This window comes from Dongia sp. P2_B8 (assembly GCF_056404715.1).
Window position 1 is genome coordinate 286,992 of sequence record NZ_JBFUDM010000006.1, and the last position, 53,995, is coordinate 340,986.

The window sequence follows — 53,995 nt, forward strand, 5'->3', positions numbered from 1 at the left end:
TCGGCTGCCGGCAACACCCGCATGACCGAAAAATCGCCGATGTCACGGGTGCGCGGCACAATGATGTTTTCGATATTGCCTGGGTGGGTCATGTTGCGCGCCTTTTGTTTTTGCCAGCTTGGCCGTTCGTTCCAGCTTGCCCTTCCTGCGCCGCTTCCGCCAGCAGCCAATCCCGCAGCACCCCGATATCGCGCCGGCGCGCCAGATGTTCGGGGCAGACGAAATAATAGCCGAGATCGCTTTTGATGCGGGTCGGAAAGGGCGCCACCAGCTTCTTCGCGGCGATGAGATCGGCGACCGCCGTCGTGTTGCCCAGCATGATCCCCTGCCCGCTCAGCGCCGCCTCGATCACCACCAGTCCGTCGTTGAAATGGAGGCCGCCCCTGCCATCGACATCTTTTGCGCCGGCTTCATTCAGCCAATCCTGCCAGTTCGGCCAATTGCCCAGGCGCGACGACCAGTCGTTGTGCAGCAGCGTATGGTACCTGAGGTCGCCGGGCTGCTTCAGGGGATGGGGCCCGCGCAGCAGCTTCGGGCTGCATACCGGGAACAATTCCTCGGCCAGCAGGAAATGCGCATCGAGCCCCGGAAATTTACCGATGCCAAAGCGGATGGCGGCATCGATCTGGTCGCGGGTGAAATCGGCATAGAAGCGATTGGCATCGAGCAGCAGATCGACACTGCCGGGCAATGCCCGATAGCGCGGCAGCCGCGCAATGAGCCAGCTTGCTGCCAAGGTGGGATCGACGCTGAGGCGAATCTGCGGGCTGGCCTTGTGATCGCGAAACTGCCGCACCGCTTCGCTGAGCAGTCGGAACCCGGCGGTGAGCGTGTCGCTGCCCGCCCGCGCCGCCTCGGTCAGTTCCAGACTGTTGCCGCGCCGCCGGATCAGCTGCAGGCCGAGATCGGCTTCCATGGCTTTTACCTGCTGGCTGACGGCAGCCGGCGTCACGCGGAGTTCCGCCGCCGCCGCGCGCACGCTGCCCAGCCGCGCCACCGCCTCGAAGGCACGCAGGGCCGGCAACATCGGCATCCGCTCTGCCATCATCGCTCCGTGTGTTAAGTAAAACTTAATCCACTTCGTACGCGATCTAAGCTGACTTCGCGCGAGTTCCCGCCAATATAGCCAGTATCAGCTGGTCCTGGAAAGCCTTTCGAGAGCACCAGCAGTTAAGCAAAACAGAGGTGTCATCATGCAAAGCGATTGGGATTCATTGTTCTTCAGGCACACACCGCATGCCGATCAGTTGCCGGACCACGATGCGCGGCTGCTGCGCGACGTCGGCCTGGTGCGCACCGAAACCGGCGCCCTGGCTTTCGCGGACGACCCGACCCGTCTGGTCGAAGCGCCGCGCAACAGGAATCGCCGGGGCTGGCTGCAAGCGTTCGCGGCCCTGCTCTCGCCCTATGAGACCGTTCGCCGGCAGCCACAGGGGTGCGACCAGATCTGACGGTATCGCGGCCATATTGACAATATGTTGTCAATATGGCCGTGTGGTGCCATGAAGAATCGGGATGCCGTCACGGAACTTGTGCTGGAGACTTTCCGCCTCAACGGGCGCCTGCTGCAGGCGGGCGATGCGCTGGTGGCCGACATCGGCCTTTCCAGCGCGCGCTGGCAGGTGCTGGGCGCCATCACTTTGTCACCGGTGGCGCTGCCGGTGGCGCATATCGCCCGTAACATGGGCCTGAGCCGCCAAGCCGTGCAGCGCCTGGTGCGCGAGATGGCAACGGACGGGCTGCTGCAGTTCGCACCCAATCCACATCATCGCCGCGCCCAACTGGTTCATCTTACCGCACACGGCAAGGCCACCTATGCCGCCGCCATGAAGCGGCAGGTGCCCTGGGCCGACCGCCTGGCCGCCGGCCTCACGGCCAAGGAGCTGGCCGCGGCTGGCGCCGTGCTGCGGAGGCTCCGGCAACGGCTCGACGAATCCGTCGAGGATAGGTGATCTTTCATGTTGAAGCGCCTCCACCCCCTGGCCGGTTCGCTGGCCCTCCTCACCATCCTGACCTTCTGGCTAGCGACGTCGCTCTCGGAACTCTCTGGTGCCACAGACATGATCGTGGCCGTCAAGCTGGCGATCCCCTGGGGGCTGCTGCTGCTAGTGCCGGCCCTGATCATTACCGGGGCCAGCGGTTTTCGCCTGGCGGGGGGAAGCGACGATGCGCGCATTCGCGCCAAGAAGCGGCGCATGCCGTTCATCACCGCCAATGGCCTGCTCATCCTGGTGCCGTGCGCATTCTATCTCGCGGCGTTGGCTGAGCGCGACGATTTCGGCCCGCAATTCTATCTGGTGCAGGCGGTCGAGCTGCTGGCAGGCACCGTCAACCTCGTGCTGATGTCGCTCAATCTGCGCGACGGACTGCGTCTATCCGGTCGCCTGGCCGACCGTTCTTCCGGCCGGCTTTCCGGTCGATGACAATATCCGCCGGCAAGGCATCCGCGATCAGCCGGTATTTGACGCCGGCATTGGAGGCGGTGCGATAGAAGGTGAGCAGCTGATCCCAGGGATCAGCCACCTTCTGGAAGCCGGTGATGAACACGACCAGGGTGCTCACCTCGACCTCGCCCTTGATCACCAGCCAGCCACCGACGGAGAGCACGATGAGCGGTGCCAGCGCATCGAGGAAATTGCCGAAGAAGGTCAGGAAATATTTCACGCGGTAGATGGCAAGCCGTGTGCGGAAGGTGCCCTGGACCAGCCGCTTGAAGCGGCGTTGATGTTTTGGCCGTCCCTTGCGGTCGGTTCCCGAGCCGACGATGGTGTCGCCCATCTTGCGCAGCAGCCGCGCATGGATGTTGCCCCAGCGGTTGATGCGCCGTTGCCCCAGCGGCACCACCAGCAATTGCGGCAGATAGAGGGCGACGGCGAAGAGCGCGATCCTGGGTTCGACCCAGATCAGATAGCCCATGGCGGAGAGGGCCGTGCCGGCCTGCAGCAAGGGGAACGAAATACTATCGCCGACAAAACCGGCCAGATCCTCGGCCTCTGACGCCACCATCGAGACCACGGCGCCCTTCTGCACGGTGCCGGATTTTTCCTCGGACGGCTTGGGTGTGGCGATCTTGTTGTCCTGCGTGCCGTCGAAAATAAGATGCCGCAGCAGGCGCGCCACATCTTCCACCAACCAGCCGCGATAGACGTTGAGCACGTATTTAAGACCGCCCTGCAGAAAGAGGACGGCCAGATAGATGCCGCTCAGCAGCACCAGATAGCCCACCGTTCCGTCATGAATCGCGTCGTCGACGATGCGCCGCTGCAGTTCCAGCGGCACCGTGGTGAGCAGCGAGACGATGACCGTCAGCACGCAGAGAAAGATCTGCTTGCGGCGACTGACCTGCCAGATGAAAGCAAAAAGCGATTTGGGCATAAGCGCGCCTGCAGACAGTTACGTGGGAATTGCCGCGGAGAATACGTCATTTAACCATGGCACGGAGCCCCTCTGCCATGGCAGCATCCGCGGACAATCAATAAAGCCTACAGAATCCCATGCTGATTGCCCAATTGTCCGATCCGCACATAAGGCCGCGCAACCGCCTCTACCATGATCTGGTGGACTCGAACGCCATGTTCCAGGCGGCTGTCCGGCAATTGAACGCGCTCTCGCCGCGCCCCGATCTGGTGATCCTCAGTGGCGATCTGGTCGATGAAGGGTCGCCGGCCGAATATGAGATGGCGCGCGAACTGCTGGCCGAGATCACGGCCCCGCTGCTGCTCATTCCCGGCAATCACGACGAAAGGGCAGCTTTTCGCGCGAGCTTTGCCGATCATGCCTATCTGCCGGCATCGGGTCCGCTCCACTTTGCCACCGGCGCCTATGGGCCAGTGCGCATCATCGGCCTCGATATCACGATACCGGGCCTCCATCACGGGCTGATGGATGATGCCGCCGCCTCATGGCTGGAGGCGACCTTGTCCGCCGAGCCGGAGCGGCCAACGCTTATCATGATGCACCAGCCGCCCTTTGCCAGCGGCATCCCCTATATGGACGATTATCTCTGCCAAGGCGGCCAGCGTCTGGCCGGCATCGTCGCGCGATATCCCGCGGTCGAGCGTATTGTCTGCGGCCATGTCCACCGGGTCATGCAGATGCGCTTTGGCGGCACGACCCTGTGCACGGCGCCCAGCACCACAACCACCATTGCGCTGCGCCTGGCGCCGGATGCCGAGCCGGCCTCATTCCTGGAACCGCCGGCCTTCCTGCTGCACCAGTGGCGGCCCGGCACGGGATTGATCACGCATCTGGTCCCGATCGGTACGTTCGCCGGGCCCTTTGCGTTCGCCTAGGTCAGGTTCTGGCGCCGAGGCCCTGGCGCCAGTGAGCGAGATAGCCCATCACCATCGCCAGGGCGAGCGGCAGGGCACCGGCGAACATGAACACCAGATCGCCCGGCATGCGCAGCCATTCCAGCGTGCGGGCGAGCGGCGTTGCGGTATAGGCAAGGCTCCGCGCATGCCAATAGCCGTTCGCCATCACATCCAGCACCTGCAGGATGCCGCCCGGGAACAGACTTAGGGTCACCATCAGCCCAAGACCGATGTTAAGCCCCCAGAAGGCAACACGGACGAGCGGTGCGAGCCTGGTCCAGACCTGGTCTGCCACCACCTCGCGGAGCACGAACACCATCAACCCGGCACCCAGCATGCCAAAGACGCCCATCATCGCGGCATGGCCGTGATTGGGAGTGAGGATCGTGCCCACCTCAAAGTAGCTCACGATCGGCGTGTTGATGAGAAAGCCGAAGACACCCGCGCCGAGGAAGTTCCAGAAACCGACGGCCATCAGGAAGTAGAAGGTCCAGCGATGGCGCATGACCACGCTGTCGCTGCCCCGCGTCAGCTTGACGAAGTCCCAGGCATCCAGCGTGATCAGGGTGAGCGGCACCACTTCCAGCGCGGAGAAGGCCGCCGAGACCGCCATGTTGAGCTCGGTCTGCCCGGTCCAGTACCAATGATGGCCGGTACCGATGAGACCACCGCCGAAATAGAGGATGGCATCGAGATAGATCGTGCGCAACGCCGTGATCCGGCGCACCAAGCCCATCTGGAAAAAGATCACGGCGACGATCACGGTGACGAAGAATTCGAAGAACCCCTCGACCCACAGATGGATGATCCAGAACCGCCAGGCATCGACGATGGTGTAGTTGGTGTGTGCGCCAAAGAACAAGGCCGGCAGGTAAAAGAGTGGAATGGCGAAGGCCGCAATGAGAAAGAAATTGGCAAAGCTGCGCCGTGCCGGATCGCGCCGCGCCGGCTCGATGGCGCGCCACACCAGGAAGAACCAGAACAGCAGGCCGATGGCGAGGAGGATCTGCCAGAAGCGTCCGAGTTCCAGGAATTCCCAACCCTGATTGCCGAACCAGAACCAGCTCGTGGGCAGCCATTGCAGGATGCCCACCCATTCGCCCAGCATGCTGCCGACGATGACCACGGCAACCGCCCCGAACAGCAGATGAATACCCAGTGCCTGGTGACGCGGACTGCCACCGCCCAGCAATTCAGCAACGAACAGCGCGCCGGCGACATAGGAGGTGGCGATCCAGAAGACCGCCGCCTGCAGATGCCACACGCGCAGCAGGTTGCTGGGCAGATAGGCCGCAAGATCGAAACCGAAGAAGGATGTGGGATCGGCACGGTAGTGCGCCGTCCCGGCCCCGAAGAAGGTCTGGCCCAGCAGCAGGATCGCTGCCACCGCCATGTATTTGAGGGTCGCCTTCTGAGCAGCACTCATCACCCAGGCATCGGTCACCACCGGCGCCCCGTGCCAGCCCAGATAGTCGAACTTGCCGAAGGCCAGCAGCACCAGCGCGATCCCGCCCAGCAGGAAGATGAAACTGATGCCCGACCACAGGATGGCACCACCCGTCGGATGATTGCCGGCAAGCGGGTCATAGGGGAAATTGTTGGTGTAGGAATGCGTCGTGCCCGGCCGCTCGGTCACCGAACTCCACGCCGCCCAGGTGAAAAAGGCGGTCAGCTGGCGCAGCTCCGTGGGATCGGAAATGAAATTGGGCGAAAGGCCGCCATTCAGTTCCGGATTGACGAAATAGGCCTTCCAGCGCTCGACTTCCGCGGCGAATGTCTCGACGCCGCCCGGCAGCACCGTCAGCGTATCCGTGGCCGCATCATAGCGATTGGACTGCAGCAGCTCCGCCACTTCGCCATCGACCGCCGCGCGTTCTTCTGCCGCCAGGCTGTCATACGATTTGGCAAAACGCGTTTGTGCGGTACGCGCTGCGAGATCCAGTGCCCAATCATGCAGCACCGTGGCCCCGAAGTCGGGCCCGAGATACCCGCCATGACCCCAGATGGTGCCATTGTCCATCAGGCCGTATTTCAGGAAGACCGCCTGCCCTTCGCGCACGTCATCACCGGTAAAGACAAGGCTGCCCGCGTCGTCGATGACACGGCCGGCAATGGGCGGCGCGTTTTCATAGGCCTTGAAGGTCAGCAGAATGAGAACACCGAAGCCGAGCACGAAGGTCAGTGCCACGGCACGCGCCCACCAGGCGGATAATTGTTCGAGTTGCTGCATGACATACCTCGCTCATGACGCGGGCCTGCGCGATGGGTCCGGCAGCCGTCATCGCGGGCATGATCTGCAGGGCGACATGGCCACCGACGCGCTCAAATTGTAAGGTGATAAAAAAGCTCCATTTACGATAGTCCTTTGTGCCCGGGGTCGCAATGCCCATATGTCGCAGCGGGACACCTCCCAGTTGTCATTCCCGCACATCTTGTTAAAAGGGACGCCAGCGACGGCGCGCTTCCTCACGGCTGCAGCCACATCCCGCAAAAATCACGTCACAAATCATATCCCCCACCGTCATATCCAGGAGATGCCCATCATGATCCAAGCCCAGAACTTCATTGCCGGCGCCTGGAGCAAAGCCAGCAACCAGTCAAAAGACATCAATCCCTCGAACACGGGGGATGTGGTTGGCGAATTTCCGCAAGGCTCCGCCGCGGATGCCGAAACGGCGATCGCTGCCGCCAAGGCCGCCTTCCCGGGCTGGAGCCGCTCGACCGTGCAGCAGCGTCATGACATTTTGAAGAAGATCGGCGACGAGATCATCGCCCGCAAGGAAGAGATCGGCCGCCTGCTCTCCCGCGAGGAAGGCAAGACGCTCGCCGAAGGCATCGGCGAAACCATGCGTGCCGGCCAGATCTTCCTGTTCTTCTCCGGCGAATGCCTGCGCCAGGCCGGTGAAAAACTGGGCTCGGTGCGCCCCGGTGTCGATGTCGAGATCACGCGCGAGCCCTTGGGCGTCATCGGCCTCATCACGCCGTGGAACTTCCCCATCGCCATTCCCGCCTGGAAGATTGCGCCGGCCTTGGCTTATGGCAATTGCGTGGTGTTCAAGCCGGCCGATCTGGTGCCGGCCAGCGCCCATGCGCTTTCGGAAATCATTGCCCGCTCCGGCGTGCCGGCCGGCGTCTTCAACCTGGTCATGGGCCGCGGCTCAGTGGTCGGCGAAGCGATGCTGAAGCATAAGGACGTGACCGCGATCTCCTTCACGGGTTCGGTCGGTACCGGCCGCAAGATCGCCGCCACCTGTGTCGGGACGGACCCGATGAAGAAGGTGCAGCTGGAAATGGGCGGCAAGAACCCGATGGTCGTGCTCGACGATGCCGATCTCAAGGTCGCCGTCGAATGCGCCGTCAACGGCGCCTTCTTCTCCACCGGCCAGCGCTGCACCGCCTCCTCGCGCCTCATCGTCACGGAAGGCATCCATGACAAGTTTGTGAATGCCATGACCGAGCGCATGAAGGGCCTGGTCATCGGCGATGCCTTGAAGGACGGTGTCCATATCGGCCCGGTCGTCGACCAGTCGCAGCTCGACCAGGATCTCGACTATATCAGCGTCGGCCAGAAGGAAGGCGCCAAGCTGGTGGCGGGCGGCGAGCTCCTCAACCGCGAGACGCCCGGCTTCTACCTGGCGCCGGCCCTGTTCACCGAAGTCACCAGCAACATGCGCATCTCGCGCGAGGAAATCTTCGGTCCGGTCGCCACCGTGACACGCGTGAAGGATTATGACGCAGCACTCGCCAGTGCCAACGACACGCAGTTCGGCCTCTCGGCCGGCATCTGCACCAGCTCGCTGAAGCATGCCAGCCATTTCAAGCGCAATTCCGAAGCCGGCATGGTGATGGTCAACCTGCCCACCGCCGGTGTCGACTACCACGTCCCGTTCGGCGGCCGGAAGGGCTCCAGCTACGGCCCGCGCGAACAGGGCCGCTACGCTGCCGAGTTCTACACGACGGTGAAGACCGCCTATACGTTCGACGGCAACTGAGGTCGGTAACCAAGATTAATGGGCGCGGCCGTTTATTAAGACGGCCGCGCCCAATACATCCCCATATAGCATTTCTGCATAAATCCTTATTTTAAGCCCTCCGCTGCATCCAACTTTGCAGCTGATACCGGTGCAAGGCTGCAACGCGCGCTGGTTCGCCCAGATCGCTTCGGCTATTCTCGCGCCCTCGCCACATACGATAGTTGTCATGCCGATGCAGACATCTATGCCCCGCCGTCTGGTGGCCATCCTGGCCGCCGACGCTGTCGATTACAGCCGGCTGATGCACCGCGATGAAGACGCGGGCATGGCGATCCTGATGCAGCGCCGGCAATTGCTGGAAAGCGAAATCGTCCGCCATCATGGCCGAGTCTTTTCCGGCGCCGGCGACAGTGTGCTTGCCGAATTCACCTCCGCCATCGATTCCGTGCGTTGCGCGCTGGCCTCGCAACGCGTGCTGAATGTCGCCAACGCGGAAGATCCGGCCGAGCGGCGTCTTGCTTTCCGGATCGGCATCAATCTTGGCGATGTTTTCGCGGCCGATGACGGCAACCTCTATGGCGACTGCGTCAATCTCGCCTCGCGATTGGAATCGGTGGCGAGGCCCGGCGGCATCTGCCTCAGCGAGGAAGCCTATCGGCAGGTGCGCAACAATGGCGATTTTCAGTTCGACGATATGGGACCGGTGGCGCTCAAGAATCTGGGCGAGGTCCGCGTCTACCGCGTGGCAGACGGAGATGGTCCGATCGCACCGGTGCCGGAGGAAACGATCCAGCCACATGGCAATGGCATTCGCCCACGCCCCGGCATCGGCCTTGTCGTCTTGCCGTTCGACAATCTCTCCGGCGATCCGGGCCAGGAATATTTTTGCGATGGGCTGGTCAACGACATCACCACCGACCTGTCGCGCTTTCCCGATCTCCTCGTGATCTCGGCCAATTCTGCCTTCGCCTATAAGGACCGGCCCCGCAAGGTCCAGGAGATCGCCGCCGAGTTTGATGTGCGCTATCTGCTGGAGGGCAGCGTGCAGCGGCTGGCGCAACGGGTCCGGGTCAACGCACAGCTGATCGACGGGACCACGGGGCACCATGTCTGGGCCGAGCGCTTCGAGTGCGACCAGGGTGACTTGTTCCAGCTGCAGGATGAAATCATCCAGCGCATCATGGGTGCCCTCCCGGGCCGCATGCGACATATCGAAGGCCAGCGGGCGCTCCACAAGGATCCGGTCGAGATCGGTGCCTATGAGGCCTATCTGCGTGGCAACCATATGTATTCCGTCGAGACCGAGGAAGCCTTGGACGGCTGCCGCGCGCAATTCGAACTGGCAGCCCAGCTTGATCCCGGCTTGGCGCGCGCCTGGGGCTATCTTGCCTATCTTGCCGTCCAGCGCTGGATCGCGGGCTGGGCCGATGAATCCGCACTGGCCGAAGCCGAGGCACTGGCACGCCACGCCGTCTCGCTGGATCCCAATGATTATGCCAATCACTGGGATCTCGCTGTGGTCTATCTGAACACGCGGCGCTTCGACCTGGCGCGCGAAGAATATGTGAAGGCCGTCAATCTCAACCCCAACGATGCCGATCTCCTGGCCGAGATGGCGGAAACGCTCGTCTTCGCCGGCGAAAGCGAATTGGCCCAGCGTCAGCTGCAAGAAGCGATGCGCCGCAATCCGTTCCATCCGGACTGGTACCGCTGGGTATTGAGCTGGGCCCATTTCAATTGCGACCGCTTCGATGAGGCCCTGGCCGAGCTCGAACGCATGAACCGTCCACCGACGCATGTCGAATTGTTGCGGGCCGCAACGCTCGCCAAGCTCGGCAAGGCAGGCGCGGCACGCGCGGCGCTGGACCGCTTCCTAGGCGATCGGCCGGGCTGGAGCGTTACCAAGGAACGGGCGCGCATCACCTTGCAGCGGCGCCAGGATGAGGAGCGCTGGCTGGGCGCCCTCACCCTGGCCGGCCTTAGTCCCACCTGACGATCCGGCAAAGACGGGGCGCACTTTCAGAGCGAGGGGAATCATGGCGAAGAACGACATCACCCCGAAGGCTTTCGACCTCTATCTCGAGGGGCAGCGGCTGTTCTCCGTCATCGAGCGCAAGCGCCTTGAACAGGCTGCCGAGAAATTTCAGCAGGCTACCGTTGAAGCGCCGAATTTCGCCCGTGCCTGGGGACATCTGGCTTACTGCCTCGCCCAGATCATGGTCGGCGGGCATGCGTTGCAGGCGCTTGAGGCAACCTCCCTTCTCGAGCAGGCCGAAACCTATGCCAGGAAAGCGGTGAAGCTCGATCCCCATGATTATGCCAATCGCTGGGATCTGGGCTTCGTCCTCCTCAACCAGGGCCGCACCAAGGAAGCTTTCGCCGAATATGAGTGTGCCCTCGATCTCTTTGACCGGCGTACCGACATGCTTGAGCGGCGCAACGATCTGCTGGTCGAGATGGCCGAGGCACATATCTATGACGGCAATCTCAAGCGCGCGTTCGACCTGCTTGATCGCGCCGTCAGGATTCCGGACTGGTATCGCTGGATCCGCGCCTGGGCCTGCTTCAACGCACGCGATTATCAGGGCGCCATCGATCAGATCAACAGCATGCATAAGCGCGTCGGTGAAGAAGGCTATGTGCCGGACATCCAATTGCTGCTGGCAGCGGCCCATGCCCATAACGGCGAGCCGAAACAGGCGGGCGAAGCGCTGGCACGTCTCAAAAAGGGCCGGCCCGACTGGACACTTGGCCGCGAACTGGCCCGCAACCCCTTCACCAACGATGCCGACCGCCAGCATTGGGAAGAGGGCATGAGGCGCGCTGGCTTCGCTTAGACCGGCACCCGCAGGACATCAGGATGGTGCCGGACCGCTTAGGCGACAGCGCCGAACAAGGCACCGACGCCGGCGGTGATGCCCATCGCCAAGGCGCCCCAGAAGGTGACGCGGAGCGTGGCCGGCCACAGCTTCGCACCCCCGACACGGGCGGCAACCATGCCAAGTGCTGCCAGGAACAGCAGCGATGTGCCCGCGACGGCAGGGATCAGGCTCGGCCCCCCGACCAGGGCCGCGACGATGAGCGGCAAGGCAGCCCCCACGGCAAAGCTTGCTGCGGAGGCAAGCGCCGCCTGGATCGGCCGCGCCATCAATCGCTCGGAAATGCCAAGCTCGTCGCGGGCATGGGCGCCCAGCGCATCGCGCGCCATCAATTGCTGGGCCACTTCCTTGGCCAGCGCGGGTGTGAGGCCGCGCGCGATATAGATCTCCGTCAGTTCCTTATGCTCGCCAAGATCGTCGGCCTTCAGTTCAGCTCGCTCGCGCGCCAGATCAGCTTCTTCCGTATCGGCCTGCGAATGCACCGAGACATACTCGCCAGCCGCCATCGACATGGCGCCAGCCACCAGCCCGGCAACACCGGCAATGAGAATGCTGCCCGGAGAACCTTGGGTGCCTTGGGCGGATGCCACACCCAGCACCAGGCTGGCGGTCGAGACGATGCCGTCATTGGCACCCAGCACGGCCGCACGCAGCCAGCCGATATGGGACGTGCGATGGCGTTCGATGTGACGCAGGGCCATATCTGTTATTCCCAATAAAACAATGCGGTTCCGGCCATATCATAAGCGATCGCAACGGCGCCGCAAATCTGCCGCCCCGGCCCAGGCGGTATCGCCAGGCGGAACCAATGCGGCCAACTGACGTTGTTCATGCAGACCGACGACAATGTCAGGAAATCCACCATGAAGATTCTTGCAGCGACCACGCGCAAACTCGTGCTGATCAGCCTCCTCGCCGCCATGATTCCCGCCATCTCGGCCTGCAACACCGTGAAAGGCGCCGGCAAGGACGTCAAAGCCGCCGGCCAAGGCATTGAGAACGGTGCCGAGAATGTCCAGGACGATATCGAAAATTGAGACGCTATCGCCGCCTCTCTAAGCGTTGTGGGAGAGGCTCGGAGCCGACGACACGCTTATAGAGTGGCGGCCGGCTTCCAGATCTCCGCCGCGATGCGCGCGAAATTGCCGCCGAGAATGAGCCTTATATCGGCATCCTTGTAGCCGCGGGCACTCAGCCCCAGAATGAGATCAGGCACCACCTCCGGCGGCACGAAATCCATGGGCGCCGACGGATATTGGTGCGGCGGCCAGTATTCCTTCGCCCGCGGCCCCAACGCCTCTTCGCTCAGCGCATCGTCCGGCTGGCCCAGCAGAATGCTGTCGAGGCCAAGCCCCACATGCCGGGGCCCCACGCGCTCGCACAGATAATCGATATGTTCCAGGATATGCGTGGGATCGGCACCGCGCGGCCCCAGGAACAAACCGACTCCATTGACGCCGATGACGCCGCCTTGATCGGCACAGGCCTTGATCTGGTCGTCCCGGATGTTGCGCTCATGATCATGGAGGGCGCGTGCATTGGAATGCGAGAAGATGACCGGCGTCTCGGACACGTCCATCAGTTCCAGGCTGGTCCGGCGACTGCAATGGCTGCCATCGACGATCATGCCGACGCGGTTCATTTCCTTCACTACCGCGCGCCCGAAATCCGTGAGGCCCTGGTCCCCATCATGGCAGCCGCCGCCCACCAGATTGTTGCGGTTATAGGCAAACAGCATCTGCCGCACGCCAAGCCGGTAATAGATTTCGACCATGCCAAGATCGCCGTTCAAGGCATCAGCCCCTTCGAGATCGAAGGAGACAGCAAGCTTGCCCGCGCGTTTGGCCGCCAGCACGTCGGCCACCGTATCGACCTGCACGAAGCGGTCTCCATGCTGCCGCAGCCAATGCCGGTATCCCGACAAGGCCTCGACCGCCTTGGTCCAGGGTTCGACGTCATAGCCGACATTGACCGAGACGATATCGATCCCGACCTTCCGCCAGCGCGACAATTCATCAAGATCGCCAGCCTGCATGAAGGCAAAACCCGCATGATTGTCCCACACCAGATTGGCATTCTCGATGTCGTTCAGTGTTTCCGGCTTCATATCTGTCCCTGAAGATCTTCTATTGTGTATATTTCGCACGATCCTACGACTTTCGTCATCCCCGGGCTTGACCCGGGGATCGGTGAGTAAGGTCTCGGGCCGATATGCTCGGCCAGGAAATCGATGAACGCCCGCACCTTGGGCGAGAGATGCCGCGTGGTCGGGTAGACCGCATGGATCGCCGAATCGGTCGGTACATAATCGGCGAGGATCGAGACCAGGGTCGCGGCCTGCAGATCGCTGCCGACGATGAAGCTCGGCAGAAAGGCGATCCCCGTCCCCGCCAACGCGGCCGTCCGCAGCACATCGCCATTGTTGGCATGGAGATGGCCATTGATCTCCACCTGCCAGGGCGTGCCGTCCAGCTGCATCAGCCGCCATTCCGGCATGAAGCTGTTGGTGCTGTAGCAGAGGCATTGATGCTGCGCGAGATCCCGGGGCGTCTGCGGCGTGCCGTGGGTTTTGAGGTAATCGGGGCTGGCGCACAGGATCATGCGCAGAGCACAGAGCTTCCGCGCCACCATGCTGGATTCGGCAAGGCGCCCGACACGGATGCCAAGGTCGAACCCCTCATCGACCAGATCGACATAACGGTCGTTGAGATTGAGATCGAGTTCCACCTCCGGATAGCGCGCAAGGAATCTCGGCACCGCGGGCGCCAGATGCAGTGTCCCGAAGCTCATCGGCGCACTCACCTTGAGGCGCCCGCGCGGCATCGCCCGCGTCTGGCTCACCGAATTATTGGCTTCCTCGATTTCCGATAGGATTCGTGTCACTTGCGCGTGATAGCCTCGGCCCTCCTCGGTCAGCGTGAGAGACCGGGTCGTGCGGTGGAACAGGCGCACGCCGAGCGACGCCTCCAACGCTGCCACATGCCGGCTCACCAGCGATTTCGAGGTTCGCAGCCGCCGCGCCGCCTCGGAAAAAGACTGCGTTTCCGCCACCCGCACGAAGGCTTCCATATTCGCCAGGCGATCCATTAGGGGCGATCCATTAGGGGCGATCCATTAGGGGCGATCCATTAGGGGCGATCCATTAGGGGCGATCCATTGTCCTATCATTTGCAACAGTCATGTTCCAATTTACCAGATTGTTGCATCAGAGTGCTAGCCGTAATCTCACCTCCAGAGCCAAGACGGTTCGAAACCGAAAACAGCAACCGCCAAACAAACAACCCACAGACAGGAGACTTCCGATGACCAGCAACAAGATCCCGACCGCGACCCCCACCCCCGGCAAGGGCCTGCTGAACGGCCCCGACCACACCCTCATCATGATCGATCATCAGTCGCAGATGGCCTTCGCCACCAAGTCGATCGACATGACCCAGCTGCGCAACAACGCCGCGTTGGTGGCCCACGCCGCCGCCGAGTTCAAGGTGCCGACCATCCTCACCACCGTCGCCGAGAAGACCTTCTCCGGCCCGATGTTCTCCGAGATCAAGGAAGCCTTCCCCGATGTGGTGGCGATCGACCGCACCAGCATGAACACCTGGGAAGACCCGCGCATCGCCGTGCGCGTCAATGAAATCGGCAAGGGCCGCATCGTCCTGGCTGGCCTGTGGACCGGTGTCTGCATCGTCGGCCCGGCACTCTCCGCCCTCGATCAAGGCTTCGAGGTCTATGTCATCGCCGACGCCAGCGGCGACATCACGGAAGAAGCCCACAACCAGGCGATGGCGCGCATGATCCAGGCCGGCGCCCGGCCGATGACCTCGCTCCAGTACTTGCTCGAATTGCAGCGCGATTGGGCGCGGTCGGAAACCTACGACCACACCAACCGCACCGCCCAACGCTTCGGCGGCGCCTACGGTCTTGGCATCACCTACGCCCGCGCCATGCTCGGCGAACATGCAAGCGAAGCCGGTCCGGCGAAGAAGTAGGATTGAGACCAGTCGAACCGCACCCCCCTCCCCGGCCCTCCCCCTCAAGGGGGGAGGGAGCTCTCACCGAGCCGACCGGAGACTCGCTGCAATCCTCTCCCCCCTTGAGGGGGAGAGTTAGAGAGGGGGGTATGGTCCGACTGGATCAGCTTAGGAGAAACACCATGAAACCTTATCTCGTCTCTCTCGGCATCGGGCTCCTCGTCGGCGTGCTTTATGCCGCCTTCAAGGTCCGCTCGCCGGCGCCGCCGGTCATCGCCCTCATCGGTCTCTTCGGCATGCTGATCGGCGAGCAGATCGTTCCGCTCGCGGCGCGCCACATCTTTCATCAAGCCGCGCCGGAGAGGAATCCGGGCAGCGACGAGCAGAAAGGTTAGAAGATGAAACGTTATCGCCGCCGCGATATTCTCGGATCAGGCGCCGCTCTGGCGCTCGGATTAAATCTCGGCGCGTCCCGCGCCCAAGGAGCTTCCATGTCACCCGATCTCATTCTCCTCAACGGCCAATTCACCACGCTCGACCGCGCGCAGCCGAATCCCGAAGCCGTCGCCATCACCGACGGCAAATTCAGCGCAGTCGGCGATGCCAGCGAGATCATGGCCACCAAGGGTGCGGACACGAAAATCATCGACCTTGGCGGCCGCCGCGCCATTCCGGGCCTCATCGACAGCCATCTCCACATCATCCGCGGCGGCCTCAATTACAATATGGAATTGCGCTGGGACGGCGTGCCGTCACTGGCCGACGCCATGGCGATGCTCAAACGCCAGGCCGAAGTGACACCACCGCCCCATTGGGTGCGCGTGGTGGGCGGCTTCACCGAACATCAATTCGCCGAGAAGCGCTTGCCGACCATCGCCGAGATCAATGCCGCGGCACCCGATACGCCCGTCTTCATCCTCCATCTCTACGACCGCGCCCTGCTCAATGCCGCCGCCTTGCGCGCAGTGGGCTATACCAAGGACACGCCAAACCCGCCGGGCGGCGAGATCCAGCGCGACGCTGAAGGCAATCCCACCGGCCTGCTGCTGGCCAAGCCCAACGCGCTCATCCTCTATGCGACCCTGGCCAAGGGACCGAAGCTGGCCCCCGAGCAGCAGATCAACTCAACCCGCCATTTCATGCGCGAGCTCAATCGCCTGGGTGTCACCAGCGTCATCGATGCCGGCGGCGGCTTCCAGAATTACCCGGAGGATTACGACGTCATCGACAAGCTGCATAAGAACGGCGAGATGACGTTGCGCATCGCCTACAACCTCTTCACGCAGAAGAAAGGCGAGGAGCTCGACGATTTCGCCCGCTGGACCAATATGGTGAAGCCGGGCCAGGGCGACGATCTCTACCGCGTCAATGGCGCCGGTGAGATGCTGGTTTTCTCCGCTGCCGATTTCGAGGATTTCCGCGAAGCGCGCCCCGATCTCGATCCCGGCATGGAGGGCGAACTGGAACGCGTCGTGCGCCTGCTGGCGGAGCGCAAATTCCCCTGGCGCCTTCATGCGACCTATAACGAAACGATCGATCGCGCCCTCGACGTATTCGAGAAGGTGCATCGCGACACGCCGATCGACAAGCTCCATTGGTTCTTCGACCATGCCGAGACGATCACGGATCGCAACATCGACCGCATCGCGGCTTTGGGCGGCGGTATCGCCGTGCAGCACCGCATGGCGTTCCAGGGCGAATATTTCATCGACCGCTATGGCGCCAAGGCCGCGGAAGCAACACCGCCGATCAAGCGCATGCTGGCAGCCGGCGTTCCTGTTGGTGCCGGCACCGATGCAACCCGTGTCGCCAGCTACAATCCCTGGGTGTCGCTGGCCTGGCTGGTTACGGGCAAGACCGTGGGCGGCACGCGGCTCTATCCGCCCGCCAACCGCATGGACCGGACCGAAGCCTTGCGCCTGTGGACCGAGGCCAACACCTGGTTCTCCCGCGAGCAGGGCAAGAAAGGCCGCATTGCCGTAGGCGAGCTTGCCGATCTAGCCGTCCTCTCGGCCGATTATCTCACCGTGGCTGAAGATGAAATCGCGCATCTGGCCTCTGTCCTCACCTTGCTCGGCGGCAAGATCGTGCACGGTGCCGGTGATTTCTCGTCGCTGGCCCCAGCACTCCCCGCACCGACGCCGGACTGGTCGCCGGTGAAACTGTTCGGCGGCTATCAGGACCGCGCCCAGCCGGCTCTCCAGAAGGTCGCGGCCTCCTGTGGCTGTGCCAACAATTGCAATGTCCATGGCCATGACCATGCAAAAGCGTGGGCCAGTTCAGTGCCGGCATCCGGCAACGAATTCTGGGGTGCCCTGGGCTGCGGCTGCTGGGCGGTGTGAGATTTCGACCTCCATCGTCATGCCCGGGCTTGACCCGGGCATCAGCCTGCAACTGTGGAACCGTGCCCAGTTGAACCTTATCCCCGGGTCAAGCCCGGGGATGACGAGAAAGAAAATCACGTCGCATGGAAAGTGAAAGGTCTTGGCCTATGCCCCCACACCCCGCCCCACCACGCGCCGCCGCCATCGCCCCTTTGCGTGCCTTCACTGCGGGCTTCGTCGACACGACGGGCTTCATCGCCCTCTTCGGCCTGTTCACCGCCCATGTCACCGGCAACTTCGTGCTGATCGGTGCATCGATTGCCGAATTTCATGACGGCATCGTTGCAAAGCTCCTCGCCTTGCCGGTCTTCATCGCAGCGGTGGCACTGGCGCATCTCTTTGTGATCCGCCAGCAGCGGCGCCAAAAGGACGCGGCGCCCATCCTGATGCTGGCCGAGATGCTGTTTCTGGCGGCTTTCATGGCGGCCGGCATTGCGGCATCACCCTTCCTCGATGCCGATGCGCCGGTAACGATCGCAACCGGCATGCTGGGCGTCACCGCCATGGCAATCCAGAATGCCGGCGCGCGCACGGTCTTTGCCTCTCTGTCGCCGACCACCGTCATGACCGGCAATGTGACGCAGATCGTCATCGATCTGGTTGATCTCTCTTTGTCGCCGGGAAAGGTCCCGGAAGCGGCAGCACGCCTCAAGAAAATGATTCCGCCGGTCATCACTTTTGCGCTGGGTGCTCTCGCAGGCGCTCTGACCTATCTGCAGATCGGCTTCTGGTGTCTCCTTGTCCCCATCACGGCAGTCGCCATCGGCCTCGTCGCCCTGCAGCGGGGCGGCAAATGACCATCATGCATCGCCCGGCAGATGCCCGCGGCCATCGCCGCCTCGACTGGCTCGACAGCTATCATTCCTTCTCCTACGCGCATTATCTCGACGCCGCGCATATGAACTTCCGGTCCCTGCGCGTCCTCAATGACGAGACACTTGCTCCTGGGGCAAGCTTCCCGCCCCAGGGCCATCGCGACATGGAAATCGTCACCTATGTCGTTGCTGGCACGCTTGCCTATGGCGATGAGAGCTGTATCGCCGGCACGCTCAAGCGCGGTGACGTCCGCCTGCTGTCGGCCGGTGCCGGTCTTCGCGAACGGCAATTCAATGCGCAGGTGGCAGCGCCTTTGCGGCTGTTGCAGATGTGGTTTCTCCCCATGGCATCCGACGCAGCGCGGCATTGCCAGTGCCTGCATGTAGCCGAGACTGAGAAACACAATCGCCTGGCGCTCCTCGCCGGCCCGGGGGCGCTGCCGATCCGGCAGGATGCGCAGATCTTTGCCAGCCACCTTGCCACCGGCGCCAGGTTGCAGCATCGGCTCGGTGCCGGCCGCGGTGCCTGGATCCAGATCGTGGCCGGCCATCTCCGGGTGAATGGCATCCGGCTTCAGGCAGGTGATGGCTTGGCCGTCGAACAGACGCCTATGGTCGCCATCGAGGCCCGCGTCGACACCGAGTTCCTGTTGATCGACCTTGCCTGATGTCTGCGCCCGCCTTGACAAAAAATCGCGCTGCTCCTATCTCTGAACTCATGAGCCAGATGCGCGCCCATCGTTTGACGACGACCACCACGACCGCTTCACCGCGGGCGACGGGTGGTTTTTTGCGTTGATCGATTGAGATAGCGCCGCATCCCCCAGGCCCCGCCGGTTTCGGACGGGGCCTTTTTCATGTCTCCGTTCGAGCTTTTTCTCGAATCAATGGAGACGATCATGGAACCCTTCGACCATCGCATTCTCGGCCCCAGGCTCGACCTGTTTCATTTCCAGGAAGAAGGGCCGGGCATGGTTTTCTGGCATCCCAAAGGTTGGGTGCTCTATCGCCTCATTGAAGATTACATGCGCGCCCGCATGAAGGAATGTGGCTTCCGCGAGATCCGCACACCGCAGATTCTGGCGAAATCCCTGTGGGAGCGCAGTGGGCACTGGGAAAAGTTCGGCGAGCATATGTTCGTGGTGGCCGATGGCGAGCGCGAACATGCGGTAAAACCGATGAGCTGTCCCGGCCATATCCAGGTGTTCAACAGCCGCCTGCGCTCCTATCGCGACCTGCCGCTGCGCTATGCCGAATTCGGCGCCTGCCACCGCAATGAGCCCTCGGGGGCGCTGCAGGGGTTGATGCGGGCCAGGTCCTTCGTCCAGGACGACGCCCATGTGCTGTGCCGCCTTGACCAGGTCGAAGCCGAGGTGCTGCGCTTTGCAGAACTCCTGCGCCGGATCTATGCCGATTTCGGCTTTGCCGATTTCACCGTCGGCTTCTCGACACGGCCTGTGGTTAGGGCCGGGGACGATGCCCTCTGGGACCGTGCCGAAGCCATGCTGGAAAACGCCGCCAAGGCCGCCGGCCTCGACTATGATTTGCAACCCGGCGAGGGCGCCTTCTATGGACCGAAACTCGAATTCATCCTGGTGGATAAGCGCGGCCGGCAGTGGCAATGCGGCACGATCCAGCTCGATTTCGTGCTGCCGGGCCGGTTGGACGCGGTCTATATCGATGCGGACAACAATCGCCAAGAGCCGGTGATGATTCATCACGCCGTGCTGGGCAGCCTGGAACGTTTCATCGGCATGCTGCTTGAGGACAATGAAGGGCGCCTCCCCGTCTGGCTGGCGCCCGAGCAGGTGATGGTGGCCGGTATTTCAGATCGGCATCACGCACATGCCGCCGATATCGCGGCACAATTGGAACGTCACGGCCTGCGGGTGCTGCTCGACGACGCCCATGACACGATGGCGCGCAAGGCACTGCGCTGGCGCGATCTCAAGATCCCCTATCTTGCCGTCATTGGCGATGCCGAGATGGTGGCGGGCCGGATTCATGTCCGCGCCTTGGGCGACAAGGGCAAAGGAGCCGCGATCCCGCTCGCCGACTTCGTGGCCGAGGTGGCGCGATCAACGCGATCAGGCGGTCAGTTGGCGTGATGCTTCCTTGACCTTGTGCACAGAGGCATCGGCCTCCTTGGTCGCGTCGGCGATGGCGCCAATGCTGTGGCTGATGCTGTCGACGCCGCTCGCCGCCGTATTGAGATTGGAGGCAATGTCGCGGCTGACCGCGTTCTGCTCTTCCGATGCCGCGGCAATCGCCTCCGAGATGTCGTTCATGCGCGCGATGATGGTCGAGATCGACGAAATGGCCGAAACCGCCTCCTTGGTCGCGCTCTGCACCTCGGTGATCTGGCCGGAAATCTCATCCGTCGCCCGCGCGGTCTGCGTCGCCAGATTCTTCACCTCGTTGGCGACCACGGAAAAGCCTTTGCCGGCCTCGCCGGCGCGTGCGGCCTCGATGGTGGCGTTGAGCGCCAGCAGATTGGTCTGGCTGGCGATGTCGTTGATCATCTTCACCACCGTGCCGATGCGCTCAGCCGCACTGACCAGGCTGGCCATGATGTCGCTGGTATGCCGCGCCTGCGCCACAGCCTCCGCCGAGACGGTCGAGGCATTGTTGGTCTGGCGGCCGATCTCGCTGATCGATGCGGCCAGTTCCTCGGCGCCGGCCGCGACGGCCTGCACCTTTTCATTGGCCTCGATGGAGGCATTGGCGGCATTCGTCGCTTGCTCGGTCACGGTCGACATGGCATCGCCCACGATGCCGAGATCCTTTTCCAGATGCACGCCGATATCGGCCCGGCGCTGCCGCTCATTCACCTGGGCGGTGATGTCGGCGGCGTATTTCACCACCTTGAATGGATTGCCGGCAAAGTCCAGGATCGGGTTATAGGTCGCCTGCAGCCAGACCGTCTGGCCGCCCTTGCCGACGCGCTTGAACTCGCCGGCCTGGAATTCGCCCCGATTGAGCTTCTGCCAGAAGACCTTGTAGACATTGCCGTTCCGCTCCGTGGGATCGACGAACATGCTGTGATGCTGGCCTTGGATCTCAGCCAGCGTATAGCCGACGGCATGGAGAAAATTCTCGTTGGCGGTGATGATGGTTCCGTCCAGGTTGAACTGGATCACCGCCTGCGACTTGCTGATGGCCTGGATCTGGCCTTCGTAATCGGCGGTCAGGGCCTTGGTGGCGGTGATGTCGGTGGCGAACTTGACGACCTTGTAGGGTTTGCCGGTGGCTCCCAGGATCGGGTTGTAGGAGGCCTGGATCCAGATCCGCTTGCCGTCCTTGCCAAGGCGCAGATACTCAGCGGCCTGGAACTGGCCGCGGTTGAGCGCGGCCCAGAACTCCCTGTATTCCGTGCTCTTCTTGAAATCCTCGTCGACGAACATGCTGTGATGCTTGCCCTGCACCTCGGCAAGCTTGTAGCCCATGGCTTGGAGGAACTGGTCGTTGGCCGTGATGATGGTCCCGTCCATGTTGAATTCGATGATCGCCTGCGACGCGTCGAGCGCCATCAGCTTGGCTTTCATCTCATGTCGTGCACTCAGGATGCTGTCGAACATTGTCGCCCTCCACTGCCCGTGATTACCGGCTGTGATTGCCGCCCGTGTCGTGAACCCGTTCTGCACTTTATCGGTTACCATTCAATTAATTTTCGGCATCCCCGGCCACTCTTTTTAAGAGCTTTGTGCATAAACATCAAAGACGCCACCAATGTCGGATAATGCGGTGAGCTCCGCCGAAGATCTCCATTTATTAATAATATTGTCTGACTAATTACACTCGCCATGCGCTGCGTGATGGAACGACTTATACGATTATTATCGACGCCTAGTGAATTTGAGGTATGGCTACCTGAGATAGGCATATTGCCCTGCGGCGTGGCGCGGGGCATGCTGGCTTCAAGATTAAATTCAGCCGATAGGATTCCGCGCCATGACCGTCGAATTCCTGATCACCTCGCTCATCATCGTGGCGTCGCCCGGTACCGGTGTCCTCTACACGCTGGCGGCGGGCCTGGCCCATGGCCGCCGCGCCAGCGTGGTGGCGGCGTTCGGCTGCACGCTGGGCATCGTGCCGCATCTCCTGGCAGCGATCCTGGGCCTTGCCGCCCTTCTCCACACCAGCGCCCTTGCCTTCGAGACCTTCAAATATCTCGGCGTCGCCTATCTTCTCTACATGGCCTGGATGACCTGGCGGGAACGCGGTGCCCTCACCGTGCAAACGGAACAGGGGCTCCGCTCGGCGCTGCAGGTGACGCTGCGCGCCATCCTCATCAACCTCCTCAACCCGAAACTCTCGATCTTCTTCTTCGCCTTCCTGCCGCAATTCGTGGACACCGACGAGGCGCATCCGCTGGCAACCATGCTGGAACTGTCCGGCATCTTCATGGCGATGACCTTTGGCGTGTTCGCGCTCTACGGCATCTGTGCCGCCGCGATGCGCGATCATGTCATCGCGCGCCCCCGTGTGCTGGATTGGCTGCGCCGCTCCTTTGCCGCGGCCTTCGTGGCGCTGGGCGCCAAGCTCGCCTTCGCCGAGCGCTGATCAGAGCGGCGGCAGGCGACGCCGGATCGGCTGTGCTTTCACGATCGCCGTGCTGGTCTCCGCCTTGTCGGCGATGCGGTCGAGGATCCCGTCCAGTTCCTCAATCGAGCGGAGATGGAGGCGCCCGACAAAACAATCGTCCCCCGTCACCTTGTCGCATTCGACGAATTGCTGGATCTCCTCGATGAGCTTGCGGACGATATGCAGCTTCCCCGGCAGCGGCTTGATGCGCACGATCGCCTGCAGGGCATAGCCCAGCGCCTTGGGGTCGATATCGACGGTGAAGGCGCGGATGACGCCGCGCTCCTCCAGCCGCCGCATCCGCTCGGCGATGCTGGGGGATGAGAGCTTCACGCGTTCACCGAGATCTTTGAGCGAGATCCGCGCCTCCACCGCCAGGATCTCGACGATCTGCCGGTCAAGTTCATCCAGCATGGCAATCTCCCATTTTTGCCTCAGATTATGAGGCCATTTTTCGCAGATACCTTGCCAAAACCATATCACCTGCGCAAGCCGCCTCCTAAAATGCCAGCTCGATCAGGAGGTAAAGCATGACCGAGCGAACCCGCGGCACCCTTGAGATGGTGGCTGCCATGACCATTTCCGGCACCATCGGCTGGTTCGTGCTGTTGGCCGAGGCGCCGGTGATCGACGTCGTCTTCTGGCGCTGCGTCTTCGGTGCTGCGACTCTGCTCATCATCTGCGCCGCCCGGGGGCTGCTGCGCCGCGATGTCATGACCGGCCGCCAGGCGCTGCTGGCGGCGCTCGGCGGTGCCGCCATCGTGCTCAACTGGCTGCTGCTCTTTGCAGCCTACCCGCGCGCCTCGATCTCGATCGCGACCGCCGTCTACAACACGCAGCCTTTCATGCTGGTGGGCCTCGGCGCCCTGTTCCTCGGCGAAAAGCTGACGCGCGATGCGCTGACCTGGCTCGGCCTTGCCTTCCTCGGCGTCCTGGTGCTGGTCGAGGCCGGTCCAGATCTCGGGCTTGCCGGCACCGATTATGCGAGCGGCATTCTGCTGTCGCTGGCGGCTGCCTTCTTTTACGCGGTCGCAGCCTTCATTACCAAGAAGCTCAAAGGCGTCTCGCCCTATCCCATCGTGCTCATCCAGGTATTGGTCGGGCTCGTCATGCTGGCGCCCTTGGCCGATCTTGCGCACCCGCCGGCACAGCCGCAGGCCTGGATCGCCTTTGCCATCCTGGGCGCCGTTCATACCGGCATTGTCTTCATCCTCCTCTACAGCGCCATCCAGCGCCTCACCACCCAATTGACCGGCGCACTTTCCTTCACCTATCCGCTGGTGGCGATCCTCGTCGACATGCTGGCCTTCGGCCATCGCCTCACGCTGCTGCAGGTGGCGGGCGCCGCCGCCATCCTCATCGCCGCCGCCGGCATGACGCTAGGCTGGTCCTTGTGGCGAAAGCCCGCGGTCAGTCCAGCGAAAGGCTAGCGCGGAACAATTGGGCCGGGCGTAATTGTCGGAGGAATAATCGCGCCTTCTGCGCGTTCTATCTGGTGAGACATTTTTCTGGCGCCGATCCGCGCGGCATTTTCCCCGGATCCATGAGCCTGCTGCACATGACATGGTTAAAGTCACGACATCGCCCGGCGATGTTGCTGGGCGTGATCGCCTGCCTGCTTGCCGCCTGCATCGTCCCGGATGCGGATCAAAGCATCGCCGACGCTGCCAGCCAGAATGCTACCGGGAATGTCACCACCTCCGCCAAGGCGCCGATCGAGGGCGCCACCGGCCCGCTCACCCAATCCGAGAGCCACGCTCTCCTCGCCAGCATCCGCACGGCCATCGGCGGTACCGGCAGCAGCGGTACCGGCGGCAGCGATATCCTGCAGCGGCATCTGGCGATCGAGCAGGCGGTGGCCGGCAGTCCACTCACCGCCGACAATGACATCGCCATCCTGCGCGACGGGCCGGAGACCTTCAAGGCGATCGCCGATGCCATCCGCGGTGCGCGGCACAATCTCAATCTCGAATATTACACGATCGAGGATGTGACCTTCGACGGCGGCTCGGCAACGCTCTCCGACCTCTTGCTCGAGCGGCGCCGTGCGGGCGTTGCCGTCAACATCATCTATGACAGCTACGGCTCCAGCGACACGCCGGCCGCGTTCTTTGAGAAGCTCGCGGAGGCGGGCGTAGAGCTTCTCGCCTATCACCCGATCGCACCCACCAACCCGGCCAATGCCCTCACCCTCAACGACCGCGATCACCGCAAGATCCTGGTGGCCGATGGCAGCATCGGCGTGGTGGGCGGCGTCAACCTGGCCAAGAACTATCAGAGCAAATCCCCCGGCAGCGACAAGGAGCAGGCAAGACCGCAGGAGAAGACACCGCAACCCTCCACCGATCCTGCCGGCGATCCAGCCACCTTGGGCGACGCCATCGGCCTCACCAATCCGCTGCCCAGCGAATGGCGCGACACCGCGATGCGCATCAAGGGGCCGGCCGTGGCGGAACTCCAGGCCCTGTTCCGCGACCAGTGGAATGCCGAACATGAGACGCCGCTTGCCGAGGCCGGCCTCTTCCCCGACCTCCATGCCGAGGGCAATCAGGTGGCACGCATCATCGGCAGCTCACCCGATGACGAGATCCCGCGCTATTACGTGACGCTCATCTCCGCACTCCGCAATGCCGAGGTTCGCGCCTGGGTCAGTGCCGCCTATTTCGTCCCCACGCCGGAGCAGAAGGAGACGCTGATGGAAGCCGCCGGGCGCGGTGTCGATGTGCGCCTGCTGCTGGCCGACAACAGCGATTCACCACCGGCCATCGGCGCCGCCCGCTCGCATTACAGCGACCTCCTCCAGGCCGGCGTCAAGATCTATGAGACCCAGGGTGTCGTGCTGCACGCGAAGTCCGTGGTGATCGACGGCGTCTGGTCGGCCATCGGCTCCTCGAATTTCGATCACCGCAGCGTGCTCTACAATGACGAGGTCGAGGCGATCGTGCTCGGCGCCGAGACAGCACAGGAATTGGAGCGCGTATTCGAGGACGGCATGGCAATCGCCGACCGCATCGACCCCGCGGCCTGGGAGGCGGAGCGCACCCTCCCCGACCGGGTGAAGGGCACCATCTCGCGCATCATCGAGAACCTGCTGTGATATCGCCCGGCTCTCATCTCTTATCCGGCCCACGCCACGTCTACAGCCGGCGCATCTTCGGCCATCTCGTGCGCATGCTCGGGTTGACGCTCGGGCTCATGCTGCTGCTGGCGACAGGCCCCGCCACCGCGCAAAGTTCCGGGAAGGGCGTCGTGGGCAAGAAGGTGGAACAGGAGATCGCCCATCTCCTCGGCTTCATCCGCAGCTCTGCCTGCCTCTTCATCCGCAACGGCGATCCCTATGACGGGCCGGCCGCAGCCGAACATGTGCAGGACAAATACGATTACTATCGCGACCAGATCGACAGCGCCGATGCGTTCATCGACCGTGCCGCCAGCCGCAGCCAGCTCTCCGGCCGCGCCTATCAGGTGAGCTGCCCGGGTGCTGCCCTCCTGCCCGCCCGCGACTGGCTCAGCCGCGAATTGGCAAGCTACCGCGCGCACACGCCCTCACCTGGCCCGCAAGCCCCGCAGCAACGCTGAAAAACGACGGAGCCGCCGGAACCAATCTCCGCTTTTTTACTTGATGTGATGAGGATCGCGGCATTGCGCACGCGGCCGACAATAAACGCGAGGGGGAACCATGAGCCTCATTCTCATCATCATTCTATTGATTCTGGTTTTCGGCGGCGGTGGCGGCTATTACGCGCACCGCACCTATGGCGGCCGGGGCCTCGGCGGCGTGCTCGGCCTCATCCTGGTCGTTCTGCTGGTCCTGTGGCTTGCCGGCGCGCTCGGCGTGCACTGACGTTCGGTCTAGTTGCCCAGGCCTAATCGCTGGCGGGATAGGCGATATCCGGCGGATAGGTGGCGGCGAAAGCCGGCAGCGCCTCAAGCCTTGCGGAGAGGGCCTTGAGTGTCGGATGCGGGCGCAGCAGCTCCGGGTCCGTCATCTCGACATAACGCAGCATGCAGACGGTGGTGATCTCAGCCTGATCGATGGGCAGCACTCCGGCGGTTGTTGAACCGTCGGGCCAGTCCACCGCCGCCAACGCCGCCAGAGCCCCCGCCACCTGCGTGCGGCAGCGCTGGGTCCATTCCGGCCAGCGATAGGCCGCGGGCCGGATGAGCCGCTCATAGCCGCTGGCCCCCGCCTTGTCGATCGCCCCCGTCGCCAGCGCCACCAACTGCAAACACCGCCGCCGCGCTGTTCCCGCCGCCGGCACCAACGCCCGCGCCGGACCCACCAATTCATCCAGATAATCCAGGATCGCCCCTGAATCGATCAGCGTCTCGCCATCATCCAGAATGAGCGACGGAATCCGCCCCACCGGATTGGTCCTGCGCATATCATCAAAATCCCCAAACACCGAGCGCGTATCATGGGTGTAGTCGAAGCCCAGCACCCGCAACGAAACACCGACACGGCGGACATAGGGGGAATCGTATTGGCCGACGAGGATCATGGGGAGTAATAGCCTTCCGTATCTTGGCGGCATGCTTTCAGGAAACTGCTTACGGTTGCTGCTACACCTTGGATACAGTTGCCAACTGCAATCAGCAACTATCGCACTAAAGTAGTAGATCTGCGATAAATGCAGCGAACACTTGTTATTGTTCCATTTATGTTCTAGGATGATGTCATGTCGACAACGACTCAAATCGAATGGACCGACGTGACCTGGAACCCAGTAACGGGTTGCTCGAAGGTCACCCGTGGCTGCGACTTCTGCTATGCGGAGCGTTTCGCGGAAAGGTTTCGCGGCGTCCCTGGCCATCCGTTCGAAAATGGCTTTGATCTTACGCTTAAGCCTGGTCGTCTGAATCAGCCGCTGAGTTGGCGTCAGCCAAAGCGGGTCTTCGTCAACTCAATGAGCGACTTGTTTCATAAGGAAGTACCAAAGTCCTTCATAGATTCTGTTTTTGAAACTATGGAGGCAGCCAACTGGCACACATTCCAGGTGCTAACCAAGCGCAGTTCGCTAATGACGCGATATCTTAAGGATCGATATGGAAGCGGTCTCGCTCCCGCGCATATCTGGCTCGGAGTATCAATTGAAGACGCAAAGAATGCGATCCGATTGAAGCATCTCCGTGTAGCTCGTGCATCCACCAAGTTTGTGTCGTTCGAACCTTTACTTGGGCCAATCGGCAAGATTGACCTTACAGATATCGATTGGGCGATTGTGGGGGGCGAAAGTGGCCCGCAAGCACGGCCAATGGCAGAGGAATGGGCAGTTGATCTCAGAGATCAGTGCAAATCTGCCAAAGTGGCTTTCTTCTTTAAACAGTGGGGTGGGTTCCGCCCCAAGTCCGGTGGACGTCTCCTTCGAGGACGAGAATGGAACCAATATCCTAATGTAGCGAAGGGCAATCGATTGGGAGTAGCCGCAGAGTAGAAGGAAGATATGTGATCGACCCATATACTGGTCGCGAGCAGACCAAGGCAAAACATTTTATCCTTCGACGTTATCTCCAAGCACTTGCGTTCAAGGTTTTGAACTCTTGGGATATCACCTATGTCGATGGTTTCTCAGGACCTTGGGAAACGAAGACTGAGAATTTCAGCGATTCGTCCTTCATGATTGCAATATCGGTGCTGCAAGACGCGCAGGCGAAAATTCTTGAACGCACTGGAACTAGGCGGCGAATTCGATGCTTTTTCTCAGAGAGCAGCCCCGACGCATTTGCGCAACTTCTGGCGGCGGTCAAACCATTTCACAAACCCGAACAGCTCTTCGAGGTTAAAGCCTACTGCGGGAAGTTTGAGGATGCAGTTGGCGAGATCCAAGCATTTATTGATACTTCATTTCCTCTGATTTTCATTGATCCGACAGGATGGAGCGGCTATCCGCTGGATAAAATTAAGCCTCTCTTTGATCGCCCAAAGTGCGAGGTTCTCATTAATTTTATGTACGAATTCATCAATCGCTTCGCGCATAGTGATGATACGGATATCGTCACTTCATTGAATCCAATCTTGGGGGGCAGAGGTTGGCGCGATCGCCTTGACTCAAGCCTCCCCCGTGGCCTTGCTGTCGAGAAGCTATTTCGCGAGAATCTTAAGGTCGCAGGGAATCTTGACTTCGTGATTTCGACAAAAATTGATAAGGCGACTACTGAGCGCCCACATTTCTTTATCATTTACGGAACAAAGAATCCAAAAGGCCTGATAACGTTTCGCGAGATTGAGTACGGGGCGCTTCGAGAACATATGAAGAGCCGTGCCGATGCGAAAGAAAAGATGAGGGAAAAACAGACTAAGACCATAGATATGTTCGCTGGCTACCAAGGCCACATCCAAGAGGCGACAATTGATGAAATTGTAGATGAGCAGAAAATACATGCTCAAGCGGTGCTGTTGGAAAGCCTAGAGATCAAGGGGCCTTTGCTTTTTTCCGACGCAGTCATTCTCCTATTGCAAGCTCACATGCTTCGCGAAACCAACATCAAAGACATTTGTGTCAACCTCGCCCAAATCAAGAAAATCGAAAATACATGGGGTGGAGGTAATCGCAAACCTAGTGCAGATTGTTTAATCAGACTTCGAAAATCTGAATGAAAAACCGAGAGATAGCCGGGGCTCTTCACCTAGGGATGACGTACCGTGTTGACAGTAGAGTTTGAAATCGATGATGAGGGAATGACGGTACCCTATCCCTCGCTATTTGATGATATTCGCAATAATCATGGATTTGTTGATCTTCGCGGTCACCCTGACTTGGCGTCTGCAATTCCAGAAGCTCTGCAATCTACCGCATTAAAAGGACTCTTGACTGAACTCGCGCACTCGTCTTCGCCACTTCTTACTCTGGGCTGCGATCTTGGGACTCACGAAGAGAAGAAGAGAAATGTGCGCTTTGTTGCCGGCGGTTATTTCCAACTGCTAAGTGCATCATACATGGATAGAGAGCCAGAAGATTATAGGATCTTGGCTCGCGCGATTGCCAAATTTACTAGAATCAGAGCTAGTAACTACAAATGGTCACTCCGTTTCGTCCTTACATTTGTTGATCTTAAACTCGACCACTGTAACGAACTAATTCCATCTTTATGGACTTGGTTTTTTGCAACCTCGAATGCACCGGAAGAGGCATTGGCTTCTCGGGAAATACTAATTGAAACACTTCATAGTGCGCTGACTGATAAATCTACTGTTGCGCGCATTGAAAAGCACAACAGGACTTAGAGCGAGCGAGCCGCTCACAACAAATGCTGCTCGCCCGTGAGAAATATCTCCGTCCTCGTGACATAGGCAAATCCACGCCCGCAGTGCTGCAGCCAGCCCCCGCACACCCTGCCGCTAATCGACGATGAACAGCCTTGCACCCGTCGAGGTCGAAGACCGGTGTGGCTCGGCATTGTCGGCGACCTGATAGCTCATGCCGGACTTCAGGGTGAAGACGCGGCCATCTTCCAGCTCGGTCTGCAATTCGCCGTCGAGGCAAAAGAGGATGTGGCCTTTGACGCACCAATGATCGGCGAGGTAGCCCGGCGAATATTCGACCAGCCGCACGCGCATCTCGCCGAAATTGCGGGTGCGCCAGAGGGCGATGCCGCTTGTCCCCTTATGCTCGGTCGGCTCCACGGTCGACCAATCCGTCGTCCCGAACGGGATCGCACTCATCTTCATCTCAAACTCCCTGGCTGCGGCGAACGGATGTCACAGCAAATGCTGCCCGCCCGTCAGAAATATCTCCGTCCCCGTGACATAGGCAAAGTCCGGCCCGCACAGTTGGAACACCACGCCCGCCACTTCCGCCGGTGTCCCCATGCGGCCCATCGGGATGCGTGGGATCAACGCTTCATATTCCGGACCGATCATCGCGGTTTCGATCTCACCGGGTGCGACGGCATTGACGCGGACACCCAGCGGCGCGAACTCGCCGGCCATCTCGCGGGTGAGTGCTGACAAGGCTGCCTTCGAGGTTGAATAGGCGGCACCGGCAAACGGGTGGATGGCGTGGCCGGCGATCGAGGTGATGTTGACGATGGAACCTTTGCCGCGTGCCAAGGGTGTCGCGAAGCCCTTGGCCAATTGCAAAGGCGCAAAGAGATTGAGCTCATAGACCTCGCGCCAGGCGCTGACATCGCCGTTCAAGGTGCCGAGGCGTTCCTTGAACGAAGTCTTAGGCGAAATGGCCGCGTTGTTGACGAGGGCGTGCACCGGGGCGCCGTCGAGGACGGCCAGCGCCTGTTCGACAAAACGCGGCGCATCGCCGGGTTCGCCGAGATCGACCGTGATGTGGTGCGTCCAGTTGGGGTCGCGCTTGCACTCCTCCGGGACCGCTTCCCGCGAGCAGGTGATGATGCGCCAATTCTCCGCAGAGAAACGCTGCACCGTCGCATGGCCGATCCCCCGGCTGGCCCCGGTCAGGATCACGGTCTTTCTGGTCTCGCTCGTCATTCGGTGGTCGTCCTCAAATTCATGTCGTTCATCAGTCGCTCCCCCTCACCCCAACCCCTCTCCCCAGAGGGGCGAGGGGCTTAAGGATGAGGCTCGGTCGAAACTCCCTCGCCCCGCGCTTGCGGGGAGAGGGGCGGGGTGAGGGGCACTTTGCCAAACTCAGCACTCCCCTCACCCACCCCGCTCCTCATCCGCCGCCAGCAGCGCGCTGCGCCCGGGGCGAACTTCGTCCATCCTGACGCCTAAATCCTGCCGGCGTTCCACCACCGAATGCGGGTCCTGGTGGATGATGATCTCGGCGCCGGGAAAGGCTGCCAGGAGATCGGCTTCGACCGCGTCGGAAATGCGGTGCGCCTCGATAAGGGAGATATCGTCGGCGAGTTCCAGGTGGAACTGGATGAAGCGGTCCTGCCCCGCGGCACGGGTGCGCAGGTCATGAAGGTTCACCGCGCGCGGATGCTGCTGCACGATCTTGATGATGCGGGCGCGCTGCGCGTCGTCCATCTCGCGGTCCATCAGCATGTCGAAACTCTGCCGCCCGATGCGGATCGCGGTATAGGCGATGTAGATCGCGACCATCAGGCCAAAGAGCGGGTCGGTCCACCACAGGCCGAAGCGGCTGGAGATGATGAGGGCTGCGATGACGCTGAAATTGACCAGGAAGTCGCTGCTGTAATGGGCGGAATCGGCGCTGATCGCGACCGATCCGGTGCGCTTCACCACATGGCGCTGCAGCAGGATGAGGGCCCCGGTGATGAGGATCGAGAGCACCATGACACCGATGCCGATCTCGGGGCTGCCGACCGGCTTCGGGTGGATGAAATGATCATAGACCTCCATGAGGAGAAGGAGCGACGAGCCCAGGATGAACGCCACCTGGACGAGCCCCGCCAGCGGTTCCGCCTTGCCGTGTCCGAAACGATGCTCGGCATCGGCCGGCATAAGCGCATGGCGGACAGCGAGCAGATTGACCAGCGACGCCGCGATATCGAGCGCCGAGTCAAAGAGGGTCGACAGCAGGCTCACCGACCCGGTCGCAAGATAGGCATAGAATTTGAGCGCGATCATGACAACAGCCGCAGCCACCGCCGCGTTCGATGCAAGACGCATAAGCCGCCCAGCTTCTGCGCGCGTGGTGGTGGGGGCGATGATCGTCATGCCCGCTCTTCTCCCTCTCCCTTCAGGGGGAGGGCCGGGGTGGGGGCTGCGTTCAGTTTCGTTCTTGCAGAATCATCACCCGCGCGCCCACCCCCGCCCACGAATGTTGGCGTTCGCCAACAGGGCCTCCCCCTGAAGGGAGAGGGACTACACCGAGCGTGAATGAGGCTGCGCATCCTCACGGATACAATTTCTCCGTCACCCAGCTCTCGCCCACCGCCACCCCCGGCGCCGGCGTATAGACCAGCCGGTCATGGAGGCGGAACGGGCGGTCTTCCCAGAATTCGATGTAGCGCGGCTTGATGCGGAAGCCCGACCAATGCGGTGGGCGCGGGATGGTGCCGATGGGATGTTTCGCGGTGAAGAGGGCGACACGCTTTTCAAGATCGAAGCGGTGCTCCATCGGCCGCGATTGGATCGATGCCCAGGCGCCAAGCTGGCTGCTGCGCGGGCGCGAGTGATAATAATCATCGGCCTCTTGGTCGGTCACCACTTCGACCTCACCCTCGACGCGTATCTGGCGGCGCAAGCTCTTCCAATGCAGCACGATGGCCGCTTTCATCGCCCCCAGGATCTGGGTGCCCTTCTTGCTTTCGAAATTGGTGTAGAAAACAAAACCGCGTTCGTCGAAATCCTTCAAGAGCACCATGCGCACCGACGGCATGCCGTCCGGGCCCACGGTTGCCAGCGCCATGCCGTTGGGATCGTTGGGTTCCGATTTCTCGGCCTCCGCCAGCCAGGCGGCGAATTTCGCGAACGGCTCACTCCAGGGGTGGCGTTCCGTGGGTGCAAGATCGGTCTCGGCCCGAGGGCCCTGCAGAGAGTCAGTCATGATAATGAGGGTCCATCACAATCCTTTGACCACTTTCTATAGCATTGAATTTGGAACCGGATGGCGCCATTTTCATTGTGGTTTCGGCGCCACCCACGCGCTGTTTTGACACAGGAAAGCCGATGACGATGTATCGATCCAATCACCCCGCCCTTAAATTGATGGGCCGTAAACTCATGGCGGGTGCCCTGGTGGCCGGCCTGGTGCTGCCGCTCGCTGCCTGCTCCGCCAATTCCTATGGCGGTGGCAAGCAGAATACCGGCACGGTGGTGGGCGCCTTGGGTGGTGCGGCCGCGGGTGCTGCCATCGGCGGCAAGAAGAATTGGTGGTGGGCGGCGGGCCTTGGCGCCTTGGCCGGCGGTGTCGTCGGCAACCAGGTCGGCGCCTATCTCGACCGCCAGGACCAGCAGACCTCCTACCAGACCGCCAACCGCGCGTTGAACACGGTGCCCGATGGGCAGAAGGCGACCTGGACCAATCCGCAGAACCAGACCAGCGGCTATACCAAGCCCATCGAGACCGTGAAGACCGCGAGCGGCCAGACCTGCCGCGAGTTCCAGACCGGCGTCACCGCCCAGGGCCAGACCACAGCCGGCACGGGGACTGCCTGCCGCCAGCCCGATGGCACTTGGAAAATCATCCACTAGCCCCTATTTTTGCCGTCATGATGAATAATTCGCGTGGCGGAAAGACTTATGCCCGATCCCTATAAGACACTCGGTGTCGGCCGCCTCGCCACGGCGGATGAGATCAAGAAGGCTTATCGCAAGCTGGCGAAGAAGCTGCACCCCGACGTCAATCCCGGCGACAAGAAGATCGAGGGGCAGTTCAAGGAGATCAGCGCTGCCTACGACATGCTCTCGGATGTCGAGAAGCGGCGCAAATATGATCGCGGCGAGCTTGATGACAATGGCAATCCCCGGGGCGGCTTCCAGGCCGGCAATCCCTGGGGCAGTGCCAGATCTGGTGCGGGCCCGGGTCAGGGGCCAGGCGCCGGTCCGGGTCAAGGCCGCGCCCGCACGGCCAAGGATTTCGGCATCGATGAGGGCGATAACGACGAGATCTTCAAGGATTTCTTCGGCTTCGGCCGCGGTCGCACCGGCCTCAAGATGCGTGGTGCCGATGTCACCTACCGGCTCGAGGTCGAGTTCCTTGATGCGGTCTTAGGCGGCAAGAAGCGCCTGGGGCTGGCCGATGGCAAGACCCTCGACGTCACCCTGCCGCCCGGCACCGAGGATGGCAGCCAGCTGCGCCTGAAGGGCCAGGGCATGCCCGGCCAGGGCGGTGCGCCCAATGGCGATGCCTTCGTCGAAATCGGCGTCAAAGCGCATCCCTATTTCGAGCGCGAGGGGTTCGACATCCTCCTCGAATGCCCGATCACCTTGCCCGAAGCGGTGCTGGGCGGCACGGTCGAGGTGCCGACCGTCGATGGCCGCGTCGCCTTGAAAGTGCCGGTGGGGAGCAACTCCGGCACGCAGTTACGCCTGAAGGGCAAGGGTATCTTGAATCCGAAGAGCAAGCTGCGCGGCGATCAGTATGTGCGCTTCGTGGTGACCCTGCCCGCCAACATCGATGCCGATCTCGAAGCCAAGGTGCGCGACTGGGCGAAGGCGCATCCCTATGACGTGCGGGGCAAGTTCGATCTCAAGCCCTCTTAAGATTGACGATCACAACGCCGCCCAGCGCCAGGATACCGCCCAGAATCCCCAGTAAACTCGGGCTTTCATTGAGCCATACATAGCCCAGCGCCGTCGCTACCGGTGGCACGCAGTACATGAAGTTGGACGCGCGGCTCGCTGGCATGCGGGAGAGCACGATCGACCAGGTGCCATAGGCGATGAGGCTGGGCACTATCCCCAGATAGATCGCAGAAACCAGCGATTCCGTTGAGGAAGTGGCAGCCTGCCCGATCGCCGACGGCAAGGCGGGGGCCAGCATGAGTGCCCCGATGATCATGTTCCAGGCAGAGACGGTGAGCGGTTTGTGCTTGGCATATAAGGGTTTCTGCGCGATCGCGGTCACCGACTGGCACAGCGCAGCACCTAGAATCAGCACCGCCCCCAGGTCGATTTTCATCGCCGATCCCTCGCCAAGGGCGATCAATCCGATCCCGGTAAATGACAGGAAAGTGCCGATCCAGGCCCATTTTCCGAAGCGTTCCTGGAGGATTGCAATGGCCAGCAGGGCGGTGATGATCGGGTTGACGTTGATGATGAAACTGGCCGGCCCCGCCGACACGGTGCGCTCGCCGAGATTGAGCAAAACCGTGTAGAGCGCCACATGCACGATGCCACCGATAGCGAACCGCCAGAGCTCGGAAAGCCTTGGAAACGCTGGCTTTGTGATGAGCAGGAACAAGGCGGCCGGCAGGGCTGCGATGGCAAAGCGGACGGCACCCAGCTCGACCGGGCCGAATCCCTGGAGGCCGGCGCGGATCGCCGGGAAGGCGCTGGCCCAGGCGAGGATGGTCACGCCCACGAAGACAAAGGTGCCGCGGCTCAGCGTATTGTCGGCCTTGAAAAGATTGGGTTTTGTCATCGCGACATTGCTCATGTTAACCGCTTGTCTATACAGGTTGCGGGCCATTGGTGGCACTTTCCCAGGCGCTGAGCTCCTTGACAAACGAACAAATCAAGGCTGAGCTGTGAGCATGGATCACAGCTCAGCCGGCCAATTGCCACCCCTGGATACGCTCCGTGCCTTCGAGGCGGCGGCGCGCGGCGGCAGCTTTTCGGCAGCCGCCAGCACCCTCAATCTGACCCATGGGGCGGTGAGCCGGCAGGTCGCCAAGCTCGAACATTGGCTGGGCCTCAAACTCTTCGAACGGCAGGCGCGCGGTGTGGCCCTCACCCCGGAAGGGCAGCGGCTATATCTGCGCACCAACGAGGCCTTCGCGCTCATCGCGGATACGTCGGACCGCTGGACGGAATCGCGTGGCTCGGCGGTGGTGCGCCTCTCCACCATTCCCTCGGTGTGCGGCTTGTGGCTGATGCCGCGCTTGAAGAAGTTCGAGAGCGGGCGCCCCACCTTGCGCATCACCTTGTCCGCCGATCACCGCTATGTCGATTTGGCCGACGAAGGCATCGACCTTGCCATTCGCTGCGGGCGCGGCGCCGTGCCGGGCCGGATTTCGCTGCAGCTGTTCGAGGAGCATTGCTTCCCGATCGCCTCGCCGAAACTGGCGCAGGAGATCGGCCCAGGGGGCCCCGGCAGCGGTGATCCGGCACGCCTCCTTGAGCAACCGCTCATCCATGATTCCGATGCCGCGGGCTGGCGTGCCTGGTTCACCGCGCAGAATCTCGATTATCGCCCGCGCCCCCATGACCGCCGCTTCGAGGATTACAATCTGGTGCTGGATGCGGCGATGAACGGCCTCGGCGTCGCCTTGGCGCGGCCACCGCTTGCCGAAGCATTGATCAAGCAGGGGAAGCTCACCGCGGTCGATACCAGGACCGTGCTCAATCCTGTCGCCTATTGGCTCGACCGGCCGCCGGGTCCGGTGCGCGAGGCGAGTGCGAACCTTGCTCGGCGCATCGCGCTGGAAGCCGGTGTCGGCGCCGACTCCGTCGCTGCTTTCCTGGTGGCGGAACGGTGATCACGATCGGACGGACACTTATATCTTTCTGCACCCTCGCCATGATCGCCGCACCGACGATTGCGACCGCAACGGCGGCAGAGAGTCCGGCCGCCCACGTGGCGCTGCATGCCTGCACGGCCCTGCTGGCGCGGGTAAACGCGTTTCCCGGCAATGGCCCGGTCTTTCTGCGCAGCTATGACGATGCATCTGGCGCCGGCGCTGGCCCGGAGCCGGTGCTGGGCGGTGCCTTCACCTATGACAATGCCCTGGCCATCATCGCGCTGCAGGCCTGCGGTGAGGATGCCGCCGCCCGGCGCATCGGCGCTGCCTTGCTTGCCGCCACGGAAATCGATCGCCTGGGACCGACGGTGAGATCGGGAGGCCGGTTGCGCAATGCCTATCGGCCGGGACCCTCAACCGAGATACCCGTCCCGCCGATGGGCTGGTGGAGCGACCGCGACAAACGCTGGGAGGAAGATCCCTATCAGGTCGGCACCGCCACGGGGAATGTCGCCTGGGCGGCCCTCGCCTTGCTGACGATCGGGGAGGACCGTCATGACCTGGGCTATCTCGCCGGCGCTGCCAAGCTTGCCAACTGGGTCATTGCCGCAACTTACGATGCGCAACTGCCGGCCGGATTTACCGGCGGCCTCTATGGCTATGACGGCGAGACGGCGCCCCAGACCTGGAAATCCACCGAGCATAATACCGATATGGCAGCAGTCTTCGACTGGCTGCAGCGCTTGCAGCCGGACGAGAAATGGTTGGCCAATGCGCAGATCGCGCGGGGCTTCGTCGCCGCGCAGTGGGATGGGCCGAGCAGCCATTTCTGGGTCGGCACCACACCCGATGGACACACGCCCAACCGCGGCAATGCCGGGTTGGATGCGCAGCTATGGCCCCTGTTGCTGGAAGGTGCGCCGGCCGCCTGGCAGACGTCGATCCGGCATGCCGAACAGGCGCATGGCGTCCGGAAGACGGGCAGCAACAATGGCGATATCAGGGGCTTCGATTTCAATGACGATCGCGATGGCGTGTGGTGGGAAGGGACAGCGCAGGCAGCCTTGCTCTATCGCGCCCTGGGACGTCCGCAGGATGCCGATCGGCTGCTCGCCGAGATGGACCAGCAGTTCAGCTCCGGCGGCATGATCTGGGCCACGGATTCCAAAAAGATCACGACGGGGTTTGCGCTATCGCCCACCAGCACGACGGATGATTTCTTTTATTTCCGGCTGCCGCATCTGGGCGCCACCGCCTGGGCAGCGCTTGCCGCCACAGGATGGAACCCCTTCACCGGCAAGCGTGTTACAGGATTGCCGTGAGATCAGCCACTGAGCCCATATCGAGCAAAGACCCGATCGCAGCCCTTGCCGCCTATTGGTCGCATCTTGCGGAGGGCCGCGTGCCGGAACGCGCCATGCTGGACCCGGCGGCGATCAAGCCTTTATTGCCTTTGGTGTTGCTGGCCGAGTTCGAGCCGGCGCCCTTCCGCGTGCGTTACCGGCTGACGGGAACATCGGTCGATCAGTGGAACAATATGAACATCACCGGCCGCTATCTCGACGACCTTGCCGATGAAGGCGGCTTCGGCGCCGTCGCAAAATTGCAGGAAAGCTACCTGCAATGTTATGAAAGAGCGGCACCCGTGATCGATGACTATGATTGGCCGGGCCGTCATGGCGGCGTCCTCAAAGTGCGCTATGGCATGTTTCCGCTGCTGCTCCAGGGCACCGTCGCGCAATGCCTGGCGATCGAGGATTACAGCGCCATCCCGCATCGCTATGACGGCGTGCAGCTGCTGAAACGCTAAGGATCCGGGCTTAGGGCCGGGGGTTTCGGCCTGACGCTGAGGGTTTCGTTTTCAACGGGAATAGGCCCATGCCAAAGCTCAGCCTCGCCGATCATCGCCGCTTTTATGCCGAGGAGTTGCGCGCGGCAGCGCCCGTGCTGCGCAACGATGCGGTGGTCAAGGCCTTCGCCAAGGTGCCGCGCGAGAAATTCTTCGGCCCCGGGCCCTGGTTGATCCTGCCACCCAAATCCATGCAGGCGCGTTACCAGACGCCGGACGCCGATCCGCGGCATCTTTATCATGACGTGCTCATTGCCATCGACCGGCAGAAGGGCATCAACAATGGCGAGCCCGGCCTGTGGGCGCGGCTGTTCGATGCGGTCGATGTCGTGCCGGGCGAGCGCATTCTGCAAGTGGGTGCCGGCACCGGCTATTATACCGCGATCCTGGCTGAGATGACCGGCCGCAAGGGCAACGTCGTTGCAGTCGAATATGAAGCAGCCCTCGCCAAACAGGCGCGCCGCAATCTCGGGCAATGGAAGCAGGTCAAGATCGTCCACGGCGACGGCACAAAACATGACGCGGGTGAGGTCGATCTGGTGGTGGTTTTCGCCGGTGCCACGCATCCGGCCAAACCGTGGCTTGAACGCCTCAAGGATGGCGGTCGATTGCTGATGCCGCTCACCGGTCAGAATGGCTGGGGCATTTTCCTCAAAGCCATCCGGCGTGGCCGCAGCTTCGAGGTGGAGTCGCTGGGTGTCTGCGGCTTCTTCCCCTGCGTCGGCGGCCGCGACGAGATCGCCGCGCGCAACCTCTATCAGCACTTGCGTGCGTTGCGCGGGCGCCCGGCGCCGATCCGTGCCCTCCATATCGGCAAGCCGCGCGCTGCCGACAAGAGCGATGTCTGGTATCAGGGGCCGGGCTTCTGGCTGTCACGGAAGTAAAAAGCGACCCACAGGGATCGCCTTTAATCTCGGTGAGTTCGCCTTGACAGATTGCCGGCTCCGCGGCCAATTGTTTTCGCCAAAGAGGAGCCCCACGATGCCCATCACCCTGACGGCCTTTGAACGGTCACCCGATGGCGGCAGGGGACTGGCGCGTGATACACGCGTTCGCTGGGCGCTTGAAGAAGTCGGCCAACCCTACGAGGTTCGCCTTGTTTCGTTTCGTGCGATGAAGGAACCCGCACATCTGGCGCTGCATCCTTTCGGCCAGATTCCGACCTATGAGGAAGGCGACCTCGCTTTGTTCGAGACAGGGTCGATCGTCTTCCATATCGCCGAGCGCCATGCTGGCCTGCTGCCGGATGGTGCCGATGCGCGGGCACGCGCGATCACATGGATGTTTGCAGCACTCAACACAATGGAGCCGCCGATCCTTGACCTCGTCACCGTCAAAATTCTGGAGAGCGACAAGCCCTGGAGCAAGGAACGCCTGCCTCTGGTCGAGGGTCGCATCCGCGACCGGTTGGCGCAACTTTCCGCGCGCCTTGGCAGTGCCGACTGGCTCGATGGTGGGTTCAGCGCGGGCGACCTGTTGATGGTGTCGGTGCTGCTCAGGTTGAAATCGTCAGGCATTCTGGACGACTACCCGAACCTCGCCGCCTATCTCGCCCGCGGCGAAGCGCGGCCCGCCTACAAGCGGGCTTTCGCGGCTCAATTGGCGGTTAACACCGGCATACCACCGGCTGGCTGATTTGGGCCGGTTCGATCAACGCGACGATCTCTGCAAAAGGATGGATCCATGAGCAAGCCCGCATCCAAAGCACCATCTCGCGCTGTCAAAAAAACGCTCAAGAAATCGGCGAAGGTCGCAAAGAAGGCCGCCGCCAAGCGGGTCGTTGCCAAGCGGATCGTTGCCAAGCGGGTCGCTCCTGGGCCGACCCTTCTCGCTGGCGGCAACCCACAGATTGCGAAAGCGGATGGCGATGCGCCGGTGCAGGCCTATATCGCGGCGATGCCGGGCTGGAAGTGCGATCTGGGCAAGCGCCTCGACGCACTCATCGCGCGGAACGCACCCAGCGTGCGCAAGGCCGTGAAATGGAACTCGCCATTTTACGGCATCGAGGGCCAGGGCTGGTTCCTGTCGTTCCGTGTCTTCACCCATTACGTCAAAGTGACTTTCTTTCAAGGCACGTCGCTGCGGCCGGTCCCACCCGGCGGCACAGAGCGCAGCAAGGACGCCCGCTGGATCGATATCCGCGACGGCGACAAATTCGACGAGGTGCAGATGGCGGCCTGGGTGAAGCAGGCCGCAGCGCTGCCAGGCTGGGTACCCTAATTGATGTCCGGCATCACGGACCGGCCGCCATCAGATGATGCAATGGGGATCCAAACTCGACGCGTGTGACGATCCAACGCCGCCAGTCCGTCATGAATTTGTCATGGAGGAACCAACCGCCCCGCCGATGCTTTTACCCAGGGTTTTAACCCTGGCGTTTTCCGCTGCGTTCATCTGACGCATTCAACTGATGCCGTCATGGGCGCCAACTTGCGGCGGCATTGATATCGATATGGCGGACACATGTTCATTGACGGACGCGGCATTCCCAACGGCACCATTCTGGAAACCGATATCGCGATCATCGGTGCGGGGGCTGCCGGGATTACCATCGCGCGAGAGCTTATTGGCGGCGCGCACCGCGTCGCTCTCATCGAGAGTGGCGGGTTCGATCTCGACGATGCGACGCAGGCGCTCTACGAAGGCGAGAGCAAGGGCGTCGATTATCCGCTGGATGCAGCACGGCTGCGTTATTTCGGTGGCAGCACCAATCATTGGGGCGGTTGGTGCCGGCCTTTGGCGCCGATCGATTTCGAGGCGCGACCCTGGCTGCCGCATTCCGGCTGGCCGATCACGCGGGCCATCCTCGATCCCTATTACGATCGCGCGCAACGGATCTGCCAGCTGGGCTCCGGTGCCTTCGACGATGCCGAGGCGTGGCGTGCGTCGACGGGCTGGCGGCCGCTCGATCTGCCCGGCGATGATTTCGTGACGCGCTTCTTCCTCTACAGCCCACCGACAAGGTTCGGTGAGACCTATCGCAGCGATATCGCAGGGGCCGGCAACATCACGGCCTATCTCAACAGCAATGTGACCGAGATCGTGCCCAATGAAGCGGCCACCCGGGTCGAGCGGTTGCGCGTTGCGACCTTGAACAGTGATGGCAGCGACGGCCGGCAGTTCGAGATCCGGCCGCGCCTGTGCATTCTGGCCAGTGGCGGCATCGAGAATGCGCGGTTGCTGCTCCTGTCCGACAGCGTCCAGAAAAATGGGTTGGGCAATGGCCGTGATCTGGTCGGGCGTTTTTTCATGGAGCATGTGCATGTGCCGGGGCAGGTCGCCCTCATAGCCGTCGCGGACCCTGACATCATGCCGGCCTATTACAATGAACCAAAACCCGTCGGCGGCGCATCGGTGCGTGCGATCCTGATGCCGTCCGATGCCTATCTGCGGCGGGAACAGCGGCTCAGCGTCAACATCGCGGTCTATCCGCAGCGCCCGGCTGCAACCGGCGGCGACATGGGGGCTGGTGAATCAGAGACGGGCGATATGGCGGGTGCCCTCGAAAGCGGCATCCTGCAATTGCTGCGACCCGCGCAGGACGCGGCCAAGACCGCGATCCGCCGGCCGACCATCTTTGGGGCGTCCTGCGCTGCTGAACCGGTTCCCTTGCCCCACAACCGCATCACCCTGTCGGCCAGCCGCGATGCGCTGGGACAGCGGCGCACGATCCTGGATTGGCGTCCGTCGCCCCTTGAGCACCGCGATCTCAATCGCAACATGGATGCCATGGCCCGGGCCTTCGGCGCCTGGGGCGGCGGCATTGTGCGCGTGCTGTTTGCCGAGCGGAACGATTGGGTCACCGAGGAAATCGGCTGGGGCAATCATCACATGGGCACCACCCGCATGGCTGACGATCCCGGCCAGGGTGTCGTCGACGCCAATTGCCGGGTACATGGCCTTTCCAATCTCTATGTCGCGGGCAGTTCGGTATTTCCGACCGGCGGTCCCGTCAACCCGACGCTGACCATCGTGGCGCTGGGGATGCGCCTTGCGGATCATATCAAGTCGCTCAAACTGGCAGGATGAGGAAGATGAATCGGCATCTCACGCGCCGGCACTTATTGGCGGGCCTTGCCATCGGTACGCTGTCGGCCGTTGGCGCCGCGATCGCCGTGCCGCGATATGTCACGCAGCCGGCAGCAATGGACCCGACGGCACAGCTGATGGCGCTGCTGGCCGATCAGCCCGCCGCCGCCCGGATCGGGGCTGCGTGGCGGGAGCACCATCCTGCTTTCTTCGCCACGGCAGAGATGCTGCCGCAGCACCTGGCTGCGCGGTTGCGGCGCCACGGCTGGCGGGACGAACAAGCCCCGCATGATTCGGGGCAGCTTGGCGATCTTGTCACCAGCATCGTGCGCGACGATTTCCGCCACGGCCGGGTGGTGGATGTGGCGGGCTGGCGGCTCAGCACCTTCCAGGCCGAGCTCTGCGGCCTTGCCTATCTGATAAGATCGCAGCCTTCCGCCGCGTGAGTCGGTCGCAACATCGCGGCGGCCCGTGTTTCAGCCTGTGCTTCAGTTAGACGAGACGCGGCTGCTTATGAGCGGGGGGGGGCGCTTTGGGCGGTACCGGGATGGGTGCCCGGCCGAAGGCATGTTTAGCCCGTACCCAACTGGCATAGATGCGGGCGATCTGATCCCGGTCGATCGAGTCGGTGAGCGGCCCGGTGCCGATGCCATAAACATCGCAGCCCGCATCCATCAGTTTGCAAGCTGCTTCGATCGCTTGTTCGGGACTGGGATACTGCGCGATCTCATGCGCCGTATCCTGCCGATATTGGACGTGCCATGTCATAAACGCGAAAGTCGGCGAAATTGTCGGGGCATGCAATACGGTATTTATACTCATGGGTAGCAACTCATGATGTGGTGTGCGGGAACAATCCTCTGTGTGCCTCCTGCAAGGGCGGGGTTCTTGGCCGCTTATTTCCGCAACTGTGCAGGCTTTGCGCCGTTTTTTTGAACAGTCTTCGGGTGCATGCGGATTTCTGCGGGCCGCAGCAATCCTATAGCCCGCAAAAGTGCAGGGCTTTTGCCGGTCCAAATTATTTTTCCCCGATTTTTTTAGGGTCTTGGATTTTTTCGCAATCTTGCGGGGCTGTACATTTGTGACAGAACTGGTGTGACAGAACTGGCGGTCGGGTTTGCAGCGCCAGCGCGTCGCCAGCGCGTTTGTGTGGACTTCCTCACATGTGAATGCATGGCATACAAACTTATGTGAAGCGTGCTTTGCGGGGTGACTGTTTTGTGAGATTTCGGCAAGATTGCTGGGAACAAGTCGTCGCGAGAAAACTTGTTCAGTCTGGTTGAGTGGGTACAGCCCGTACGCCATGTCAGGGATGATAGGGACGGTTATGATCAATATGACGACGGTGGGTATTTGCGTGGCCTCGCTGCTGGTGCTGAGCGGCGGTGTTCTCGCCATTACCCTGTTTACGCTGTAGGCGCTGGCGAGGCGCGCTCCTTCCAGCGACAGGCGCCAAGTCGGCAGAGTCCGCCGGCACGCTCTGCTGCCACCCTGCAGCGGATGAGCGATGCGGCGCTGAGCATCCCACATCCATACAACCCAAATGCGTGATGGGTTATTGTGCCAGCTGATGCGCGGCTGCCGGCATGCTGCAGCTGTCGTCAAGCGGGCAGGTGATCAAGGAGCGAGCATTTCATGTGCGGCCGGTTTGTGCAGAAAGGGACGTGGGAGGCGTTGATGTCCTTTTTCGACATCAAGGGGCCGCCCCTCAATTTCGCCGCCCGCTATAATGTGGCACCGACCCAGGATGTGGCGGTGATCGTGCCCGCGGCCGATGGGCGACATGTTGAGATCAAGAAATGGGGCCTCGTGCCGGCCTGGTCGAAGGACGGCAAGGCATCGTTCAGCACCTTCAACGCGCGCGCGGAATCGGTGCGCGAGAAGCCGGCCTATCGCGAGGCCTTCAGGAAGCGGCGCTGCGTGGTCCCGGCCGACGGGTTCTATGAATGGACGGGGCCCAAAACCGGCAAGGTCCCGCATCTCTTTACACGGCGCGATGGGGCGATGCTGGCGCTGGCGGGCCTCCATGAAACCTGGACGGCGCCGGACAAGGCCGAGACCGTGCACTCCTTCACCATCCTGGTGACCGGTGCCAACAGATGGATGTCAGCCTTCCATGACCGCATGCCGGTGATCCTGGCAGCACCGGATATCGACACATGGCTGGGCGGCACGGCCGACGCGGCGGCGGAACTGATGCAGGCGGCCCCCGAGGACACGCTCAGCGAATATGTGGTCTCGACGCTGGTCAACAGCGTCCGGAACGAGGGGCCGGAACTGCTGGCGCCAGCATCTCCATTGCCGGAACCGCCCGCCGGACCGATGGGCGATCTCTTCGCCCGGTAGCGATCGGGGGGCGGCTGGCCTTTACCAAGCGTTAACACTTCCGCCGTCACTCTTCCTGGTGTTACGGGACAGGTTGCCGCGCGCATGTCTGGTTGTACGCACGCGGTGGTTCAGAGCTGGGACGGATCACTGAACAGAGATCGGGTGAGGTTTGGCCGAACTGTCACGCACACCGGACAAGATCGCGCCGGACGAGACCAGGTTGGATGGCATTGGTCTCGATATCGACAAGCCGATGACGACGGCGCTGGCGCGCTTTGCCCTGCTGGGGACGCCGGACAGCGCCAGCTTTCAATCGCCGCGCCTTGCCGCCCTCTATCGCTATTGGCGCTCGCGGCGTGACGGGGCCTTGCCGCGGCGTGCGGACATCGACCCCGCCGAGATCAAGTCGCTGCTGCCCTATGTGATGCTTGTCGACATTCACCGGATGCCGTTCCGCGTCTATTACCGGCTGGTCGGGACGGCGGTTGCGCATTTCTCCGGCATGGATTTCACCAGCACGTTTCTCGATGAACTGGCTTTCGACATCTGCGGCACCAGCGACCTGCTGCGCGCCTATCAATCGGTGTGCGAGACGCAGACGCCGGGCAGCGGCATGGCCTTTGCGCAGGTCACCCACCAATCGGCGCTCGATGTCGAATATCTGATCTGTCCGCTGCAGGATGCAGGCGGCCAGATCACGCAATGCCTGGTGATCGAGGATTACGTCACCAAGCAGGGCTTTGAGGCCGGCCATCTGAGGCTCGCCAAGAGCCATTCCTAGAAGGTGAAGCAGTTCACAGTGCTGGCGCGCTAACGCCCTGATTCGATGCCATTATCGGAATGATCACATTCTCGTGATCATGAGGCCCCTGCAACCTTGCCGCGGCATCGCCATTTCTATCCCAAGGGACAGAGAGGGCCATGATGATGAGAGCCACAATCCTTGCCGCCGCTTTGCTGCTGGCCGCTGCATGGCCAGCGGCCGCAGATAGCGGGCCGCTGCGCGATCCCACGGGTTGCGCCACCGGCTCGGCCGTCGCCAATTGCCGGTCGCTGCCGCCGCTGGGGCGCGAGCCGTCGGGCTCGAGCCTGCGCGGGTCGGATCACAATAAGAAGCGAAACACGCCGCATATGAAGACCTCGCCCTTGCCGAGCGAATTCCTGCCGCCGCGCTCGACCGGGCTCGACAAGGGATCGACCGGCATCAGCAACCAGCCGCTGCTGCCGAAGTCGCGCATCAATCACTGAGGGACCGGCATCCAACACGCCCGGACCTGCGTAGATGAGTAGGGCGACAAGATCCTGGCGTATACCCCCCATCCAAAGACGCCGGGGTCGCGGAGACAGGTTCCATACCTTGCCGCATCAAGGGTGGAGCCTGTCTCTCGTCCATTGTTCAAATTTGTCGCGCGAGTGCGACGATGGCGATGCCGGCGATGGCCGCCAGGAAATCGTTGCCGGTGAGCTTCATCAGAGCCACGACCGCGATCAGACCGAGGATTTCCGGGATGCCGCCATGGACTGCTGCCGGCGCCACGATGCCGATCATGACGCCGAGCGGCAGCACCTTGAGGGCCGCTTCCAGGCGCGGCGTGATGGCAACGAAGCGCATGAGAAAAAAGCCGCCGGCGCGGCAGAAATAAGAGGCGGCCCCCATCGCCAGCAGAGCGAGGAGAAAGTCAGGATCGGTGGTCATGGCGGAGATATCCAATAAGGGCGGCGGTAAGGCCGGATGCGACAATGACCCAGCCGCTGCCGACAAAGGGACTGAGCAGCAAGGCAGCGATGCCTGCCAGCAGGGCCGGAGCGAGATCGCGGCGGCCGCGATAGAGGCCCATCATCAGGGCCGCCGAAAACGCAGCCAGCAGGAAATCGAAACCGAAGAGTTCAGGTCGCGTCACCAGGCTGCCCAGCATATGGCCGGCGAGTGTGCCGGAGATCCAGGCCACGAACATGATGAGGCCGGAGCCCAGCAGGAAGCCCGCATCATCGGCGCCGCTTTCATGTTCCTTCATGCCGAGAGCCCAATTGCCGTCGCCGAGAAAATAGAGCGTCACATAGGCGCGGGCGGGATCGAGGGATCCGAGCCACGGCCGCAGCGCCGCCCCGTAGAGCAGGTAGCGGGCGTTCATGATGAGGATGGTGATGACGAGGGGCAGGATGGCGCCAGCCGCATCCGACCAGCCCTGGAGGGCCGCCATCTGCGCCGAGCCGGAATAAATGAGGATGCTCATCATCAGGGCTTCCAGTCCCGAAAGCCTGGTCGCCGCGGCAAGCACGCCGAACATCATGCCATAGAGCAGCACGCTGAGTGCCAAGGGCTGGGCACGGATGACGCCGCGGACGATGCCGTGACGGGTGAAGGGTGGCATGGTGATTCTCTCTTTCTAACCGTCAAGAAGGTTAGTATGATGGAACCCATGCTGCAAGAACCCTCTTATGCCGAGAAACCGCCCAAGCCCGTGGCGGGCGCCCTGTGCCTGGATTTCATCAACACGGTGACCTGGCGGGGCGATCCGGTGCGGCGGGCTGAGCGCCTGACCAGCTATGGCGAGCTGCTGATCTGGAGCCGGCTGCTGGGGACATTGAGTGCTGCCACCGAGCGGGCGCTGCGATCGGCAGCCGCCCGGGATGCGGGCGCTGCCGCACGGGTGCTCGACGATGCCATCAAGCTGCGCCATGAGATGGCACATCTGTTCGATCCTGGCCTTGAAGCGCGCACGAAGACGCCGGTGCTCGACCGGGTGACCCGCGACATGGGCGGGATCGGGCGCGTGATCCCAGGCAAGGGCTGGACACAGCTGGCAACGAAGATCGATCTGCGACTGCCGCTGCTTCCCATCGCCGTCAGTGCACTCACCCTCCTTACGGCACCACAGCGGCACCAAGCGCGCAGTTGCGCCGATCCGCAATGCCGCTGGCTGTTCCTGGATGAGACGCGCAACCAGTCGCGGCTCTGGTGTTCGATGGAGGATTGCGGCAACCGCGCCAAGGCGCGGGCGCACTACACACGGAAAACAAAGGGTGCCTGAAAACAAAGGGAAATCGGCGTTAACCCAGGCTTATCTACCTATTTCGGAACCGGGCTGCCGTAAGCGGGTTTATCTCCTGACACGCTTTGCGGGGAGCGCATCCCCGAAGGAGGTCAACCATGAACAAGATGCTCATCCTCGCGACATTCCTGTTGGCGGCCGCGGCCGCACCGGCACTGGCAGACGAGGTGACGGGCGACGGATTCGATCCGTCCAACATCATTCTTGCCAATGCCAGCGACCAGCCAATGATCGCGGCGGGGCCGACGGAACAGGAAGCGAAATTATGGGTGCTCAATGCCGGCTACTCCCAGGTCTCCGGCCTGACGCGCGATCGTCATGCGCTCTATCATGGCACGGCCCTGTTCAATGGCGAGACCTATGACATCGTGGTCGACACGCAAGGCAACATCCTGGGCGCGAAGGAATAGCTTGAAACTCATCGGCGCCGCACTCGCTTGCCTGCTTGCGGGTGCGGTACCGGTGTCGGCACAAAATAATACTGGTTACCCCAGCGGCACCAAATGCGGCGATCTGCAAGCCCAGCGCCGCACTGCCTGCAGCAATGCTTTCGATCCCCGCCCCAATGCTGCCGAGATCATCAACAAGCCAGCACAGAAACCGCTATTGCCGGCCAAACCCCGCGCGCTGGGGCAGGCGGTGCCGAAAACCAATCCGAAAAAACTGCAGCCACTTATTCCGCCGGCGGGATCTCTTTCCGAGCCGCAGTAGAATCAAGGATGCACCGTCCCCATTGACGCGTCATCCCCGGGCGAAAACCCGGGGATTCACTGGTGCCATGGTCGAGTGTGGATCCCCGGGTCAAGCCCGGGGATGACGCGTTTACTTGAATGCGTTGTGTCCGTTTATGCCCCAAGGCTTATTGGTGCCTTACGGCAACAGCACCGTATCGACGACGTGGATGATGCCGTTCGACTGGCGGACGTCGGCGATGGTGACGTGGGAGACGTCGCCCTTGGCGTCGGTGATGCTGATGCTCTTGCCCATTTCCATCAGCGTCAATTTTTCGCCATTCACCGTGGTGAGTTCGGCCTTCCCGCCACCGGCCTTGATGTCGGCCATCAGCGTCTTGGCGTCCAAGGCGCCGGGCACCACGTGATAGGTCAGGATCGAGGTCAGCATCGTCTTGTTTTCCGGCTTCACCAGCGTTTCAACCGTGCCGGCCGGCAGTTTGTCGAATGCCGCATTGGTCGGCGCAAAGACGGTGAACGGGCCGGGGCTTTGCAGGGTGCCCACCAGATCGGCGGCCTTCACGGCAGCGACCAAGGTCGTGTGATCCTTGGAATTCACCGCATTCTCGACAATGTTCTTGGTCTGGTACATGGCGGCACCACCCACCATCGGGTTCGCATCCATGGCATGAGACGAGCAGCCGGCCGCAATCGTGCACGCGAGCAGCGTGCCCAGGATCTTCGCTTTCATGGAACATTCCTCTGTGAGATGTCAGGTGAAGCAATCCCCTGCTTCACTGCTGATATCTACGCGGCCGGTTTCGGCTTGGATGCGTGGTGGAGGAAGATTTTTTATCCGCCCAAGATCGTCATCCCCGGACTTGATCCGGGGATCTGCTAGCAACAGCACGGCAGCGTTGCTTGATCCCCGGGTCAAGCCCGGGGATGACGGACTAAGGAGGTGGCGCCTAAGACGGCGTACCAGTTTCAATGCTGTGCGCGCAGCAGGGCGACACCTTCCGCATCGCCGATGATGATCGGGCGGTGCCAGTTGCGGATCACCGGCAGGCCGCCCGAGAGGCTGCGGGGGGCTTCAAACGTCGTGAAAGGCAGCCAGGCACGGTCGGCATAGGATTCAACGACGCCGCCCGCCGCCTGCACCAGAGCGATGCCGCCGGCCACATCCCAGATATTGGGCCGTTCGAAGCGCGCCACGCGCAAAAGGCCTGCCGCCACGAAAGCACATTCGATGGCGGCCGAGCCGGTCTTGCGGATCTCCCACGGCAGGTCGGCATCGGGCACAGCATGGGGCTCGCCGGCGAGGCGCCGGCGGATACCGGGATTGAGGCGTGCTACGATCGGTTCGCCGTCGAAGCAGAGTTCGCCACCGAGCGAGGCGTGATAGATGCCGGCGTAGAGGGCGTGACTGACCGAGCACCAGATGGCGCCCGCAATCGGCCGGCCACGATAGAGGACGCCGATCGAGGCCGCGAACAAGGGAAAGCCATTGATGAAATTCGTGGTGCCGTCGATCGGATCCACCGCCCAGACGAAATCGTTTTCGCGGCCGCTGGCATCGCTGATCTCTTCGCCGAGGATGTCATGCTCGGGGAATTTGTCGGCCAGCCTTGCGCGAATGAGCTTCTCGACCCGGTGATCCACATCGGAGACCGGGTCACGCCACAGATCGACGGGGATGGCACTGCTGAGCAGCTTGGCTGGATCGGCGGCCTTGTAGCGGATGGTGAGCGTGCGACCAAGGGTCTGGACGATTTCCGCGCCGGCCAGTTTGGCGAGGTCTACGGCCATGGATTCGATTTTGCGCAGGCTTGCCGGCGTCAACTCGTCGATGGCCAAGGATCGCTTGAGACTGCTGATATTCATGATGAAATCACCGTGATACGGGATGCCAGCGGCTGCTGGTCCACAAGGGAGGGAACGAGGATATCGAGCTGTTGCTGTGTGAAGTGGATCGACACGTGTCCGTTCCGGCTTTCGGATGCCCGGCTGCCAGATACCGAGGTACCGGATGCCGGGCGATCAAATTTGGGGCGATCAAATGCGGGGCCATTAAATACCGGCGCGTAATCATCGATGCGCAGCGGATCGCCCTGCCAATCGATGGCGACCTCACGCGCCCGCTTGACCGTCAGCGGTGGTGGCGTCTCGTCAGATCCTTCGGCCACCCATGCCAGCATCTCGTCGCGCTGGTCGGGGGCGACGGTGACGACATCGAAGAACCCGTCGCCGATATCGGCCGACGGCGCCAAACGGACGCGTGAGCCGGCATGTTGGATATTCATCACCTCAGCCAGCAGCAGATCGCCCACCAGCGGTTGGTTGTCGAGCCAGAGGCGCGATTTCAGCGGATCGGCATTTTTCAGCGCATGATGGAAGGCCGCGCGGCCGAGACGGATACTGTCGGCAGCGGCGACACCTTCCGTCTTGAATTGCAGAATGGTGCGGGCGAGCGGCCCGATACCGACGGCTTCGACAAAGCGATTGGCGCCCCAGGGGCCGGTGACCTCGCCAACATCGAGGCGCTGGATGTCGGCATGCTTCCAGGCGGTGACGATTTCGTTCCCCGACCCGACATTGGCCGCATTCAGAATGCCAAGCGATTGAGCGATGTTGTTGGCGGTGCCAAGCGGCACGATGGCGACATGGCGTTTCCGGTCGGGATTCTCGAGTGGTGGCAGCTTGGCGAGGATGCGGGCAATGGTCCCATCGCCGCCCGCCAGCACCACAAGGTCGCTGGGTTCACGGAGAACGCTATCGAGCGCCGGGTCCAGCGGCTTGCAATGGCGGATGACAAGACCGCCTGCCTGGAGGGCCGCCAGCAATTCCTCGCTCGTCAACTGGCTGTTGCCGGCAGATTCATTGTGGATGAGGAGCGTCTGCATGAAGAGGTAACAGGCGGATGCCGGTTGCGTTCCGTTACGTGCGCCCATCCATTCACGGCAGGCGAGCGGAGACGGACCATGACGAATATGGAATTGATAAAGCAGAGGGCGCCTCTCGGGGGAGGCGCCCTCTTCGTCCGGCTCATCTTCCGCCGCGCCGCTCACATCGCGATACGCAATCTAAGAAACGCTTTGGCAGTCGATAAGACCGGGCGTACGACTTCGCGTTACGCGGTCCCCTAAATTATTGGGGTCCGCGGATCCTGGCGGGCGCGGCGCAATTCTTCTTCGCTGTAGGCGCGGCCCTCTTCATCAAACTGGCGCCAGCCATTGTCGCGGAACAGCTCCCGGCGGGCGTTGATATCGACATGATCGTGGCTGTCGAGGATTTCCTGGGCGACGGCCGCGCGATCGTCGACGACCCGCGCGGAGACCAGGCTGCCACCACGCCGGACACCTTCGGCGTAGAAATGCGCGTCATCTTCTGCGACGCCAGAACGGGTGAGTGCACCGACGATGCCGCCACCGATGGCACCGGCGATGGCACCTGCCGCCGCACCGACGGCGGTTGCCGCCAGCCAGCCAGCGGCAATGACGGGGCCGACACCCGGAATGGCGATGATGCCGAGGCCGGCCAGTAGACCAGCACCACCCCCGACCAGGGAGCCGGCACCGGCGCCGTCGGCCGCGATATCAGCGGCCGTCTCTTTCTCGGCCCCCGTCGGATAGTGTTTGTCGACATTGTTGGAGACGAGACTGATATCCACCGGCGGAATGCCGGCATCTTCCAATGCCCGCACCGCTGCGGCGGCATCATCGTAATTGTCATAGAGCGCGCTGACGGTCTTGGTCATGATCCGACTCCTGGGCCAAAGTTCTGGGCAGCTTGGTTCTGGTTGGTTCTGGGCAGCTTGCCGCGCTGCCTGGCGAACCGATCTCCAGACCCAATGCCGTCAGGCGGCCGGCGTTCCAGCGCGCGCCGCGCAATCCGCGTCATGACGGCCTTTTCGGAGAAATGGCGCCACATAGTCCTCGGACCATAATCCGGGGCCAGGTTCCGGAACGAAAATCCCAGTGCCCGGTTTTAGACCTGCCGTTTCGCAAGCTCTGTCGTCACGCATCCAGCAGGCAGCAATCATGTCGATCGCTCAGAAATTCACGCAGTTCGCCAACGCGACGGCGCACGCCACCGGCCGACCCCTTACGTTCGTCGGCTGCTGTGCCATCGTCGTCATCTGGGCTGCCTGCGGACCCTTATTCGGCTTCTCCGACACCTGGCAGCTGATCATCAACACCGGCACCACCATCATCACCTTCCTGATGGTGTTTCTGATCCAGAATACCCAGAACCGCGACAGCGCGGCGATCCAGGTGAAGCTCGATGAATTGCTGCGCTCCCACCGTCCGGCCAGTAACGATTTCATCGGGGTCGAACATCTCACCGAGGATGAGCTTGAGGACTTGCGCGCCAAATGCGAGGCGGCCGTGACAGTCGCTCAGCGAAAGGCGGCCAAGAAGGTGGGGTGAATCGGCACGCCTTGCCCAAATGCGCTCCTGCAACGTAAAGTGGCATGACTGCCGCCAGCGGCTGCACCGGCGTGGGCGCCGCAGGTGCCAACTGGCATGCCGGCAGTGGCGAGGCTGGCCACAGTGGAGGGGGCCATGGTGGCGGGGATGGGGGGAGCGGATGTGGGAGCGGAAGCTGATCCCGGCCATGCCTTGTTCCCAGGCCTTGTTCAAAGGCGGCTCCGGGAACAACGGCACAAACTGAATGGACCCTCGGTATTTCTGCGCCCCACCCGGCGTTTTTGCCCATCTCCCATGTCGCGCCTGCGAATTGACCGGCCTCACCGATGGTGTAGGATGCCGACGATAACCTTTGTTAAATCAAGGAATTGGGGTTTCTGAATGAGTGATTCGAAAGGGCTGATGGCGGGAAAGCGCGGCCTTATCATGGGCGTTGCCAATGACCGCTCGATCGCCTGGGGGATTGCCAAGGCGGTGGCGGCGCAGGGCGGGGAACTGGCCTTCACCTATCAGGGCGAGGCGCTGGAGCGCCGCGTAAAGCCGCTGGCCACCTCGATCGGCGCCGACATCGTGGTGCCCTGCGACGTGACCGACGATGCCAGTATCGACGCCACCTTTGCCACGCTGAAAGAGCGTTGGGGCAGCCTCGACTTCGTGGTCCATGCCATTGCCTTTTCCGACAAGGATGAGTTGAAGGGCAAATAT

Annotated in this window: 62 protein-coding genes (2 of these 62 only partly in view); 40 read left to right on the forward strand and 22 right to left on the reverse strand. The window is 62.1% G+C overall.

Features of this window, described 5'->3' with window-relative positions; translation table 11 throughout:
• Both AC1DWZ_RS18100 and AC1DWZ_RS18105 read right to left on the reverse strand, forming a co-directional pair.
• On the reverse strand, positions 1–92 hold the 5' end (the start) of the coding sequence (locus AC1DWZ_RS18100; RefSeq protein WP_477170328.1) for a pirin family protein. 787 nt of this gene lie to the left of the window's left edge; the window shows 92 of its 879 coding nt (coding positions 1–92); it begins with the start codon at positions 90–92; its stop codon lies beyond the left edge, outside the window.
• Entirely contained in the window at positions 89–1,033 is a 945-nt protein-coding gene (locus AC1DWZ_RS18105; protein ID WP_477170329.1) for a LysR substrate-binding domain-containing protein, read from the reverse strand. Before AC1DWZ_RS18105 ends, AC1DWZ_RS18100 begins: the two co-directional genes overlap by 4 nt.
• Positions 1,034–1,193: 160 nt before the next feature.
• Here AC1DWZ_RS18105 and AC1DWZ_RS18110 point away from each other — a divergent pair, with 160 nt between their 5' ends.
• From AC1DWZ_RS18110 to AC1DWZ_RS18120, 3 genes are read left to right on the forward strand one after another with little or no spacing between them, the layout of a single operon-like run.
• The gene (locus AC1DWZ_RS18110; RefSeq protein ID WP_477170330.1) at positions 1,194–1,451 is read left to right on the forward strand and encodes a hypothetical protein; all 258 of its coding nucleotides are present in this window, start codon (positions 1,194–1,196) and stop codon (positions 1,449–1,451) included.
• Positions 1,452–1,502: 51 nt separating this feature from the next.
• A complete protein-coding gene (locus AC1DWZ_RS18115; protein WP_477170331.1) occupies positions 1,503–1,952 on the forward strand; it encodes a MarR family winged helix-turn-helix transcriptional regulator in 450 nt (149 codons plus the stop codon).
• Positions 1,953–1,958: 6 nt separating this feature from the next.
• A complete protein-coding gene (locus AC1DWZ_RS18120) occupies positions 1,959–2,423 on the forward strand; it encodes a hypothetical protein (RefSeq protein WP_477170332.1) in 465 nt (154 codons plus the stop codon).
• On the opposite strand, the gene AC1DWZ_RS18125 is transcribed toward AC1DWZ_RS18120, so the two are convergent.
• Positions 2,350–3,375, reverse strand: a complete 1,026-nt coding sequence (locus AC1DWZ_RS18125) for an ABC transporter transmembrane domain-containing protein (RefSeq protein ID WP_477170333.1) — start codon at positions 3,373–3,375, stop codon at positions 2,350–2,352. The two genes, AC1DWZ_RS18120 and AC1DWZ_RS18125, sit on opposite strands and share 74 nt — an antisense overlap.
• A gap of 119 nt (positions 3,376–3,494) precedes the next feature.
• Here AC1DWZ_RS18125 and AC1DWZ_RS18130 point away from each other — a divergent pair, with 119 nt between their 5' ends.
• Positions 3,495–4,292, forward strand: coding sequence for a phosphodiesterase (locus tag AC1DWZ_RS18130; protein ID WP_477170334.1), 798 nt, complete (start codon positions 3,495–3,497; stop codon positions 4,290–4,292).
• 1 nt (position 4,293) lies between these two features.
• Here AC1DWZ_RS18130 and AC1DWZ_RS18135 read toward each other — a convergent pair whose 3' ends face one another.
• Positions 4,294–6,543, reverse strand: coding sequence for a nitric-oxide reductase large subunit (locus AC1DWZ_RS18135; protein ID WP_477170335.1), 2,250 nt, complete (start codon positions 6,541–6,543; stop codon positions 4,294–4,296).
• Positions 6,544–6,856: 313 nt separating this feature from the next.
• Between AC1DWZ_RS18135 and AC1DWZ_RS18140 the strand changes: the two genes are divergently transcribed.
• The 3 genes from AC1DWZ_RS18140 (at position 6,857) to AC1DWZ_RS18150 (ending at position 11,124) form a co-directional block, all read left to right on the forward strand.
• Positions 6,857–8,305, forward strand: coding sequence for an aldehyde dehydrogenase family protein (locus tag AC1DWZ_RS18140; RefSeq protein WP_477170336.1), 1,449 nt, complete (start codon positions 6,857–6,859; stop codon positions 8,303–8,305).
• Positions 8,306–8,531: 226 nt separating this feature from the next.
• On the forward strand, positions 8,532–10,280 hold the full coding sequence (locus AC1DWZ_RS18145) for an adenylate/guanylate cyclase domain-containing protein (RefSeq protein ID WP_477170337.1): 1,749 nt from the start codon (positions 8,532–8,534) through the stop codon (positions 10,278–10,280).
• Positions 10,281–10,323: 43 nt separating this feature from the next.
• Positions 10,324–11,124, forward strand: a complete 801-nt coding sequence (locus tag AC1DWZ_RS18150; protein ID WP_477170338.1) for a tetratricopeptide repeat protein — start codon at positions 10,324–10,326, stop codon at positions 11,122–11,124.
• 38 nt (positions 11,125–11,162) lie between these two features.
• On the opposite strand, the gene AC1DWZ_RS18155 is transcribed toward AC1DWZ_RS18150, so the two are convergent.
• Complete coding sequence (locus tag AC1DWZ_RS18155; protein WP_477170339.1) at positions 11,163–11,867, reverse strand: VIT1/CCC1 transporter family protein; 705 nt, start codon at positions 11,865–11,867, stop codon at positions 11,163–11,165.
• Positions 11,868–12,029: 162 nt separating this feature from the next.
• On the opposite strand from AC1DWZ_RS18155, the gene AC1DWZ_RS18160 reads away from it, so the two are divergent.
• Positions 12,030–12,203, forward strand: coding sequence for an entericidin A/B family lipoprotein (locus AC1DWZ_RS18160; protein WP_477170340.1), 174 nt, complete (start codon positions 12,030–12,032; stop codon positions 12,201–12,203).
• Between the two features lie 56 nt (positions 12,204–12,259).
• Here the strand turns inward: AC1DWZ_RS18160 and AC1DWZ_RS18165 are convergent, their stop codons facing one another.
• Positions 12,260–13,273 (reverse strand): dipeptidase, encoded by a 1,014-nt coding sequence (locus AC1DWZ_RS18165; protein WP_477170341.1) that lies wholly within the window; start codon positions 13,271–13,273, stop codon positions 12,260–12,262.
• Positions 13,270–14,253, reverse strand: coding sequence for a LysR family transcriptional regulator (locus AC1DWZ_RS18170; protein WP_477170342.1), 984 nt, complete (start codon positions 14,251–14,253; stop codon positions 13,270–13,272). The genes AC1DWZ_RS18165 and AC1DWZ_RS18170 overlap by 4 nt, the downstream gene beginning before the upstream one ends.
• A gap of 215 nt (positions 14,254–14,468) precedes the next feature.
• Between AC1DWZ_RS18170 and AC1DWZ_RS18175 the strand changes: the two genes are divergently transcribed.
• The 6 genes from AC1DWZ_RS18175 (at position 14,469) to thrS (ending at position 20,444) form a co-directional block, all read left to right on the forward strand.
• Complete coding sequence (locus AC1DWZ_RS18175) at positions 14,469–15,155, forward strand: hydrolase (protein WP_477170343.1); 687 nt, start codon at positions 14,469–14,471, stop codon at positions 15,153–15,155.
• 164 nt (positions 15,156–15,319) lie between these two features.
• Positions 15,320–15,532: a DUF1427 family protein gene (locus tag AC1DWZ_RS18180; protein ID WP_477170344.1), complete on the forward strand. Its 213-nt coding sequence runs from the start codon at positions 15,320–15,322 to the stop codon at positions 15,530–15,532.
• Positions 15,533–15,628: 96 nt separating this feature from the next.
• Positions 15,629–17,479: an amidohydrolase gene (locus tag AC1DWZ_RS18185; RefSeq protein ID WP_477170345.1), complete on the forward strand. Its 1,851-nt coding sequence runs from the start codon at positions 15,629–15,631 to the stop codon at positions 17,477–17,479.
• 149 nt (positions 17,480–17,628) lie between these two features.
• A complete protein-coding gene (locus tag AC1DWZ_RS18190) occupies positions 17,629–18,318 on the forward strand; it encodes a YoaK family protein (RefSeq protein ID WP_477170346.1) in 690 nt (229 codons plus the stop codon).
• Complete coding sequence (locus AC1DWZ_RS18195) at positions 18,315–19,004, forward strand: pirin family protein (protein WP_477170347.1); 690 nt, start codon at positions 18,315–18,317, stop codon at positions 19,002–19,004. Before AC1DWZ_RS18190 ends, AC1DWZ_RS18195 begins: the two co-directional genes overlap by 4 nt.
• Positions 19,005–19,235: 231 nt before the next feature.
• The gene (gene thrS, locus AC1DWZ_RS18200; protein WP_477170348.1) at positions 19,236–20,444 is read left to right on the forward strand and encodes a threonine--tRNA ligase; all 1,209 of its coding nucleotides are present in this window, start codon (positions 19,236–19,238) and stop codon (positions 20,442–20,444) included.
• On the opposite strand, the gene AC1DWZ_RS18205 is transcribed toward thrS, so the two are convergent.
• Entirely contained in the window at positions 20,424–21,914 is a 1,491-nt protein-coding gene (locus tag AC1DWZ_RS18205; protein WP_477170349.1) for a methyl-accepting chemotaxis protein, read from the reverse strand. The two genes, thrS and AC1DWZ_RS18205, sit on opposite strands and share 21 nt — an antisense overlap.
• 373 nt (positions 21,915–22,287) lie before the next feature.
• On the opposite strand from AC1DWZ_RS18205, the gene AC1DWZ_RS18210 reads away from it, so the two are divergent.
• On the forward strand, positions 22,288–22,899 hold the full coding sequence (locus AC1DWZ_RS18210) for a LysE family translocator (protein WP_477170350.1): 612 nt from the start codon (positions 22,288–22,290) through the stop codon (positions 22,897–22,899).
• Here the strand turns inward: AC1DWZ_RS18210 and AC1DWZ_RS18215 are convergent, their stop codons facing one another.
• Positions 22,900–23,334 (reverse strand): Lrp/AsnC family transcriptional regulator, encoded by a 435-nt coding sequence (locus AC1DWZ_RS18215; RefSeq protein ID WP_477170351.1) that lies wholly within the window; start codon positions 23,332–23,334, stop codon positions 22,900–22,902.
• A gap of 116 nt (positions 23,335–23,450) precedes the next feature.
• Here AC1DWZ_RS18215 and AC1DWZ_RS18220 point away from each other — a divergent pair, with 116 nt between their 5' ends.
• The 4 genes from AC1DWZ_RS18220 (at position 23,451) to AC1DWZ_RS18235 (ending at position 26,764) form a co-directional block, all read left to right on the forward strand.
• Positions 23,451–24,350, forward strand: a complete 900-nt coding sequence (locus tag AC1DWZ_RS18220) for a DMT family transporter (protein ID WP_477170352.1) — start codon at positions 23,451–23,453, stop codon at positions 24,348–24,350.
• Between the two features lie 128 nt (positions 24,351–24,478).
• Positions 24,479–26,017, forward strand: coding sequence for a phospholipase D-like domain-containing protein (locus AC1DWZ_RS18225; protein ID WP_477170353.1), 1,539 nt, complete (start codon positions 24,479–24,481; stop codon positions 26,015–26,017).
• Positions 26,014–26,499 (forward strand): DUF5329 family protein, encoded by a 486-nt coding sequence (locus AC1DWZ_RS18230; protein WP_477170354.1) that lies wholly within the window; start codon positions 26,014–26,016, stop codon positions 26,497–26,499. The genes AC1DWZ_RS18225 and AC1DWZ_RS18230 overlap by 4 nt, the downstream gene beginning before the upstream one ends.
• 100 nt (positions 26,500–26,599) lie before the next feature.
• On the forward strand, positions 26,600–26,764 hold the full coding sequence (locus AC1DWZ_RS18235; RefSeq protein ID WP_477170355.1) for a DUF3309 family protein: 165 nt from the start codon (positions 26,600–26,602) through the stop codon (positions 26,762–26,764).
• Positions 26,765–26,786: 22 nt separating this feature from the next.
• On the opposite strand, the gene AC1DWZ_RS18240 is transcribed toward AC1DWZ_RS18235, so the two are convergent.
• Complete coding sequence (locus AC1DWZ_RS18240; protein ID WP_477170356.1) at positions 26,787–27,422, reverse strand: glutathione S-transferase family protein; 636 nt, start codon at positions 27,420–27,422, stop codon at positions 26,787–26,789.
• Positions 27,423–27,599: 177 nt separating this feature from the next.
• On the opposite strand from AC1DWZ_RS18240, the gene AC1DWZ_RS18245 reads away from it, so the two are divergent.
• From AC1DWZ_RS18245 to AC1DWZ_RS18255, 3 genes are read left to right on the forward strand one after another with little or no spacing between them, the layout of a single operon-like run.
• Entirely contained in the window at positions 27,600–28,355 is a 756-nt protein-coding gene (locus tag AC1DWZ_RS18245; RefSeq protein WP_477170357.1) for a DUF5131 family protein, read from the forward strand.
• An 11-nt stretch (positions 28,356–28,366) separates the two neighbouring features.
• Positions 28,367–29,518 (forward strand): three-Cys-motif partner protein TcmP, encoded by a 1,152-nt coding sequence (gene tcmP / locus AC1DWZ_RS18250; RefSeq protein ID WP_477170358.1) that lies wholly within the window; start codon positions 28,367–28,369, stop codon positions 29,516–29,518.
• 45 nt (positions 29,519–29,563) lie between these two features.
• Positions 29,564–30,145, forward strand: coding sequence for a hypothetical protein (locus AC1DWZ_RS18255; protein ID WP_477170359.1), 582 nt, complete (start codon positions 29,564–29,566; stop codon positions 30,143–30,145).
• Between the two features lie 114 nt (positions 30,146–30,259).
• On the opposite strand, the gene AC1DWZ_RS18260 is transcribed toward AC1DWZ_RS18255, so the two are convergent.
• From AC1DWZ_RS18260 to pdxH, 4 genes are all read right to left on the reverse strand, one after another.
• Positions 30,260–30,589 carry a DHCW motif cupin fold protein gene (locus AC1DWZ_RS18260; RefSeq protein ID WP_477170360.1) on the reverse strand — a complete coding sequence of 110 codons (330 nt, stop codon included), beginning with the start codon at positions 30,587–30,589 and terminating at the stop codon, positions 30,260–30,262.
• Positions 30,590–30,619: 30 nt separating this feature from the next.
• On the reverse strand, positions 30,620–31,363 hold the full coding sequence (locus tag AC1DWZ_RS18265; RefSeq protein WP_477170361.1) for an SDR family NAD(P)-dependent oxidoreductase: 744 nt from the start codon (positions 31,361–31,363) through the stop codon (positions 30,620–30,622).
• A 171-nt stretch (positions 31,364–31,534) separates the two neighbouring features.
• Positions 31,535–32,521, reverse strand: a complete 987-nt coding sequence (locus AC1DWZ_RS18270; protein ID WP_477170362.1) for a cation diffusion facilitator family transporter — start codon at positions 32,519–32,521, stop codon at positions 31,535–31,537.
• A gap of 178 nt (positions 32,522–32,699) precedes the next feature.
• The gene (gene pdxH / locus AC1DWZ_RS18275) at positions 32,700–33,353 is read right to left on the reverse strand and encodes a pyridoxamine 5'-phosphate oxidase (protein ID WP_477170363.1); all 654 of its coding nucleotides are present in this window, start codon (positions 33,351–33,353) and stop codon (positions 32,700–32,702) included.
• A gap of 122 nt (positions 33,354–33,475) precedes the next feature.
• On the opposite strand from pdxH, the gene AC1DWZ_RS18280 reads away from it, so the two are divergent.
• Positions 33,476–34,000 carry an RT0821/Lpp0805 family surface protein gene (locus AC1DWZ_RS18280; RefSeq protein WP_477170364.1) on the forward strand — a complete coding sequence of 175 codons (525 nt, stop codon included), beginning with the start codon at positions 33,476–33,478 and terminating at the stop codon, positions 33,998–34,000.
• Positions 34,001–34,048: 48 nt separating this feature from the next.
• Entirely contained in the window at positions 34,049–35,011 is a 963-nt protein-coding gene (locus tag AC1DWZ_RS18285; protein WP_477170365.1) for a DnaJ C-terminal domain-containing protein, read from the forward strand.
• Here the strand turns inward: AC1DWZ_RS18285 and AC1DWZ_RS18290 are convergent.
• The gene (locus AC1DWZ_RS18290) at positions 34,998–35,906 is read right to left on the reverse strand and encodes a DMT family transporter (protein WP_477170366.1); all 909 of its coding nucleotides are present in this window, start codon (positions 35,904–35,906) and stop codon (positions 34,998–35,000) included. The genes AC1DWZ_RS18285 and AC1DWZ_RS18290 overlap by 14 nt on opposite strands.
• A gap of 97 nt (positions 35,907–36,003) precedes the next feature.
• Between AC1DWZ_RS18290 and AC1DWZ_RS18295 the strand changes: the two genes are divergently transcribed.
• From AC1DWZ_RS18295 to AC1DWZ_RS18330, 8 genes are all read left to right on the forward strand, one after another.
• On the forward strand, positions 36,004–36,948 hold the full coding sequence (locus tag AC1DWZ_RS18295; RefSeq protein ID WP_477170367.1) for a LysR substrate-binding domain-containing protein: 945 nt from the start codon (positions 36,004–36,006) through the stop codon (positions 36,946–36,948).
• A 41-nt stretch (positions 36,949–36,989) separates the two neighbouring features.
• A complete protein-coding gene (locus AC1DWZ_RS18300; protein ID WP_477170368.1) occupies positions 36,990–38,252 on the forward strand; it encodes a hypothetical protein in 1,263 nt (420 codons plus the stop codon).
• Positions 38,249–38,740: a PAS domain-containing protein gene (locus AC1DWZ_RS18305; protein WP_477170369.1), complete on the forward strand. Its 492-nt coding sequence runs from the start codon at positions 38,249–38,251 to the stop codon at positions 38,738–38,740. Before AC1DWZ_RS18300 ends, AC1DWZ_RS18305 begins: the two co-directional genes overlap by 4 nt.
• A 68-nt stretch (positions 38,741–38,808) precedes the next feature.
• Positions 38,809–39,663, forward strand: coding sequence for a protein-L-isoaspartate O-methyltransferase family protein (locus tag AC1DWZ_RS18310; protein ID WP_477170370.1), 855 nt, complete (start codon positions 38,809–38,811; stop codon positions 39,661–39,663).
• Positions 39,664–39,760: 97 nt separating this feature from the next.
• Entirely contained in the window at positions 39,761–40,414 is a 654-nt protein-coding gene (locus AC1DWZ_RS18315) for a glutathione S-transferase family protein (protein WP_477170371.1), read from the forward strand.
• Between the two features lie 48 nt (positions 40,415–40,462).
• A complete protein-coding gene (locus AC1DWZ_RS18320) occupies positions 40,463–40,999 on the forward strand; it encodes a DUF1801 domain-containing protein (protein ID WP_477170372.1) in 537 nt (178 codons plus the stop codon).
• 243 nt (positions 41,000–41,242) lie between these two features.
• The gene (locus AC1DWZ_RS18325; RefSeq protein ID WP_477170373.1) at positions 41,243–42,808 is read left to right on the forward strand and encodes an FAD-dependent oxidoreductase; all 1,566 of its coding nucleotides are present in this window, start codon (positions 41,243–41,245) and stop codon (positions 42,806–42,808) included.
• A gap of 5 nt (positions 42,809–42,813) precedes the next feature.
• Complete coding sequence (locus AC1DWZ_RS18330) at positions 42,814–43,254, forward strand: hypothetical protein (protein ID WP_477170374.1); 441 nt, start codon at positions 42,814–42,816, stop codon at positions 43,252–43,254.
• 46 nt (positions 43,255–43,300) lie between these two features.
• Here the strand turns inward: AC1DWZ_RS18330 and AC1DWZ_RS18335 are convergent, their stop codons facing one another.
• On the reverse strand, positions 43,301–43,630 hold the full coding sequence (locus AC1DWZ_RS18335) for a hypothetical protein (protein WP_477170375.1): 330 nt from the start codon (positions 43,628–43,630) through the stop codon (positions 43,301–43,303).
• Between the two features lie 813 nt (positions 43,631–44,443).
• Here AC1DWZ_RS18335 and AC1DWZ_RS18340 point away from each other — a divergent pair.
• The 3 genes from AC1DWZ_RS18340 to AC1DWZ_RS18350 all read left to right on the forward strand — a co-directional run bounded on the left by AC1DWZ_RS18340 (position 44,444) and on the right by AC1DWZ_RS18350 (position 46,384).
• Positions 44,444–45,154 (forward strand): SOS response-associated peptidase, encoded by a 711-nt coding sequence (locus AC1DWZ_RS18340; protein ID WP_477170376.1) that lies wholly within the window; start codon positions 44,444–44,446, stop codon positions 45,152–45,154.
• Between the two features lie 151 nt (positions 45,155–45,305).
• Positions 45,306–45,917, forward strand: a complete 612-nt coding sequence (locus AC1DWZ_RS18345) for a PAS domain-containing protein (protein WP_477170377.1) — start codon at positions 45,306–45,308, stop codon at positions 45,915–45,917.
• A gap of 140 nt (positions 45,918–46,057) precedes the next feature.
• On the forward strand, positions 46,058–46,384 hold the full coding sequence (locus AC1DWZ_RS18350; RefSeq protein WP_477170378.1) for a hypothetical protein: 327 nt from the start codon (positions 46,058–46,060) through the stop codon (positions 46,382–46,384).
• Positions 46,385–46,532: 148 nt separating this feature from the next.
• On the opposite strand, the gene AC1DWZ_RS18355 is transcribed toward AC1DWZ_RS18350, so the two are convergent.
• Positions 46,533–46,832 (reverse strand): AzlD family protein, encoded by a 300-nt coding sequence (locus AC1DWZ_RS18355; RefSeq protein ID WP_477170379.1) that lies wholly within the window; start codon positions 46,830–46,832, stop codon positions 46,533–46,535.
• A complete protein-coding gene (locus AC1DWZ_RS18360) occupies positions 46,816–47,508 on the reverse strand; it encodes an AzlC family ABC transporter permease (RefSeq protein WP_477170380.1) in 693 nt (230 codons plus the stop codon). Before AC1DWZ_RS18360 ends, AC1DWZ_RS18355 begins: the two co-directional genes overlap by 17 nt.
• A gap of 48 nt (positions 47,509–47,556) precedes the next feature.
• On the opposite strand from AC1DWZ_RS18360, the gene AC1DWZ_RS18365 reads away from it, so the two are divergent.
• From AC1DWZ_RS18365 to AC1DWZ_RS18375, 3 genes are all read left to right on the forward strand, one after another.
• Entirely contained in the window at positions 47,557–48,168 is a 612-nt protein-coding gene (locus AC1DWZ_RS18365; protein WP_477170381.1) for a CGNR zinc finger domain-containing protein, read from the forward strand.
• 119 nt (positions 48,169–48,287) lie between these two features.
• Positions 48,288–48,599 carry a hypothetical protein gene (locus tag AC1DWZ_RS18370; protein WP_477170382.1) on the forward strand — a complete coding sequence of 104 codons (312 nt, stop codon included), beginning with the start codon at positions 48,288–48,290 and terminating at the stop codon, positions 48,597–48,599.
• A 1-nt stretch (position 48,600) separates the two neighbouring features.
• Positions 48,601–48,900, forward strand: coding sequence for a hypothetical protein (locus tag AC1DWZ_RS18375; RefSeq protein WP_477170383.1), 300 nt, complete (start codon positions 48,601–48,603; stop codon positions 48,898–48,900).
• Between the two features lie 159 nt (positions 48,901–49,059).
• On the opposite strand, the gene AC1DWZ_RS18380 is transcribed toward AC1DWZ_RS18375, so the two are convergent.
• From AC1DWZ_RS18380 to AC1DWZ_RS18395, 4 genes are all read right to left on the reverse strand, one after another.
• Positions 49,060–49,611, reverse strand: a complete 552-nt coding sequence (locus AC1DWZ_RS18380) for a fasciclin domain-containing protein (RefSeq protein ID WP_477170384.1) — start codon at positions 49,609–49,611, stop codon at positions 49,060–49,062.
• 236 nt (positions 49,612–49,847) lie between these two features.
• The gene (locus AC1DWZ_RS18385; RefSeq protein WP_477170385.1) at positions 49,848–50,744 is read right to left on the reverse strand and encodes an inositol monophosphatase family protein; all 897 of its coding nucleotides are present in this window, start codon (positions 50,742–50,744) and stop codon (positions 49,848–49,850) included.
• A complete protein-coding gene (locus AC1DWZ_RS18390) occupies positions 50,741–51,763 on the reverse strand; it encodes a diacylglycerol/lipid kinase family protein (RefSeq protein ID WP_477170386.1) in 1,023 nt (340 codons plus the stop codon). Before AC1DWZ_RS18390 ends, AC1DWZ_RS18385 begins: the two co-directional genes overlap by 4 nt.
• Before the next feature lie 239 nt (positions 51,764–52,002).
• Entirely contained in the window at positions 52,003–52,617 is a 615-nt protein-coding gene (locus AC1DWZ_RS18395; RefSeq protein WP_477170387.1) for a general stress protein, read from the reverse strand.
• 283 nt (positions 52,618–52,900) lie between these two features.
• Between AC1DWZ_RS18395 and AC1DWZ_RS18400 the strand changes: the two genes are divergently transcribed.
• Together AC1DWZ_RS18400 and fabI are read left to right on the forward strand one after the other, a co-directional pair.
• Entirely contained in the window at positions 52,901–53,290 is a 390-nt protein-coding gene (locus tag AC1DWZ_RS18400) for a low affinity iron permease family protein (RefSeq protein ID WP_477170388.1), read from the forward strand.
• A gap of 381 nt (positions 53,291–53,671) precedes the next feature.
• A protein-coding gene (gene fabI / locus AC1DWZ_RS18405; protein ID WP_477170389.1) for an enoyl-ACP reductase FabI crosses the window boundary here: on the forward strand, positions 53,672–53,995 show its beginning. 519 nt of this gene lie beyond the right edge of the window; the window shows 324 of its 843 coding nt (coding positions 1–324); its start codon is at positions 53,672–53,674; its stop codon lies off the right edge, out of view.

Bases quoted from the DNA above. Each gene is read 5' to 3' on its own strand.
- AC1DWZ_RS18205 (WP_477170349.1), bottom strand. From the start codon at position 21,914: ATGTTCGACAGCATCCTGAGTGCACGACATGAGATGAAAGCCAAGCTG.
- AC1DWZ_RS18190 (WP_477170346.1), top strand. From the start codon at position 17,629: ATGCCCCCACACCCCGCCCCACCACGCGCCGCCGCCATCGCCCCTTTG.
- AC1DWZ_RS18105 (WP_477170329.1), bottom strand. From the start codon at position 1,033: ATGCCGATGTTGCCGGCCCTGCGTGCCTTCGAGGCGGTGGCGCGGCTG.
- AC1DWZ_RS18220 (WP_477170352.1), top strand. From the start codon at position 23,451: ATGACCGAGCGAACCCGCGGCACCCTTGAGATGGTGGCTGCCATGACC.
- AC1DWZ_RS18170 (WP_477170342.1), bottom strand. From the start codon at position 14,253: ATGGATCGCCTGGCGAATATGGAAGCCTTCGTGCGGGTGGCGGAAACG.
- AC1DWZ_RS18155 (WP_477170339.1), bottom strand. From the start codon at position 11,867: ATGGCCCTGCGTCACATCGAACGCCATCGCACGTCCCATATCGGCTGG.
- AC1DWZ_RS18265 (WP_477170361.1), bottom strand. From the start codon at position 31,363: ATGACGAGCGAGACCAGAAAGACCGTGATCCTGACCGGGGCCAGCCGG.
- AC1DWZ_RS18285 (WP_477170365.1), top strand. From the start codon at position 34,049: ATGCCCGATCCCTATAAGACACTCGGTGTCGGCCGCCTCGCCACGGCG.
- AC1DWZ_RS18120 (WP_477170332.1), top strand. From the start codon at position 1,959: ATGTTGAAGCGCCTCCACCCCCTGGCCGGTTCGCTGGCCCTCCTCACC.
- AC1DWZ_RS18115 (WP_477170331.1), top strand. From the start codon at position 1,503: ATGAAGAATCGGGATGCCGTCACGGAACTTGTGCTGGAGACTTTCCGC.
- AC1DWZ_RS18315 (WP_477170371.1), top strand. From the start codon at position 39,761: ATGCCCATCACCCTGACGGCCTTTGAACGGTCACCCGATGGCGGCAGG.
- AC1DWZ_RS18290 (WP_477170366.1), bottom strand. From the start codon at position 35,906: ATGAGCAATGTCGCGATGACAAAACCCAATCTTTTCAAGGCCGACAAT.
- AC1DWZ_RS18175 (WP_477170343.1), top strand. From the start codon at position 14,469: ATGACCAGCAACAAGATCCCGACCGCGACCCCCACCCCCGGCAAGGGC.
- AC1DWZ_RS18210 (WP_477170350.1), top strand. From the start codon at position 22,288: ATGACCGTCGAATTCCTGATCACCTCGCTCATCATCGTGGCGTCGCCC.
- AC1DWZ_RS18330 (WP_477170374.1), top strand. From the start codon at position 42,814: ATGAATCGGCATCTCACGCGCCGGCACTTATTGGCGGGCCTTGCCATC.
- AC1DWZ_RS18300 (WP_477170368.1), top strand. From the start codon at position 36,990: ATGATCGCCGCACCGACGATTGCGACCGCAACGGCGGCAGAGAGTCCG.
- AC1DWZ_RS18260 (WP_477170360.1), bottom strand. From the start codon at position 30,589: ATGAAGATGAGTGCGATCCCGTTCGGGACGACGGATTGGTCGACCGTG.
- AC1DWZ_RS18325 (WP_477170373.1), top strand. From the start codon at position 41,243: ATGTTCATTGACGGACGCGGCATTCCCAACGGCACCATTCTGGAAACC.
- AC1DWZ_RS18160 (WP_477170340.1), top strand. From the start codon at position 12,030: ATGAAGATTCTTGCAGCGACCACGCGCAAACTCGTGCTGATCAGCCTC.
- AC1DWZ_RS18355 (WP_477170379.1), bottom strand. From the start codon at position 46,832: ATGACCACCGATCCTGACTTTCTCCTCGCTCTGCTGGCGATGGGGGCC.
- AC1DWZ_RS18270 (WP_477170362.1), bottom strand. From the start codon at position 32,521: ATGACGATCATCGCCCCCACCACCACGCGCGCAGAAGCTGGGCGGCTT.
- AC1DWZ_RS18165 (WP_477170341.1), bottom strand. From the start codon at position 13,273: ATGAAGCCGGAAACACTGAACGACATCGAGAATGCCAATCTGGTGTGG.
- AC1DWZ_RS18400 (WP_477170388.1), top strand. From the start codon at position 52,901: ATGTCGATCGCTCAGAAATTCACGCAGTTCGCCAACGCGACGGCGCAC.
- AC1DWZ_RS18185 (WP_477170345.1), top strand. From the start codon at position 15,629: ATGTCACCCGATCTCATTCTCCTCAACGGCCAATTCACCACGCTCGAC.
- AC1DWZ_RS18370 (WP_477170382.1), top strand. From the start codon at position 48,288: ATGAACAAGATGCTCATCCTCGCGACATTCCTGTTGGCGGCCGCGGCC.
- AC1DWZ_RS18295 (WP_477170367.1), top strand. From the start codon at position 36,004: ATGGATCACAGCTCAGCCGGCCAATTGCCACCCCTGGATACGCTCCGT.
- AC1DWZ_RS18335 (WP_477170375.1), bottom strand. From the start codon at position 43,630: ATGAGTATAAATACCGTATTGCATGCCCCGACAATTTCGCCGACTTTC.
- AC1DWZ_RS18145 (WP_477170337.1), top strand. From the start codon at position 8,532: ATGCCCCGCCGTCTGGTGGCCATCCTGGCCGCCGACGCTGTCGATTAC.
- AC1DWZ_RS18365 (WP_477170381.1), top strand. From the start codon at position 47,557: ATGCTGCAAGAACCCTCTTATGCCGAGAAACCGCCCAAGCCCGTGGCG.
- AC1DWZ_RS18225 (WP_477170353.1), top strand. From the start codon at position 24,479: ATGACATGGTTAAAGTCACGACATCGCCCGGCGATGTTGCTGGGCGTG.
- AC1DWZ_RS18280 (WP_477170364.1), top strand. From the start codon at position 33,476: ATGACGATGTATCGATCCAATCACCCCGCCCTTAAATTGATGGGCCGT.
- AC1DWZ_RS18360 (WP_477170380.1), bottom strand. From the start codon at position 47,508: ATGCCACCCTTCACCCGTCACGGCATCGTCCGCGGCGTCATCCGTGCC.
- AC1DWZ_RS18215 (WP_477170351.1), bottom strand. From the start codon at position 23,334: ATGCTGGATGAACTTGACCGGCAGATCGTCGAGATCCTGGCGGTGGAG.
- AC1DWZ_RS18150 (WP_477170338.1), top strand. From the start codon at position 10,324: ATGGCGAAGAACGACATCACCCCGAAGGCTTTCGACCTCTATCTCGAG.
- AC1DWZ_RS18320 (WP_477170372.1), top strand. From the start codon at position 40,463: ATGAGCAAGCCCGCATCCAAAGCACCATCTCGCGCTGTCAAAAAAACG.
- AC1DWZ_RS18395 (WP_477170387.1), bottom strand. From the start codon at position 52,617: ATGACCAAGACCGTCAGCGCGCTCTATGACAATTACGATGATGCCGCC.
- AC1DWZ_RS18385 (WP_477170385.1), bottom strand. From the start codon at position 50,744: ATGAATATCAGCAGTCTCAAGCGATCCTTGGCCATCGACGAGTTGACG.
- AC1DWZ_RS18240 (WP_477170356.1), bottom strand. From the start codon at position 27,422: ATGATCCTCGTCGGCCAATACGATTCCCCCTATGTCCGCCGTGTCGGT.
- AC1DWZ_RS18195 (WP_477170347.1), top strand. From the start codon at position 18,315: ATGACCATCATGCATCGCCCGGCAGATGCCCGCGGCCATCGCCGCCTC.
- thrS (WP_477170348.1), top strand. From the start codon at position 19,236: ATGGAACCCTTCGACCATCGCATTCTCGGCCCCAGGCTCGACCTGTTT.
- AC1DWZ_RS18310 (WP_477170370.1), top strand. From the start codon at position 38,809: ATGCCAAAGCTCAGCCTCGCCGATCATCGCCGCTTTTATGCCGAGGAG.
- AC1DWZ_RS18110 (WP_477170330.1), top strand. From the start codon at position 1,194: ATGCAAAGCGATTGGGATTCATTGTTCTTCAGGCACACACCGCATGCC.
- AC1DWZ_RS18235 (WP_477170355.1), top strand. From the start codon at position 26,600: ATGAGCCTCATTCTCATCATCATTCTATTGATTCTGGTTTTCGGCGGC.
- AC1DWZ_RS18140 (WP_477170336.1), top strand. From the start codon at position 6,857: ATGATCCAAGCCCAGAACTTCATTGCCGGCGCCTGGAGCAAAGCCAGC.
- AC1DWZ_RS18130 (WP_477170334.1), top strand. From the start codon at position 3,495: ATGCTGATTGCCCAATTGTCCGATCCGCACATAAGGCCGCGCAACCGC.
- AC1DWZ_RS18390 (WP_477170386.1), bottom strand. From the start codon at position 51,763: ATGCAGACGCTCCTCATCCACAATGAATCTGCCGGCAACAGCCAGTTG.
- pdxH (WP_477170363.1), bottom strand. From the start codon at position 33,353: ATGACTGACTCTCTGCAGGGCCCTCGGGCCGAGACCGATCTTGCACCC.
- AC1DWZ_RS18180 (WP_477170344.1), top strand. From the start codon at position 15,320: ATGAAACCTTATCTCGTCTCTCTCGGCATCGGGCTCCTCGTCGGCGTG.
- AC1DWZ_RS18380 (WP_477170384.1), bottom strand. From the start codon at position 49,611: ATGAAAGCGAAGATCCTGGGCACGCTGCTCGCGTGCACGATTGCGGCC.
- AC1DWZ_RS18135 (WP_477170335.1), bottom strand. From the start codon at position 6,543: ATGCAGCAACTCGAACAATTATCCGCCTGGTGGGCGCGTGCCGTGGCA.
- AC1DWZ_RS18350 (WP_477170378.1), top strand. From the start codon at position 46,058: ATGATGATGAGAGCCACAATCCTTGCCGCCGCTTTGCTGCTGGCCGCT.
- AC1DWZ_RS18245 (WP_477170357.1), top strand. From the start codon at position 27,600: ATGTCGACAACGACTCAAATCGAATGGACCGACGTGACCTGGAACCCA.
- AC1DWZ_RS18125 (WP_477170333.1), bottom strand. From the start codon at position 3,375: ATGCCCAAATCGCTTTTTGCTTTCATCTGGCAGGTCAGTCGCCGCAAG.
- AC1DWZ_RS18340 (WP_477170376.1), top strand. From the start codon at position 44,444: ATGTGCGGCCGGTTTGTGCAGAAAGGGACGTGGGAGGCGTTGATGTCC.